Source organism: Methylophilus sp. Leaf414 (genome assembly GCF_001425425.1).
Taxonomy (GTDB): Bacteria; Pseudomonadota; Gammaproteobacteria; order Burkholderiales; family Methylophilaceae; genus Methylophilus.
Genome location: NZ_LMQQ01000002.1, coordinates 1 through 57,671, shown reverse-complemented (window position 1 = coordinate 57,671; position 57,671 = coordinate 1). Strand labels below are relative to the sequence as shown.

The 57,671-nt window shown below is 48.5% G+C and carries 47 protein-coding genes, 2 tRNA genes and 3 rRNA genes (1 of these 52 running past the window's edge); 34 read left to right on the top strand and 18 right to left on the bottom strand.

All coding sequences use genetic code 11. The annotated features are described in order from the left end of the window. From ASG24_RS04750 to ASG24_RS04720, 7 genes are all read left to right on the top strand, one after another. Positions 1 to 77, top strand: partial view of a GFA family protein gene (locus tag ASG24_RS04750; RefSeq protein WP_055868992.1) — the final stretch only. The gene continues 340 nt to the left of window position 1, outside the view; the window shows 77 of its 417 coding nt (coding positions 341-417); its start codon lies beyond the left edge, outside the window; it ends in the stop codon at positions 75 to 77. An 8-nt stretch (positions 78 to 85) separates the two neighbouring features. Continuing rightward, positions 86 to 934 carry a hypothetical protein gene (locus tag ASG24_RS04745; protein WP_055868577.1) on the top strand — a complete coding sequence of 283 codons (849 nt, stop codon included), beginning with the start codon at positions 86 to 88 and terminating at the stop codon, positions 932 to 934. A 1-nt stretch (position 935) separates the two neighbouring features. After that, complete coding sequence (gene prmC / locus ASG24_RS04740; protein ID WP_055868576.1) at positions 936 to 1,784, top strand: peptide chain release factor N(5)-glutamine methyltransferase; 849 nt, start codon at positions 936 to 938, stop codon at positions 1,782 to 1,784. Positions 1,785 to 1,880: 96 nt separating this feature from the next. Continuing rightward, positions 1,881 to 2,678: a TIGR01458 family HAD-type hydrolase gene (locus ASG24_RS04735; protein WP_055830780.1), complete on the top strand. Its 798-nt coding sequence runs from the start codon at positions 1,881 to 1,883 to the stop codon at positions 2,676 to 2,678. A 53-nt stretch (positions 2,679 to 2,731) separates the two neighbouring features. After that, positions 2,732 to 3,859 (top strand): homoserine O-acetyltransferase, encoded by a 1,128-nt coding sequence (locus tag ASG24_RS04730; protein WP_055868573.1) that lies wholly within the window; start codon positions 2,732 to 2,734, stop codon positions 3,857 to 3,859. Further along, on the top strand, positions 3,856 to 4,464 hold the full coding sequence (gene metW / locus ASG24_RS04725; RefSeq protein WP_055868571.1) for a methionine biosynthesis protein MetW: 609 nt from the start codon (positions 3,856 to 3,858) through the stop codon (positions 4,462 to 4,464). Before ASG24_RS04730 ends, metW begins: the two co-directional genes overlap by 4 nt. Before the next feature lie 290 nt (positions 4,465 to 4,754). Next, on the top strand, positions 4,755 to 5,441 hold the full coding sequence (locus ASG24_RS04720; RefSeq protein ID WP_055868569.1) for a PEP-CTERM sorting domain-containing protein: 687 nt from the start codon (positions 4,755 to 4,757) through the stop codon (positions 5,439 to 5,441). A gap of 60 nt (positions 5,442 to 5,501) precedes the next feature. Here ASG24_RS04720 and ASG24_RS04715 read toward each other — a convergent pair whose 3' ends face one another. After that, positions 5,502 to 7,388, bottom strand: coding sequence for a sigma-54-dependent Fis family transcriptional regulator (locus ASG24_RS04715; RefSeq protein ID WP_055868567.1), 1,887 nt, complete (start codon positions 7,386 to 7,388; stop codon positions 5,502 to 5,504). A gap of 268 nt (positions 7,389 to 7,656) precedes the next feature. On the opposite strand from ASG24_RS04715, the gene ASG24_RS04710 reads away from it, so the two are divergent. The 3 genes from ASG24_RS04710 (at position 7,657) to ASG24_RS04700 (ending at position 11,229) form a co-directional block, all read left to right on the top strand. Then, positions 7,657 to 9,525 carry a methanol/ethanol family PQQ-dependent dehydrogenase gene (locus tag ASG24_RS04710; protein WP_055868564.1) on the top strand — a complete coding sequence of 623 codons (1,869 nt, stop codon included), beginning with the start codon at positions 7,657 to 7,659 and terminating at the stop codon, positions 9,523 to 9,525. Between the two features lie 49 nt (positions 9,526 to 9,574). Beyond that, positions 9,575 to 9,868, top strand: a complete 294-nt coding sequence (locus ASG24_RS04705) for a c-type cytochrome (RefSeq protein ID WP_369814166.1) — start codon at positions 9,575 to 9,577, stop codon at positions 9,866 to 9,868. 116 nt (positions 9,869 to 9,984) lie between these two features. Continuing rightward, positions 9,985 to 11,229 (top strand): AmpG family muropeptide MFS transporter, encoded by a 1,245-nt coding sequence (locus tag ASG24_RS04700; protein ID WP_055830795.1) that lies wholly within the window; start codon positions 9,985 to 9,987, stop codon positions 11,227 to 11,229. Positions 11,230 to 11,418: 189 nt separating this feature from the next. On the opposite strand, the gene katG is transcribed toward ASG24_RS04700, so the two are convergent. After that, entirely contained in the window at positions 11,419 to 13,605 is a 2,187-nt protein-coding gene (gene katG, locus ASG24_RS04695; protein ID WP_055868563.1) for a catalase/peroxidase HPI, read from the bottom strand. Between the two features lie 329 nt (positions 13,606 to 13,934). On the opposite strand from katG, the gene ASG24_RS04690 reads away from it, so the two are divergent. Further along, positions 13,935 to 14,837: a hydrogen peroxide-inducible genes activator gene (locus tag ASG24_RS04690; RefSeq protein ID WP_055830797.1), complete on the top strand. Its 903-nt coding sequence runs from the start codon at positions 13,935 to 13,937 to the stop codon at positions 14,835 to 14,837. A 12-nt stretch (positions 14,838 to 14,849) separates the two neighbouring features. Here the strand turns inward: ASG24_RS04690 and ASG24_RS04685 are convergent, their stop codons facing one another. From ASG24_RS04685 to cutA, 8 genes are all read right to left on the bottom strand, one after another. Further along, on the bottom strand, positions 14,850 to 15,932 hold the full coding sequence (locus ASG24_RS04685; RefSeq protein WP_055868561.1) for a DUF3426 domain-containing protein: 1,083 nt from the start codon (positions 15,930 to 15,932) through the stop codon (positions 14,850 to 14,852). Beyond that, complete coding sequence (gene prmA, locus ASG24_RS04680) at positions 15,923 to 16,825, bottom strand: 50S ribosomal protein L11 methyltransferase (RefSeq protein WP_055830802.1); 903 nt, start codon at positions 16,823 to 16,825, stop codon at positions 15,923 to 15,925. The genes ASG24_RS04685 and prmA overlap by 10 nt, the downstream gene beginning before the upstream one ends. Before the next feature lie 2 nt (positions 16,826 to 16,827). After that, the gene (accC, locus tag ASG24_RS04675; RefSeq protein ID WP_055830804.1) at positions 16,828 to 18,177 is read right to left on the bottom strand and encodes an acetyl-CoA carboxylase biotin carboxylase subunit; all 1,350 of its coding nucleotides are present in this window, start codon (positions 18,175 to 18,177) and stop codon (positions 16,828 to 16,830) included. Positions 18,178 to 18,315: 138 nt separating this feature from the next. After that, entirely contained in the window at positions 18,316 to 18,777 is a 462-nt protein-coding gene (accB, locus tag ASG24_RS04670) for an acetyl-CoA carboxylase biotin carboxyl carrier protein (RefSeq protein WP_055868559.1), read from the bottom strand. A 26-nt stretch (positions 18,778 to 18,803) separates the two neighbouring features. Continuing rightward, entirely contained in the window at positions 18,804 to 19,241 is a 438-nt protein-coding gene (aroQ, locus tag ASG24_RS04665; RefSeq protein WP_055868557.1) for a type II 3-dehydroquinate dehydratase, read from the bottom strand. A 194-nt stretch (positions 19,242 to 19,435) separates the two neighbouring features. After that, positions 19,436 to 19,969: a TlpA disulfide reductase family protein gene (locus ASG24_RS04660; protein WP_055868555.1), complete on the bottom strand. Its 534-nt coding sequence runs from the start codon at positions 19,967 to 19,969 to the stop codon at positions 19,436 to 19,438. Beyond that, positions 19,962 to 21,758: a protein-disulfide reductase DsbD gene (gene dsbD / locus ASG24_RS04655; protein WP_055868553.1), complete on the bottom strand. Its 1,797-nt coding sequence runs from the start codon at positions 21,756 to 21,758 to the stop codon at positions 19,962 to 19,964. The genes ASG24_RS04660 and dsbD overlap by 8 nt, the downstream gene beginning before the upstream one ends. Positions 21,759 to 21,799: 41 nt before the next feature. After that, a complete protein-coding gene (cutA, locus tag ASG24_RS04650) occupies positions 21,800 to 22,129 on the bottom strand; it encodes a divalent-cation tolerance protein CutA (RefSeq protein ID WP_055868551.1) in 330 nt (109 codons plus the stop codon). Between the two features lie 29 nt (positions 22,130 to 22,158). On the opposite strand from cutA, the gene ASG24_RS04645 reads away from it, so the two are divergent. From ASG24_RS04645 to mutY, 5 genes are all read left to right on the top strand, one after another. Then, the gene (locus ASG24_RS04645) at positions 22,159 to 22,608 is read left to right on the top strand and encodes an FxsA family protein (protein ID WP_055868549.1); all 450 of its coding nucleotides are present in this window, start codon (positions 22,159 to 22,161) and stop codon (positions 22,606 to 22,608) included. A gap of 49 nt (positions 22,609 to 22,657) precedes the next feature. Next, entirely contained in the window at positions 22,658 to 23,668 is a 1,011-nt protein-coding gene (locus ASG24_RS04640) for a CDP-6-deoxy-delta-3,4-glucoseen reductase (RefSeq protein WP_055830817.1), read from the top strand. Positions 23,669 to 23,950: 282 nt separating this feature from the next. After that, a complete protein-coding gene (locus ASG24_RS04635; protein ID WP_055868547.1) occupies positions 23,951 to 24,754 on the top strand; it encodes an undecaprenyl-diphosphate phosphatase in 804 nt (267 codons plus the stop codon). Between the two features lie 31 nt (positions 24,755 to 24,785). Then, complete coding sequence (locus tag ASG24_RS04630; protein WP_055868545.1) at positions 24,786 to 27,527, top strand: AsmA family protein; 2,742 nt, start codon at positions 24,786 to 24,788, stop codon at positions 27,525 to 27,527. Position 27,528: 1 nt separating this feature from the next. Then, positions 27,529 to 28,572 carry an A/G-specific adenine glycosylase gene (gene mutY, locus ASG24_RS04625; RefSeq protein ID WP_055868543.1) on the top strand — a complete coding sequence of 348 codons (1,044 nt, stop codon included), beginning with the start codon at positions 27,529 to 27,531 and terminating at the stop codon, positions 28,570 to 28,572. Position 28,573: 1 nt separating this feature from the next. Here mutY and ASG24_RS04620 read toward each other — a convergent pair whose 3' ends face one another. Next, the gene (locus tag ASG24_RS04620; protein WP_055868541.1) at positions 28,574 to 29,059 is read right to left on the bottom strand and encodes a hypothetical protein; all 486 of its coding nucleotides are present in this window, start codon (positions 29,057 to 29,059) and stop codon (positions 28,574 to 28,576) included. A 370-nt stretch (positions 29,060 to 29,429) separates the two neighbouring features. Here ASG24_RS04620 and ASG24_RS04615 point away from each other — a divergent pair, with 370 nt between their 5' ends. Further along, a complete protein-coding gene (locus tag ASG24_RS04615) occupies positions 29,430 to 30,647 on the top strand; it encodes a porin (RefSeq protein ID WP_055868537.1) in 1,218 nt (405 codons plus the stop codon). Positions 30,648 to 30,761: 114 nt separating this feature from the next. Continuing rightward, entirely contained in the window at positions 30,762 to 31,436 is a 675-nt protein-coding gene (locus tag ASG24_RS04610) for a DUF6445 family protein (RefSeq protein ID WP_055868534.1), read from the top strand. Between the two features lie 3 nt (positions 31,437 to 31,439). Here ASG24_RS04610 and ntrC read toward each other — a convergent pair whose 3' ends face one another. From ntrC to glnA, 4 genes are all read right to left on the bottom strand, one after another. Continuing rightward, positions 31,440 to 32,831 (bottom strand): nitrogen regulation protein NR(I), encoded by a 1,392-nt coding sequence (ntrC, locus tag ASG24_RS04605; RefSeq protein ID WP_055868532.1) that lies wholly within the window; start codon positions 32,829 to 32,831, stop codon positions 31,440 to 31,442. Between the two features lie 82 nt (positions 32,832 to 32,913). Then, complete coding sequence (gene glnL, locus ASG24_RS04600) at positions 32,914 to 34,008, bottom strand: nitrogen regulation protein NR(II) (RefSeq protein ID WP_055868529.1); 1,095 nt, start codon at positions 34,006 to 34,008, stop codon at positions 32,914 to 32,916. Positions 34,009 to 34,130: 122 nt separating this feature from the next. Continuing rightward, complete coding sequence (locus tag ASG24_RS04595; protein WP_055868526.1) at positions 34,131 to 34,622, bottom strand: DUF4124 domain-containing protein; 492 nt, start codon at positions 34,620 to 34,622, stop codon at positions 34,131 to 34,133. A gap of 124 nt (positions 34,623 to 34,746) precedes the next feature. After that, positions 34,747 to 36,156: a type I glutamate--ammonia ligase gene (gene glnA / locus ASG24_RS04590; protein WP_055830835.1), complete on the bottom strand. Its 1,410-nt coding sequence runs from the start codon at positions 36,154 to 36,156 to the stop codon at positions 34,747 to 34,749. 353 nt (positions 36,157 to 36,509) lie between these two features. On the opposite strand from glnA, the gene ASG24_RS04585 reads away from it, so the two are divergent. Genes ASG24_RS04585 through mtgA form a run of 3 tightly spaced genes read left to right on the top strand, consistent with a single transcriptional unit; the run spans position 36,510 to position 38,545 of the window. Beyond that, positions 36,510 to 36,959: a rhodanese-like domain-containing protein gene (locus tag ASG24_RS04585; RefSeq protein WP_082488011.1), complete on the top strand. Its 450-nt coding sequence runs from the start codon at positions 36,510 to 36,512 to the stop codon at positions 36,957 to 36,959. A gap of 49 nt (positions 36,960 to 37,008) precedes the next feature. Beyond that, a complete protein-coding gene (gene aroE / locus ASG24_RS04580) occupies positions 37,009 to 37,833 on the top strand; it encodes a shikimate dehydrogenase (RefSeq protein ID WP_055868521.1) in 825 nt (274 codons plus the stop codon). 25 nt (positions 37,834 to 37,858) lie between these two features. Then, positions 37,859 to 38,545 carry a monofunctional biosynthetic peptidoglycan transglycosylase gene (gene mtgA, locus ASG24_RS04575; RefSeq protein WP_055868519.1) on the top strand — a complete coding sequence of 229 codons (687 nt, stop codon included), beginning with the start codon at positions 37,859 to 37,861 and terminating at the stop codon, positions 38,543 to 38,545. A 130-nt stretch (positions 38,546 to 38,675) separates the two neighbouring features. Here the strand turns inward: mtgA and uvrA are convergent, their stop codons facing one another. Next, positions 38,676 to 41,510, bottom strand: a complete 2,835-nt coding sequence (gene uvrA / locus ASG24_RS04570) for an excinuclease ABC subunit UvrA (protein ID WP_055830842.1) — start codon at positions 41,508 to 41,510, stop codon at positions 38,676 to 38,678. A gap of 99 nt (positions 41,511 to 41,609) precedes the next feature. Between uvrA and ASG24_RS04565 the strand changes: the two genes are divergently transcribed. From ASG24_RS04565 to ASG24_RS04535, 7 genes are all read left to right on the top strand, one after another. Continuing rightward, complete coding sequence (locus ASG24_RS04565; RefSeq protein ID WP_055868514.1) at positions 41,610 to 43,010, top strand: MFS transporter; 1,401 nt, start codon at positions 41,610 to 41,612, stop codon at positions 43,008 to 43,010. A 5-nt stretch (positions 43,011 to 43,015) separates the two neighbouring features. Then, complete coding sequence (ssb, locus tag ASG24_RS04560; RefSeq protein WP_055868511.1) at positions 43,016 to 43,531, top strand: single-stranded DNA-binding protein; 516 nt, start codon at positions 43,016 to 43,018, stop codon at positions 43,529 to 43,531. 308 nt (positions 43,532 to 43,839) lie between these two features. Beyond that, on the top strand, positions 43,840 to 44,262 hold the full coding sequence (locus tag ASG24_RS14610; protein ID WP_156376520.1) for a hypothetical protein: 423 nt from the start codon (positions 43,840 to 43,842) through the stop codon (positions 44,260 to 44,262). A 309-nt stretch (positions 44,263 to 44,571) separates the two neighbouring features. Continuing rightward, the gene (locus ASG24_RS04550; protein ID WP_055868504.1) at positions 44,572 to 45,840 is read left to right on the top strand and encodes an HlyD family secretion protein; all 1,269 of its coding nucleotides are present in this window, start codon (positions 44,572 to 44,574) and stop codon (positions 45,838 to 45,840) included. Between the two features lie 20 nt (positions 45,841 to 45,860). Further along, entirely contained in the window at positions 45,861 to 47,984 is a 2,124-nt protein-coding gene (locus ASG24_RS04545) for a peptidase domain-containing ABC transporter (protein ID WP_055868500.1), read from the top strand. Between the two features lie 13 nt (positions 47,985 to 47,997). Continuing rightward, entirely contained in the window at positions 47,998 to 49,449 is a 1,452-nt protein-coding gene (locus tag ASG24_RS04540) for a TolC family protein (RefSeq protein ID WP_055868498.1), read from the top strand. A gap of 187 nt (positions 49,450 to 49,636) precedes the next feature. Beyond that, positions 49,637 to 49,882 carry a hypothetical protein gene (locus ASG24_RS04535; RefSeq protein WP_055868495.1) on the top strand — a complete coding sequence of 82 codons (246 nt, stop codon included), beginning with the start codon at positions 49,637 to 49,639 and terminating at the stop codon, positions 49,880 to 49,882. 56 nt (positions 49,883 to 49,938) lie between these two features. On the opposite strand, the gene ASG24_RS04530 is transcribed toward ASG24_RS04535, so the two are convergent. Further along, the gene (locus ASG24_RS04530; protein WP_229008305.1) at positions 49,939 to 50,226 is read right to left on the bottom strand and encodes a hypothetical protein; all 288 of its coding nucleotides are present in this window, start codon (positions 50,224 to 50,226) and stop codon (positions 49,939 to 49,941) included. A 147-nt stretch (positions 50,227 to 50,373) separates the two neighbouring features. Next, positions 50,374 to 51,330 (bottom strand): L-threonylcarbamoyladenylate synthase, encoded by a 957-nt coding sequence (locus ASG24_RS04525; RefSeq protein ID WP_055868487.1) that lies wholly within the window; start codon positions 51,328 to 51,330, stop codon positions 50,374 to 50,376. Between the two features lie 112 nt (positions 51,331 to 51,442). On the opposite strand from ASG24_RS04525, the gene ASG24_RS04520 reads away from it, so the two are divergent. The 6 genes from ASG24_RS04520 (at position 51,443) to rrf (ending at position 57,663) form a co-directional block, all read left to right on the top strand. After that, entirely contained in the window at positions 51,443 to 51,769 is a 327-nt protein-coding gene (locus ASG24_RS04520; protein WP_055868484.1) for a cupin domain-containing protein, read from the top strand. Between the two features lie 431 nt (positions 51,770 to 52,200). Further along, positions 52,201 to 53,739 (top strand): 16S ribosomal RNA (locus ASG24_RS04515). 86 nt (positions 53,740 to 53,825) lie between these two features. Then, positions 53,826 to 53,902, top strand: a tRNA-Ile gene (locus ASG24_RS04510). Between the two features lie 10 nt (positions 53,903 to 53,912). Continuing rightward, positions 53,913 to 53,988 (top strand) — tRNA-Ala (locus ASG24_RS04505). A 400-nt stretch (positions 53,989 to 54,388) separates the two neighbouring features. After that, a 23S ribosomal RNA gene (locus ASG24_RS04500) occupies positions 54,389 to 57,277 on the top strand. A gap of 272 nt (positions 57,278 to 57,549) precedes the next feature. Continuing rightward, positions 57,550 to 57,663 (top strand): 5S ribosomal RNA (rrf, locus tag ASG24_RS04495). The 16S, 23S and 5S rRNA genes sit together here with 2 tRNA genes alongside, the layout of an rRNA operon. The last annotated feature ends 8 nt before the right edge of the window (positions 57,664 to 57,671 follow it).

Genomic DNA, 57,671 nt, shown 5'->3' with positions numbered 1-57,671 from the left:
ACATATTCGTTGCGTCCAAAGCTGAATGGCATGACATTCATGATGATGCGCCGCAATATGATGAACGCCCTTACTAGCAATACTTATGTATCAGTTCCGTCTCCCCACCGCACCGCGTAGCATCCAAAAAGACCAGCCGATCAAATTTATTCTGGATAGTGAAGCAATCGATTGCCTGGCACATAATATTGCGCTGGTGCATACAGGATTTGATGAGCAGGCATTCAAGCAGTTAGCGCTTACCAACATTGCGCCGCTTGGTTTTATGGACCGTTCAGCACATATTGCTGCCGCGCTGAAAGCTACTCTCCCTGCCAAATTTGCCGATGCGACCGAAGTATTAATTAAAACGTTGACCCCAGCTAACGTGCATACCGAGCGCCTGGGTCTGAGCGTGTTTTTTTATCTGCCGCATACCCGTTTTGTGGCGGAATATGGCCGTGATGTTTCGCACAACGCAGGTGAAGATCCGTTTGATACAGCCATGCATGCACAGTATGAATTAACCCGACGCTTTACCGCTGAATTCTCCATCCGCCCATTCATGATTCATGACTTTGACCGCACGCTCAACCAGATTACGCAATGGCTGGATGACCCGGATCCGCATGTGCGGCGCTTATGCTCGGAAGGTACCCGTTCCCGTTTGCCATGGGGGGCGCGCATTCCGCAACTGATTAAAGATCCGACGCCAACCTTGCCCATTCTGGATGCATTGAAAAGTGACCCGAGTCTTTATGTGAGACGCAGTGTGGCCAATCATTTGGGGGATATTGCCAAAGACCACCCCGAGATTGCCTTTGAACTATGTGACCGCTGGTTGAGTAACGCCGATAAAGAATTGAAGTGGGTCATCCGCCACGCAGTACGCCACCCGGCCAAACAAGGAAATGCCACGGCCATTGCCCTGCGTAAAGCCGCCGGAGTTAGATAGGATGACACAACCTGTGCAACAACTATTGCGGCACGCGCGGCAACAATTGGCAGAATCTGTTGCTGCGGCTGAGGCCAGTGTGGAGGCGCAAATACTGCTGATGCATGTGCTGGACGTTAACAGGGCCTGGCTGCTGGCACATGCGACTGATGCGGTGACTGAACAACAGGCTATGGACTTTAACCAGCTGGTACAACGCCGTGTGCAAGGCGAGCCGGTGGCCTATATTCTTGGGTATCGCGAATTCTATGGCCTTAAGCTCAAGGTCACGCCAGCGACGCTGATTCCCCGCCCGGATACTGAAACCCTGGTAGAAGCAGCACTACAGAAAATTTCCAGCCCCATGCAGATACTGGATCTGGGCACCGGTAGTGGCGCCATTGCCTTAGCCATTGCGCAACATGCATCTCAATCACATGTGACCGCGGTAGATGCTTCAGAAGCTGCGCTAACAGTCGCGCATGAAAACATGCACAGCCTGCAGCTAAATAATTTAACCTTGCTGCAAAGTGACTGGTTTTCTCAGCTAGGCCAGCAGACTTTTGATCTGATTGTGAGCAATCCACCGTATATCGAATCTGCTGACCTGCATTTATCGCAAGGTGATTTACGCTTTGAGCCACTGTCTGCGCTGGCCGCAGGCGAAGATGGCCTGGCGGATATACGGCAGATTATCGCAAAAGCACCATCACATTTGAATAATAGTGGCTGGCTGATGCTGGAACATGGCTATAACCAGGCGGATGCTGTGCAGCAGCTCTATCAGGCAGCTGGATTTTTGAATATTCAAACCTTACACGATCTGGGCGGCAATCCCAGAGTCACGCTGGCGCAATGGCTGGCAACTTGACTACGGCTAGCAAACAATTCCCCTTAAAAGTAATTCCCCGCTGTGCACGATTCTTGCTGCAACCGGTCTATATCACTGCAGCAAGAAAGGCCGCTTATGTTTAATTTCAGTGCAATAAAAGCTGTCCTGTTTGATCTCGATGGTGTTTTATATATTGGTGACCAATTGATTCCGGGCGCTTTGGCTGCGGTTGCCCAGTTGCGCAAAGCCGGCATCGCCGTGCGGTTTGTAACCAATACCAGCACGCTGTCGCTAGACTCTTTACAACAAAAGCTAAACCGGCTGGGCTTCAATACGGTGCCTGAAGAAATCATGAGTGCACCACAAGCGACCATCCAGCATCTGAAAAAACAGCCTAACCCGGTGTGCAAGTTACTTCTGGCTGAAGACATTAAAAAGGATTTTGCCTGTTTTGACCAATCTGAAACTGCAGCCAATTATGTGGTGGTAGGCGATATCGGCGATCAATGGTCTTATGCATTGCTGAATGAGGTATTCCATTGCCTGGTGAATGGTGCGCAACTCATTGCTATTCATAAAAACCGTTTCTGGCAGACCGAAAGCGGGTTGCAGATGGATATCGGGGCATTTGTGACCGGCCTGGAATATGCCAGTAATACCAAAGCCATGCTGATGGGTAAGCCTTCCCGCCATTTTTTCAATATTGTTGTGGACTCGCTGCGCATGAAACCTTCTGAAGTGATGATGGTGGGCGATGATATTGATGCCGATGTTGGCGGCGCTCAGGATGCCGGTTTGCACGGTGTGCTGGTGAAAACTGGCAAATACCGTGAAACCTATACACGGCTTTCTGCCGTGAACCCGGATGCGATGATTAACTCGGTGGCCGAGCTGCCTGCTTTACTAGGTTGCCTTTCTGCGGCACCGCAATAAAAGCCGAGGCACGCTGACTCGCCGTTAAGCATGCTGCATAGTATAATCGCGGCATGTCTGAATCAAACTCTGTTGGTATTGTTAAAGCGCAGGTGGCGCATTTCAACGAACCACTCGCTTTGCAAAGCGGCGCCATCTTGCCGCAATACCATCTTGCCTATGAAACCTACGGCAAACTAAACGCGACCAAATCGAATGCGGTGCTTATCTGCCACGCATTATCGGGCAACCATCATGTGGCTGGCCGTTATTCAGAAGATGACAAATACCCAGGCTGGTGGGATAACCTGATTGGCCCCGGCAGGCCGCTGGATACCAACAAATTTTTCGTGATCGGCCTGAATAACCTGGGTGGCTGTCACGGCAGTAGTGGCCCTTCCAGTGTCGATCCGCTGACCGACCGGCCTTACAGTGCAACATTTCCAGTAGTGACTGTTGAAGACTGGGTGGAGTCGCAGGCACGCCTTCTGGATTACCTTGGGATAGAGCAACTGGCTGCAGTCATAGGCGGTAGCCTTGGCGGAATGCAAGCCCTGCAATGGAATATTGCCTATCCAGAACGTGTGCGTCACGCGTTCGTGATTGCTTCAGCCCCTAACCTGACCGCCCAGAATATGGCTTTTAATGAAGTCGCACGCCAGGCCATTATTACCGATCCTGAGTTTTATGAAGGTGATTATTACAACCATGGCACCGTGCCGCGCCGAGGCTTGCGCATCGCGCGTATGTTAGGTCATATCACTTATCTTTCCGATGATGTGATGGGTGAAAAATTCGGCCGTAAATTACGCCATGGCGAGCTTAAATACAGTTTCGATGTTGAGTTCGAAATGGAGTCTTACCTGCGTTACCAGGGCGATAAATTCGCCGGTGAATTTGATGCGAATACCTATTTGCGCATGACGCGGGCACTGGATTATTTTGATCCGGCAAAAGCGTTTGGCGGCAATTTAAGCCAAGCGCTGAAACATGCAAAAGCCAAATTCATCGTGATTTCGTTCACTACCGATTGGCGTTTTTCACCAAGTCGTTCTCGCGAAATTGTGCAGGCACTGCTGGATAACGCATTGCCGGTGAAATATGCTGAAGTCACCTCAGCACATGGTCATGATGCCTTCCTGATGCCGGACCCGCATTATCACGACATCATGCGTGCTTACCTTGAGCAGGTAAAAGTATGAAAAATGCAAATATAACAAATATTCGCCCAGATTTTGCATTAATTACAAACTGGGTACGCGCAAAAACCAAGGTGCTGGATTTAGGTTGTGGGGATGGCACCTTGCTGACGCATTTACATGAAACGCTGGATACCACCGGGTATGGCATCGAAAAAGACGATGCCAACTGGCTGGAAGCGCTGAAAAATGGTGTCGATGTGATCCAGATGAACCTTGAAGAAGGTCTTTCCGGGTTTGAAGACCAGTCGTTTGATACGGTGATCCTGTCGCAGACCTTGCAAGCCATGCACAATACCGAAACTATTGTTGAAGAAATGCTGCGTGTCGGCCGAGAAGCGATTGTGACTTTCCCCAACTTTGGTTATTGGCGTAACCGTTTACAAATCGCCACCGGTAATATGCCAGTATCGAAAACTCTCCCTTATCAATGGTACGACACGCCTAATGTGCACTTATGTACGATTCACGATTTTGATGAATTTTGCAATAATCACCACATACAAGTGATTGAACGTAAAGTCATTACAGACGGTGAAGATGTGCATTTACTGCCAAATCTGATGGGCAACTTGGCTATGTACCGCCTTAAGAGTAATCATACATAAATCAGCTTCTTTGCTACGGGAAGAAGTTTTCTCTCACATTTCTTATAGACTGCTTAATCCGCGTTGATTCAATGCCAACGCTGCACGCCCTTCACTTCAACTAAAGATTTAATTTTTTAAACAACACGCGCTTGACTAAGCCTGATATTTGTCGATAATGATAATAGTTCCCATTATCATTTAAATGGGAATACATGGTAAAGACGTTTGTGAGTAACGCGGCCAGTTAACAATTCTGGCACTTATTAAAGATGCCAGTCATTAATAATTACTCAAAGGAAGTTAGTCATATGAAAGCTAAATATCTCAGCATCGTTATCGGTGCAAGCCTGTTCGCAATCGCTGGTCTGGCACAAGCCAATACCACTTACAGCAGTTTCGTTGACATTGCCAATTCTGTTTCTTTCGCCGGCTGGAACCAGCTTAACCGTAACCGTGTTGATAATAATGGCGCTGCTAATCCATTGACTGCAGCCCAGCTGGCAGCGGGAACAGCTGGTAACGTGGCAGGTTCAGGCGATGCATTGCTGACGCAAATTTCCGGCAGCTACTACCCCGCCGGCTTCGGTTTGTACGGCGATGGGAACCTGACCTTTACTGATAATACTGTTTCAAACAACATCGGCTCACTGGTATTCCAGGGCATCGTTAATGACTTTAATGCTTCATTCGGTGGTGAGGCCTATACCATTACGCTGAGCTACAACGGCGGTAACCAGGCGATTGCCGGCGCATTGGTAAACTTTGGGAATACCGGTACTGTGGATGACTATTACCGCTACTCCTGGGATCTGAGTGGTGTTTCTACCCCCATCACTTCTTACACTCTGAGTTTCAGCGCTGGCTTCTCACAAGCACTGGCTTTCCAGGTGGACCAGGTGGCATCAGCGTCCGCCGTTCCTGAGGCTGATAGCTACGCCATGATGTTACTGGGTCTTGGCGTGATGGGTTTTGTAGCTCGTCGTCGCAGCAAGTAAGCTCATAATATGCAGCCATGAAAAAAGCCCCGGTTGTTGCCGGGGCTTTTTATTGACTGATCAAGCCAGGTGTAATGCTTTCAAACGACGATAAAGTGTATTCCTGCTCATACCCAGCTGGCGTGCAGCGGCGGAAACATTTCCAGCATGCTGCTGCATAGCCGAACGTATAACCTCATCAGATTGCGCCTTTAAAGTTAATGCTGGACGTACCGTTTGGTGACTGATGGCTGCATCTTCAAGCTCATCCATAAAGTCCTGCGTCAAATGCATCAAATCAATGACCGCGCCATCCGCCAAAGCAAGCGCGGTGCGCAACACATTATGCAATTGCCGCACATTGCCAGGCCATGGGTGACGGGCAAACAAAGCCATGACTTCTGCACTGATTTCACTCTCCGGTGACTGCTCAACCTGCAAAATTAAACTGATCAGGCGCTGTAAATCCTGGCGATGGCGTAAGGCTGGCAATTGCACTGCCAGTCCATTAATACGGTAGTACAAATCGCTGCGGAATTCCCCTGCAGTGACTTTATCTTTCAGTTTCTGGTTGGTCGCGCTGATCAGCATAAAGTTAACCGGAATCGACTTGCTGGAGCCCAGCGGTGTCACGCAGCGCTCTTGCAGCACACGTAACAACCTTGCTTGCAATGACAACGGCATATCGCCAATTTCATCCAGGAACAGCGTGCCGCCATCAGCCTGCTGGATTTTGCCAGAATTACCTTTACGTTTGGCGCCGGTATAAGCGCCTTCTTCATAGCCAAACAGCTCGGCTTCGATCAGGCCTTCGGGCAAGGCAGCGCAATTGACCGCAATAAAAGGTTGGTCGCGACGAGCGCTGGCATCGTGTATCGCGCGAGAAAATAATTCTTTTCCGGCGCCCGTTTCACCCAATACCAGTATGGGAATATCGCGATTCAATACTTGTTTGACTTGGGTGATCGCCAGTTTAAGCTGTGCATCGCCAGTATCGAGCATTTCCAGGCTGGCTGCAGATTCCCGTGGTTGGGAAACCGCTGGGCGTGAACGCGTGCTGGTTTGAACGGAAGCACGTGCAAATAGTCGGGCGCCATTCCGCAATTGCATGGGGAATAATAAATCACCACCCTGGCAGCGTTGCTTGAATGTCACCCAAGATTCATCGAATACATCGCTGAATTGCACCCGCCGCTTAGCCAGCACATCTTCATCAAGAGGCAAGCCGAACTGGAATTGTCCGCTACGATTGATGGCACGCAATTGGCCATCACTGTCAAATAACGCCAAGCCTTCCCATAACGTCCCGATAAATTCTGATCGTGCATGAAAATGCACGCCTATCTCACCTTGTGCAGTGGCATGAAACAAACGGTTCTCGACCATTTGCGCTGCCATTTTCACCAGTGCCAGCGTGTGTTGCTGTGGCTGGTTCAAATCATTGGATACATCTAATGTAGCCACTAACTGGTTATTGGCTGCAAAGATCGGTACTGCCGAGCAGCTGAGTGAGTGGTGATAGGCCATAAAGTGCTCGGCACCCTGCACGCTGATGGGAGCACGCTCAACCAGCGCTGTGCCTATGGCATTTGTCCCGCGATGCTCTTCACTCCAGGAAGCACCAGGTAATAAAGAAGCACGAATGTCGCCCTGCTCCACGCCTTCACCCATGGTGCGCAGGATCACACCTTCATTGTCCGTGAGAATGACCAGGCTACGAGTATGTGCAATCTGCCCGCTTAAGGTCATCATTTCAGGTTCGGCATGCGTGAGCAACAAACGATTTTGCTCTAGCCGTTGTGCTAATTCTTGCGCGGTGATGATCTGGTCATGTGCTGGTGCCTGCTCATCCACGCCTTTGACCATGCAACGACGCCATGAGCGTTCAATCGCTTCGGCAATGGCCAGTTGATCGTCGCGCATGACTGGCAACGATGTATGTGTAGAGGCTGGAGAGAACTTGGACATCACTGCTTGAACACCTGTATCACGTGATTGAACAACTGTATCAGTTTGGCACACCGCTGAACAGTTTTCAACGTTCCAGAATGCATAACCGTAGCTGGTACCTAAGAATAACCTTTTGATTTTAATTCATTTTTTTCATTACCTCAAATAAAACTCGTGTCTGGCACAGGGGTTGCAATCAATGGTCTGCGAGTAACAAAAGAAGCATTTGCTTACTGGCGTATAACTCATTTATTCCAGCTTCAAACACACCATTTTGGAGGTATGTATGCAACACCAAATCAAGCTTGCCATCACTGCAATGATGCTAGCCGGCATGAGCACCAGTGTATGGGCCAATGCCGAACTGGACGCCATGATGAAGGATGACAACCAATGGGCCATGGCGCGTAAAGATTACGCCAACCAGGGTTACAGCAAACTGTCACAAATCAACAAAGGCAATGTCAAAAACGTCAAACTGGCCTGGTCATTCGCGACCGGCGTTAACCGGGGTCACGAAGGTGCGCCGTTGGTTATTGGCAATACCATGTACATCCATACCGCATTCCCGAACAACGTCTATGCGCTGGACCTGGACGACAACCAGAAGATCCGCTGGTCTTATTTCCCTAAACAGGATCCGGACGTGCAGTCTGTTTTGTGCTGTGACAACGTAAACAAAGGCCTGGGTTACGGCGACGGCAAGATTTTCCTGCAACAGAATAATGGTGTGCTGGTGGCGCTGGATGCCAAAACCGGTGCCAAAATATGGGACGTAAAGGTCAACGACCCGAAAACAGGCGCGGCCAATACCAATGTCCCTCACGTATTTAAAGACAAAGTGGTGACTGGCTGTTCAGGCGGCGAATTCGGCGTACGTTGCCATATTTCTGCTTATAACATCAAAGATGGCAGCCTGTTATGGAAAGCCTATAGCACAGGCCCCGATAGCGAAATGCTGATTGGCAAAGACTTTAACAAAGAGAATCCGCATTACAGCGCCTTATCCGTTTACCAGGATGTGAATGGTGGCAACAAAGAGGGTGGTTCTTTCAAGCCTCTGGATAAATCGCAACTGAAATATCCTGAAGCTGACCTCGGCGTACGTACCTGGCATAAACCGCAACAGCAAAAAGACGGCTGGCAGAATGGTGGCGGCCCAACCTGGGGCTGGTACTCTTATGACCCGAAACTCAACCTGATGTACTACGGTACCGGTAATCCAGGCACCTGGAACCCGGACGTACGACCTGGCGACAACAAATGGTCAATGACGATTTTTGCGCGTGACCTCGACACCGGCATGGCGCGTTGGGCTTACCAGATGACGCCACATGATGAGTGGGATTATGACGGCATGAACGAAATCATCCTGTGGGAAGCCAACGGTAAACAACTGGCGTCTCATTTTGACCGTAATGGTTTTGGCTATACCTTTGACCGCACCAACGGCAGCTTGCTGGTGGCAGAGAAAATGCATCCTTTTGTCAACTGGGCCAGCAAGATTGACCTGAAAACCGGTATTCCGGTGAAAGATGCCAAATATTCTACCCATCAGGATTACAACGCCAAAGGTATTTGTCCATCAGCCCTGGGCGTGAAAGACGAACAACCGGCAGCTTACTCACCGAAAAACAAAATGTTTTACGTGCCACTGAACCATGTATGTATGACGTACGAGCCGGTTGAATCCAAATACGTGGCTGGCCAGCCATGGGTAGGCGCTACCTTGACCATGTTTGCCGGGCCGGACGGTGTGATGGGCGGTTTTATGGCGTGGGATGCGCTGAAAGGTAAAGCGCAGTGGTACAACAAAGAGAAGTTCTCTGCCTGGGGTGGTGCGCTGGTGACTTCAACTGACCTGGTGTTTTACGGGACGTTGGACCGTTGGGTAAAAGCACTGGATGCCAAAACCGGTAAAGAACTGTGGAAGTTCCAGGTGGGTTCCGGTGTGGTTGGCAACATGATCACTTACGGTCACAAAGGCAAGCAATATGTAGGCGTATTGTCAGGGATTGGCGGCTGGGCTGGAGTTGCGATGAACCTGGGTCTGACCAATGAAACCGATGGCTTGGGGGCTGCCGGTGGCTACAAAGAGCTGACCAAGTACAACGCGGCACCTGGCGGTGGCGCAATGAACGTGTTCAGCCTGTAATACATTTTCAAGGAATGACTTTATGCATTTATTCATTAAAAGCCTGGCAATGACTACCCTGTTGGGGATGACAGCTTCTGTCATGGCAGGTAGTAATGCCGAAGCACTGGCGCAAAAAAGTAATTGTCTGATGTGCCACAGTGTGGATAAAAAAATCCTGGGACCAGCCTATAAGGATGTTGCCGCCAAATACAAAGGCGACAAATCTGCGGAGGCAAAATTGATCCAGAAAGTAAAAGCCGGCGGCAGTGGCGCGTGGGGTGATATGCCCATGCCGCCTAACAGCCCGCAGGTAAAGGACGAAGATATTAAAACCTTGGTCCAGTGGATACTCAGTTTGTAGGGGTTTTTCCACAAAGTATTGTTTGACCATTTGATCTCCGAGTGTGCCAACCCGCAAGGGTTGGCTTTTTTTTGCCTGGCGAATGTCTGCCAGACAAAAGCGATTACAATGCGGACATGACCATCGCACAAACCCTGTTTACGCGCCGCATGCTGATGTGTGTGGCGCTTGGCTTCAGCTCCGGCCTACCTCTTTACCTTTTACTGCAGTTATTACCCGCCTGGCTACGCAGCGAAGGGCTCAATTTAAAAACCATTGCCGCGTTCGCATTTATGCAACTGCCGTATACCTGGAAATTTCTATGGGCACCGTTGATGGACCGCTATACATTGCTGGCAAGCCTGGGCCGCAGACGTAGCTGGATACTGTTCACCCAATTTGCATTGTTGGGCTCCATCATTGCACTTGGCTCGTTTCAACCAGCATTTGATATCACCGCGGTTGCATTACTGGCTACACTGGTCGCTTTATTCTCCGCCAGCCAGGATATTGTGATTGATGCCTACCGCCGCGAAATACTTAGCGACGAAGAATTGGGTTTGGGTAACAGTATTCATGTGAATGCCTACCGTATCGCCGGATTAGTCCCTGGCTCACTGGCATTAATCCTGGCCGACCATATGGCCTGGTCGCAAGTGTTTCTGATTGTGGGTTTATTTATGCTACCCGGCATAGGCTTTACCCTGTGGTCACAAGAACCAGCGGCCGCCAGCATGCCAAAAACATTGCTGGCTTCCGTGGTCGAACCCTTTAAGGAATTTATCCATCGCAGTGGCTGGCAACATGCAGTCTGGGTATTGCTATTTATTCTGTTGTATAAACTGGGTGACAGCATGGCCACAGCACTCGCTACACCTTTCTATATTGATATGGGTTTCAGCAAAACCGATATCGGTGCGATTGCCAAAGGCAGCGGCCTGGTGATGCAGATTGCCGGTGCTTTTGTCGGCGGCTTGTGGATGCTCAAGTTAGGTATTAATCGCGGCTTATGGGTATTTGGTGTGATACAGGCATTAGCTATTTTTGGTTTTGCCTGGCTGGCACAAAGCGGGCCTTTTACTGAGATTGGCGCTGCCGAGCGTAGCATGCTGGCATTTGTGATTGGTGCCGAGGCGTTTGGCATCGGCTTGGGAACCGCGGCATATGTGGCTTATATGGCGCGTGAAACCAACCCTGCATATACAGCGACACAACTGGCATTGTTTACCAGTTTGTCGGCAGTGCCGCGTTCGGTGTTTAATGCACTTACCGGCGGGATGGTAGAAAATTTGGGGTGGGAACAGTTTTTTTATGTGTGTATGTTGCTGACCATTCCGGGGATGGTGTTGTTGTTTAAGGTAGCGCCGTGGCGGGCACGGTAAAGTCTGAAAGTTAAATTCTTTGGTTAGTCGCTCCGGTGCAGGTATAGCATGGGGTCCGCGTAGCTAGCTTTGTGACTGCTACATCCTTCGCCAGAATCAAAGTGCCTTACAAACTATTTAAGTTAAAACTTTCAGCCAATAAAAAAGCGCCGCGATTCCTCAAGGCGCTTTTTCTTTTTTACTGCACAATTACTTCAAATCAAACCGATCTGCATTCATTACTTTAGTCCATGCTTTCACAAAATCCTGCACAAACTTCTGTTTGGCATCATCCTGCGCATACACTTCCGCATAAGAACGCAGAATAGAGTTAGAGCCAAATACCAGATCCACACGTGTTGCAGTCCACTTCACGTTACCGGTAGCCCGCTCGCGCAGTTCATACAAATTGCTGCCTACTGGTTTCCAGGTGTACTGCATATCCGTCAAATTCACAAAGAAGTCATTGCTAAGCACGCCCGGCCTGTCGGTAAACACACCATGTTTGCTAGCACCATAGTTGGTATCCAACACTCTCATACCACCAACCAAAACCACCATTTCCGGCGCTGTCAGCCCCATCAGCTGGGTACGATCCAGCAGTAGCTCTTCAGCTGTCGGCACATAATCCGCCTTCTGCCAGTTGCGGAAACCATCGTGCAGTGGCTCCAGCACAGAGAAAGACTCCACATCTGTCATCTCATCGGTGGCATCGCCCCTGCCTGGCGCAAACGGCACTTCAACCGCCACACCTGCAGCATTGGCCGCCTGCTCAATGGCCGCTGAGCCACCTAGCACAATCAAGTCTGCCAGGCTGACCGGTTGGTTAAAAGCTGCCCGTATGCCTTCAAGTACGGCCAGTACTTTCTGCAACCTGGCTGGCTCATTGCCTTGCCAGTCTTTTTGCGGTGCCAGACGGATACGTGCTCCATTGGCACCACCACGGAAATCGGATGCGCGGAATGTACGTGCGCTATCCCAGGCGGTAGCCACCAGTTCAGCAATCGTCAGGCCACTCGCCAGGATCTGCGCTTTTAAGGTTGCAATATCCGCGGCACTCAAGTTAGCGTTGCCAGCTGGCGTTGGGTCCTGCCAGATCAAGTCTTCCTGCGGCACATCTGGCCCCAAATAGCGAGCTTTCGGACCTAGATCACGATGCGTCAATTTAAACCAGGCACGTGCAAATACTTCGGAAAAATAAGCCTGGTCACGGTAAAAACGCTCCGAAATTTCGCGGTAGATCGGATCCTTAATCATCGCCATATCCGCATCTGTCATGATCGGGTTATAGCGGATGGACGGATCTTCCACATCAACAGGTTTATCTTCTTCCTTAATATTCACCGGTTCATACTGCCATGCGCCTGCCGGGCTCTTTCTCAGCTCCCATTCATGTTCGAACAGCATTTTGAAATAACCGTTATCCCAGCGGGTAGGGTGTGTAGTCCAGGCGCCTTCAATACCGCTGGTAACTGAATCACGGCCAATACCGCGGGTGATATGGTTATTCCAACCCATGCCTTGCTCTTCAACGTTAGCCGCTTCCGGATCCGGGCCTAAGTTTGCTGCTATGCCATTACCATGCGATTTGCCTACGGTATGACCACCAGCAGTCAGCGCAACGGTTTCTTCGTCGTTCATCGCCATCCGGTCAAAGGTTTCGCGGATATCCCTCGCTGTGCGTAATGGGTCCGGGTTGCCATCGACCCCTTCCGGATTTACATATATGAGCCCCATCATTACGGCGGCCAGCGGATTTTCCAGCTCACGTTCACCTGTATAACGACTACCGGGCGCGCCTGTTTTAGCTAGCCATTCTTTTTCGTTGCCCCAATAAATATCTTTTTCCGGATGCCAGATATCGGCGCGGCCACCGGCAAAGCCAAAGGTTTTCAGACCCATGGACTCATACGCAATCGTGCCGGCCAGTACAATCAAATCGGCCCAGGAAAGCTTGTTACCGTATTTTTTCTTGATCGGCCATAACAGGCGGCGCGCTTTATCCAGGTTAACGTTATCCGGCCAGCTGTTCAGCGGCGCAAAACGCTGGTTACCGGTGCCGGCTCCGCCACGGCCATCGGCGACGCGATAAGTACCGGCCGCATGCCATGACAAGCGAATCATCAATCCACCATAGTGCCCCCAATCAGCAGGCCACCATGACTGGCTATCGGTCATCAGTGCATGCAGGTCGGCTTTCACTGCCGCTAAATCCAGCTTTTTAAATTCCTCGGCATAATTAAAATCTTCACCCAGCGGATTGGTTTTGCTGTCTTGTTGATGCAAGATATCCAGATTTAGCGCATTTGGCCACCAGCTGGTATTTGATTTCTCGGTGGCAGTGTTTCCCCCATGTGCAAATGGACATTTGCCTGTGGTATTTTGCTGATTTTCCATTTTTTTGAGCTCCTTTTCTTATTGACTGACCACCCTTGAGTGACCATGCGATAAATATACTACTTGTTAAATATTACGATAATCGTTTTCTAGGTAATGAATATGGTTTATCTAGTTGCTGGCAGCGTAAGCCGCCAATACTTCCTGCAACTGGGATAAATCCTGAAGCCACCTGTTAATCATTTTGCCTCCATGAATCAATGTTGTCTGATGCATGGAGGCCATTCTAGGCAAGCCACTTCAATTTGTATAATTGTATGTTTTGATACTATTGATTAATAAAATTAATAGATTTACACTAATGGCCTCTTCACAGCAGTGAGAAAAACATGACCCTGATTGAACTGAAGTTTGTGCTGGCAGTAGCGCAGGAACGCAATTTTCGCCGGGCGGCTGAGAAATGTTTTGTCACACAACCGGCATTAAGCCTTGGCATCAAAAAGCTGGAAGAGGAATTAGGCGTTTTGCTGTTTGAGCGTAACCGTAATGACGTGACACCAACGCCGATAGGTGAACAGATCATTGAGCAGGCGAACACTGTGCTGGAGCAAGCGGCAAAAATCAAGGAAATGGCCAAGCATGGCAGCGACCCGTTGAATGGGCCTTTCAAGCTGGGCATGATCCATTCGGTAGGCCCTTACCTGTTGCCGGAAATGATTCCGCCATTGGTTAAAACTGCACCAAATATGCCGCTGGAAGTAGAAGAAAATATTACCGCTACACTGGAACAGCAATTAAGGAATGGCGTGATTGACGCGGCAGTCGTGGCCTTGCCGTTTAATGTGCCCGGGATTGAAATCACACCGCTTTATGATGAAGATTTTAATGTGGTGGTGCCAGCCAGCCACCCATGGGCACAACGTAAAACAGTGAATCCGGATGAATTAGGCAACGAAAAAGTGCTATTACTGAATAGTGGGCATTGCTTTAGCAACCAGGTTACACAGGCTTGCCCTGAACTAGGTCGTAAGGGCGAGGTGCTACAAGGTAATTCTTTGGAAACTATACGTAATATGGTGGCTTCCAACCTGGGGATTACGGTGTTGCCAGCGATGGCGACTGTCGCACGTTACCAGAATCCGCTGATTCGGGTGATTCCATTCACCAAACCGGTGCCTAGCAGGAGGATTGCATTGGCCTGGCGTAAAAGTTTTGTGCGCACGGCTGCAATTGAGGTTTTGGGGAAAGTGATGTCAGACATCGGCGCGCAGGCGAAAAGCACTGGCGGATAATATTTCTGGAATTTAATAAGCAATCGCGACGCGGAACCCGGTCACGGCTTTTTCGGAGATGCCAAGGCTGGTTTTAACCGGTTGCTCCTGTTGTCCAGCCAGGCCTTCAGAAACCTTGACAGTTGCAGGCAAATATTCCTTAGGTGTCAGGACTTTGCGCAATACCGGTTCGTCAGCCATATTGGTCAGCGTCAGTTCAATCATCGGGTAAGTTTGAGACACCGCACCGTGATTGATCAATACGCTGGAAAATACCAGTACTCCTTCGCGCTCCCTGTGTTCCTGAATGTCGGCATCATCAATGGTTAATTGCGTAATATCCTTAGGCAATGCCACCGCGCAATGTGCCAATTTGCAAGCCGACTGCAGCAGCGGTTTGGTAAAAGGATAATTAGCGGCCAGGCTTGTGCGTGTGAAATAAACAGATTGCAACAGGAGAGTCACTAGCAGTAAGCCGGATAACAGTGGAAACACCCATGGTGCTTTGGGTTTTTCAGCGGCTGCTGGCCACTCTTCACTCAGGGAAACATTACGCAAAAATTCCGGAATGGCTGTTGTATCAGCTTCTTCGCGCCCAAGATTCCAGTTCAATGCCCGAATCTCTTGAGCATCTTGAGCGGCATCCTCCTGGGTCGTGAGCGGAGCATCCAACTCTGCTGTTGGGCTATCAAGTGTCGCTTCAGGGGCAAAGTAGCTATCAGAACCATAAGTATCCGAGACATAAGCTTCTGAACTGTGCGCTCCAGAATTCTCTGCACTTGCATGCTCGACTTCTGTTAAAGCTGTCTGGGAGATGTCTGCTTCAGGTGTCACGTACTGCGTGTTGCTGGTTTCAGTGACTTCTGGTGTAAATGTCTCTGCTGGTGCGTCGGCCTGTGCAATCGATTCATTTGCTGGTATGGGTGCTTCTACAGATACGACAGATTCGTCTGCCGCAATGGTTTCTGTTGCTTCTGTCGAGTCAATCAGCGAAGAGCGCGCATCAAACACATGATTGCATTCACCACAACGTACTTTGCCGGCATAGGCTTGCAGTTGTTCGTCGTTGACTTCAAATTGTGTTTGGCAGGCAGGGCACGCCGTGATTAGAGACATTTTCTGGTTCCCGTCAGCAAGACCCATCCATCTTGCTGGATGGGGGCATCCATTTCAAACCACTCTGAGTAATGCGTCAGCAACATTTCCTGCTGACTATCCAATATGCCGGATAATGCAACTTTGCCGCCATTTTTGCAAGATTTTGCAATCACCGGCGCCAATACCATCAAGGCACTGGAAAGAATATTGGCGACCACAATATCAAATGGCTCATGCAGATATTCTGCAGAATCATAAAATAGCGCTTCCACCTGGTTATTGGCGGCATTGTCACGGCTGGCGATGACCGCCTGTGTATCAATGTCCACACCAATCACTTGGCCGGCGCCCAGTTTTTTGGCCGCAATCGCGAGGATCCCGGAGCCACAACCGTAATCCAGTACATTGGCTTGAGCCAATTCTGATTTAGGTAATTGTGCCAGCCAGCTCAAACATAAATGCGTGGTGGGATGGCTACCGGTACCGAATGCCAGACCGGGATCCAGTACAATATTGATTGCCTCCGCATTGGGCGCCTGGTGCCATGATGGCACAATCCATAAATTATCAGTCACACGAATCGGGTCGAATTGCGCCTGGGTTGCGCGCACCCAATCCTGCTCTTCAATCTGTTCCAACTGGTATTTCAAACCATCCAGCTGCAACTCGGATTGCACTGTGGCTAGCAAAGCCGTCACATCCGCGTCAGCTTCCAGCATGGCAGTCACGATATTCTGTTGCCAGATACCTGGCGGTGGATCGCCCGGCTCACCAAAAATGGCTTGTTCAGCCATGGTGTCCGCATGCGCGTCTTCAATGCTGACAGACAGTGCGCCATGTTCCATCAACACATCGCTGAGCGACTCCGCCTGTGGCTCGGTCGATTGAATTTTAAGTAACAGCCAATGCACAATTACTTAGCGCTGATGCCCAGCTTCTGTTCAAGATAGTGAATGCTGGTGCCGCCTTGCTGAAACGCCAGATCAGACATCAGGTCAGAATGCAGTTCCTTGTTGGTTTTAATACCTTCGACATACAGTTCAGACAAAGCTACGCGCATTCTGGCAATCGCTTGCTCGCGGGTGGCACCGTGCGTGATCAATTTACCGATCATGGAATCGTAATGTGGAGGCACTGTATAACCGCCATATACATGAGTGTCCATGCGCACGCCAGGTCCACCTGGCATATGGAAGCGGTTAATGAAACCAGGAGAAGGCACAAAATTGTAAGGATCTTCGGCGTTAATCCGGCACTCAATGGCATGACCGTTCAATACGATGTCACGCTGACGGAAAGGCAGTTTTTCACCGGCGGCAATAAAGATTTGCTGTTGTACCAGATCAATCCCGGTAATCATCTCGGTCACCGTATGCTCTACTTGCAAACGGGTGTTCATCTCAATGAAATAGAATTCGCCGTTTTCATACAGGAACTCAAAGGTACCTGCACCACGGTATTTGATTTTGCGGCATGCTTCAGCACAACGTTCACCTATCTTGTCGCGCAATCTTGCTGGTAATAAAGGTGAAGGCGCTTCTTCAATGATTTTCTGGTGACGACGTTGCATGGAGCAATCACGGTCACCCAGGAACACCGCATTTCCATGTTCATCGGCCAGTATCTGGATTTCGATATGGCGCGGGTTTTCCAGGAATTTTTCCATGTAAACCACCGGGTTACCAAAAGCGCTTTGCGCTTCGGCTTTGGTCATATTGACTGCATTTATTAATGCCGCTTCAGTATGCACGACGCGCATACCGCGGCCGCCTCCGCCACCAGCCGCTTTGATAATGACCGGGTAACCGACACGTTTGGCTGTTTTCACAATTTCAGCAGGATCATCAGGCAAAGCACCATCTGAACCAGGTACGCAAGGCACGCCAGCTTTTTTCATGGCATCCTTGGCGGAAACCTTATCGCCCATCAGGCGGATTGTTTCAGCACGTGGCCCGATAAACACGAAACCACTTTGCTCCACACGCTCGGCAAAGTCGGCATTTTCAGACAAAAAGCCATAACCCGGGTGTATCGCCTGCGCATCTGTTACTTCAGCAGCGCTGATGACTGCTGGAACATTCAAGTAACTTTTAGCGGAAGGAGCTGGGCCAATACAGACGGACTCGTCAGCCAATTTAACATATTTGGCATCGCGGTCGGCCTCGGAGTGCACGGCTACGGTTTTGATCCCCAGTTCACGGCAGGCACGTTGCACACGCAAGGCTATTTCGCCTCGGTTTGCAATCAGTATTTTCTCGAACATTTTTAACTCCGCGTCTTCATAGCTGCCTGGCTATTAGCCACGGCGCATTTTAATTTTGTTGCAGTACAACCTGTCGATAGCTGGCTGCCAAGTTCGGCAATCAGAATTTTTTCTAACATAAATATCAATCAGGGAATCTTAACCAATCAGGAATAATGGTTCGCCGTATTCCACTGGTTGGCCGTTTTCAACAAAGATTTTCTTGATCACGCCGGCATACTCACTCTCAATTTCATTGAGTAGCTTCATCGCCTCGATAATACATACCGTTTCACCGGCATTCACGCTGCTGCCAACGTCAACGAATGCTTTGGCATCAGGAGAAGAGGCGCGGTAGAAAGTACCGACCATAGGTGATTTCACTACTTTGCCTTCCACCTCCGGCGCTGGTGCGCTAGCAGTAGCGCCGGCAGGCGCAGCAGCTGGTGCTGCACTAGCCGGGGCAGCCTGGGCAGGCGCAGTTACATATTGTGTAACCGGCGCAACGCCAGTGATGGTGCGGCTGATACGTACTTTTTCTTCACCTTCGGTCAGTTCTAGTTCGGAAATTCCCGATTCCTCGACCAGATCAATTAATTTTTTGAGTTTGCGTAAATCCATAGAAACCTCGATTTAGAATGTTTTAATTATAGTTGTTGGATATGGCGATAAGCGGCGTAATAGCCTTCCGCGCCCAGACCGCAGATGACGGCCGTCGCGATATCGCTGAAATAAGAGTGATGCCTGAATGGCTCCCGTGCGTGCACATTGGAAAGATGTACTTCAATAAACGGTACTTTTACCGCTGAAATTGCATCACGAATCGCCACCGAAGTATGTGTGAAAGCCGCAGGATTGATGATGACATAATCCACGCGGTTAACAGACAATGTGTGTATCTTCTCAATAATATCCCCTTCAGAATTGCTCTGAAAGGTTTCCAGCCGTGCCTGATCCGCGTGCGCCAGTGCATGCAACCTCTGGTCGATATCTGCCAGGGTCTGGTTGCCATAATGCTGTGGCTCGCGTGTGCCAAGCATGTTGAGATTAGGTCCATGAATCACCAGGATAGATTTGGTGCCCATTTCACATGCCTTTTAAAGAGAAAGATACAACCTTCATGGCGCGAAGTTTGCCGAAGTTATTGCATTTTGTCCAGCAGAATTCGTCAATTACACAAAAGTGAAACATCGCTAATTTTGCTGTTAAGTGCGGGATCTTTGCTCCGAACATGCAGCGATTAAAGCATTGTATTCAATCAAATAACAGTTTGAATAGCCTACAACTTAAGTGCTTTTTGCAGCATTTCGCTGTTAACGCGGCCAAAGAAAATATGGGTGATTTCGCCCTGTGCAGAGACAATCACCGTATATGGCAAGACGCCTTTATTGTTACCCAAGGTCTCTGCCAGAGGCATGCCCTCATTCTCGGCAATCAGTAATGGATAGGACACCGGTGTGCTTTCGACAAACTCATGCACAGCTGCTGCTTCATCAATTGCCACGCCCAATACGGTAATGTCGGGGTGTGCAGTGGCTAGTTCGGAAATCTCCGGCATTTCATCACGGCAAGGTTCGCACCATGTGGCCCAGAAATTGAGGATCATAGGCTTGCCTTTGAATTGTGCTAACGGGTATGACTTACCTTTTTGATCGCTTAAGGTGGTATTCCAGAGCGCACTTACCGCAGTTTTATCAGGTAACGCCGTATCTGCGCCCATAAACTGATGGCGGTTCAGGTAAAGCCAGCGGAACCCGCTGCCAAGGACGACGATCAGCAGGACGGTCATTACGATACGCGCGACGTTACGCATGGTTAGGTCCTCCAAGTGCACGCAGTATTTTCAGGAAACGATCCGCATCGTGATAGCCTTTGATGACTGGCTGTAAAGGCTGGCCTTGACTATCAAAAAAGATGATACCCGGTGGGCCAAACAATTCGAATTTTTTAAGCAATGCTGCATCCTGCGCATTATTTGCTGTCACGTCTGCCTGCAATAGCACTATTTGATTCAATTCAGCCTGCACCTGATGATTTGTGAATACAAATTGCTCATATTCTTTACATGACACACACCAGTCAGCGTAAAAATCCAGCATCACGCGCTTGCCTTGTGCGGCGTGCACGGCTTGATCAAGTTCTTGCACATTATGCACACGTTGAAACTGTACTGCCCGCCCGCCAGTTTGTGGTGTGGATGCAAGATTCTGCAATGGCCTTAGTGGTGAGCTGGCTCCTGACCCGGCCCCGATCAGCAGGGCAACGCCATACAGTAATAAAAAGACTGCCGCGCCTTTGCTTAGCCTTTGCGCGGTAGTGGCTGTCGTCGGCAACGGATCAATGGCACGCAAATAAATAGCCGGTATGATACAAAGTGCTCCCCACAACAATAGCTGCACACTGGTTGGCAAAATCGGGCTGATCACCCAGATAGCGACGGCCAGCATTAGTACGCCAAACAGGCGGCGGATGGTGTTCATCCATTCGCCCGCTTTTGGCAGGATTGATCCTGCAGAAGCACCAATCAACAGTAAAGGCACGCCCATACCCAATGAGAGTGAAAACAGTGCTACGGCACCAAGCACCACATCATGGGTTTGACTGATATAGAGTAAAGCACCTGCCAAAGGCGCCGCCACGCAAGGGCTGATAATCAGGGCAGAGATGGCGCCCATCAGAAAGTCGCTGAGCAGATGTCCGCCTTTAAACCGGTGACTCCAGTTAAAAAAAGCATTTTCTACCGCACTTGGTAGTTTAAGCTCATAAAAACCGAACATGGAAAAAGACAAGGCCACAAAAATCAATGCACCGGCCGTTAATGCCCATGGTGTTTGCAGGGCGTTACTCAACAGTTGTCCGGATAAGCCGGCCGCCACGCCTGCCAGGGTATAGGTCAGGCACATGCCTAGTGTATAGGCCAGCGATAAAGTGAATGCTTTGGCGCGTGAGGCTTGTGCGTTTTTACCGACAATAATGCCTGACAAAATCGGAATCATTGGGAACACGCATGGCGTGAAGGACAAAAGTAAACCGGCGCCAAAGAAACCAGCCACGATTTGCCACCAGTGTCCCGATGAAAGCAGTTTTTCAGATACGCCATCGTCAACTTCTAATGCTGATGGCTGGCTGCTAGTGACTGCAACTGGCGAAGCAGATGGCGTTAATGGCAGGGATTTGGTCTGCGGCGGGTAACACAAACCTTTTTCGCTGCAACCTTGATACCGTATTTGCAGAACGGCTGGCGCCGTATCGGGGAAAACCACTTCTGCGGCGGTATCATGATGAAAAACCTGTTGCTGGCCGAAATTGGGATCATTTTTACTTTCGCCTGGCGGCAATGAAATGGTCGCTTTTTGATCTGCCGGTAACAGTTGTATGCGTTCACGATACAGATAATGACCAGGCGCGATAATAAATTTCACTTGCGCGTGTGTTTGATCTACTAGCGCAACTTCTACCTTGAACGCTTTATCTACCGGCAAAAACTCTTCAGAGTCTTCATCGGTAAATAGTTGGGAGAACCTTGAATCCGCGTGCACCGGTAGTGCAGTTGCCAGTAGCATCGCCAGGGTCGCCCACGCTTTAATCCATTTAGTGATCATTATCTTGCACCTTAATTAACCATGACCTATCAATCATGGCCTTATGCCAGCGTTTCAGCCGCAACCCAACGCAGATATTCCGGCAAACCCTCGTTGACATGGATAGCTACAATCTCGGGAAGTTCATAAGGATGCAATTCGCGAATTTTATCTGCCATTGCTGCATAGCCTTGCTGAGTGGTTTTAATCGTCAGCTTTACTTCATCTGCGGTTTCGATTTGGCCCTGCCATCGGTAAACCGATTTGACAGGGCTTGAAATATTCACACATGCCGCCAACTGTGCACTAACCAGTGCATGCGCCAGGATTTCTGCGCATGCCATATCCGGCACATGGGTAAACACGATTATAATTTCCTCTTTTGGCGTCATGTGCGCTGATTCACCACAGGATTACTGACATGCGTTTTATCATCTTTGCTATTTTACTGGCTTTTCCGTTTCTGGAGATAGCGGTTCTGATTGAACTTAGTCAGCGCTATGGTTGGTGGGTGCTCGCTTACCTGTTGATTATTGGTTTTCTTGGCCTCCAATTGATACGTGCTGAAAAAAACCTTATCGCAGCGCGTATGTTTCAACAGCTAGCGGCTGGTGGCAACCCGATTTCAGCCATGTTTTCAACCGCTCGCAATATGTTTGCCGGTGTGCTTTTGCTTATTCCCGGGGTCATCAGTGATGTGATCGCCGTCGTGTTATTGTTCATGCCAGCGAATAAGGCTGCTTCTGGCAGTACATCAAATAAGACTGGGTTTCAAGCCAGCGCCAATGATGAGGCGATTGAAGGTGAGTATACTGAAGTCAAAGAAGCCAAACCCAAAGACAACGTCGTGCATCTGCCAAAAAAAGATTAAGTCATCCTAAACTTCAAGCCTTACCAAGAAAATCTCTACAATATAAGCCATGAACCGGGTATTGATAGAAAACAGCGGCCACACGTTTGAAGTGCGCCCAAGCCAAACTGTGCTGGAAGCCGCAATAGAGGCGGGCATCAACATGCCTTATGGCTGCCGCAATGGCGCCTGTGGAGCCTGCAAAGGCAAAGTGCTTACTGGAAAAGTCTTTCATGACGACTATCAGGGCAGTGCCATGAGCGATGAAGAGCTGGCCAGCGGGCAAGCGCTGTTTTGTTGTGCGCGACCATTGGAAGACCTGGTGATTGAATGCCGCCAGATTGATATGGTGCAAGGAATCAAACCACGGATTTTACCCGTGCGCGTTCAGAAAAAAGAGCAGCTAACCGACGATGTCATGGTGTTGCACCTGCAATTGCCAGCCACTGAACCACTCACCTTTATGGCAGGGCAGTACCTGGAATTTTTGCTCAAAGACGGCCGCCGTCGTGCTTTTTCCATCGCTAACGCCCCGCATGAAGCAGGTTTCATTGAATTGCATATTCGCAAAATTGCAGGCGGCCAGTTTACTGAGCAGGTTTTCAGCGAAATGCCATTAAAAACCATATTGCGTGTTGAAGCACCGCTGGGCAGTTTTTTCTTACGTGAACAAAATGAAAAACCCATCATCATGGTCGCCGGTGGCACTGGATTCGCCCCAATCAAAGGCATGATAGAGCATATGATTTACCAGGGTATCCGGCGGCCGGTGTTGTTGTATCGTGGTGCCCGCCAGGTGACTGATCTATATATGGATGAACTCTGCCGGCGTTGGGCGGAATTTATGCCAAACATTACTTATATCCCGGTGATTTCAGAGAGTGAAACGGACGATGACTGGCAAGGCCGGCGTGGGCTGGTGCATCAAGCAGTCCTTGAAGACCATGCGGATTTGAGTGGCTTTGAAGTGTATATCTGCGGGGCGCCAGGCATGGTAGATATTGCTAAAGAGACTTTTATTGCGCAAGGATTACCGGAAGAAGAGTTTTACAGCGATGCGTTTACGTTCGCGCCGAAATAAGCTGGCTGAGATTTTGTTTCAATTGAAGGTTTTGGTCACTAAAAACATCTCACCTTTTCGACCCTAGGCAAGTGACTTTTCTTTGCTTGCTCAAAGAAAAATCATCAACAGAAAGACGGTCGCCTAGGTCGATAAGAAATTAGTACGTCACACAATTTCTTATCACACAAAGAAACTGAACATTTCCCAAAGAATACAATCCCAAGCCATATCCAAACAAACCAATACCCTAATTTTTCCAACACACTAAATCTAGTTTGCTCTGTCTGCTAGAATATAACCATGGATATTTACTTAATGCTGAAGGCCATCATCATGGGCCTGGTCGAAGGCGCGACCGAATTTATACCTGTTAGCAGCACCGGACATTTGATTATTGCAGGTGAATGGTTAAATTTTCTGGATAAAGATAAACGGGATGTGTTTGAAATCATGATACAGCTCGGCGCAGTGCTTGCCGTATGTGTCGAGTTCCGGCAACGCTTGATACACACCGTGCAACGTATTCAAACCGATCCTGACGCGCAACACCTGGTGCGTAACCTGGTTATCGCTTTCCTGCCCGCCGCCATCCTTGGCCTGGCTTTCCATCATCAAATCAAAGAATTTCTATTTTCATCCTTCACTGTCGGTATTGCGTTGATTGTCGGCGGTATATTGATTTTAATCATTGAAAAATTTGTGCCACCCGGCAAGGTGCAAGATATTGACCATATCAGTTTAAAACAGGCGTTGCAGATTGGTTTTGCCCAGTCACTGGCACTGATCCCAGGGGTGTCACGTTCTGGTGCGACAATTCTTGGCGGTATGTGCTTTGGCCTGAGTCGACAAACAGCTACTGAGTTTTCTTTCTTCCTTGCCCTGCCTATTATGTTTGCGGCGACTGGTTATGACTTACTAAAGGCGCGTGATTTGTTGTCTTTAGATGATGCCTTTATTTTCCTGATTGGCTTTTTCACTGCGTTCTTATCCGCGCTGGTAGTGATTCGCGCCCTGATTAAATTTGTCAGTCAGCATTCTTTCGCGGTGTTTGCCTGGTATCGCATCGTGTTCGGCATCCTTATCTTGTTGTTTTTTGCACACTAATCAAGCTGCATATTCACTTAAGGTGTAATGAATGAAAAATACACTTCTGAAAAAAATTCTCTATACAGTGGCCGCCATTTTTGGCGTGGCACTGCTGTTGGTAATTTATCTTGCGGTGACGTTTGATCCTAACGATTACAAGTCGACCGTGATCCAGTTAGTGAAAGATAAAAAGCAGCGTACCCTGGATATCAAAGGTGATATAAAGCTAAGCTTTTGGCCTAAAATCGGGGCTGACCTGGGTGAAATTACTTTATCCGAGCATCAGTCAGATAAGCAGTTTGCCGCAATCAAGGGCGCCAAAGTGGCACTTGCAGTCTTGCCACTGCTAAGAAAAGAAATTGTGGTGGATACCGTGTATCTGGACGGTGTGCAAGCCAATGTTATCCAGCATGCCGATGGCAGTTTCAACTTCGATGATCTGCTGAGCAAAGACGAGCAGGAGTCAGAGCAGATTAATTTTGACGTGCAAGGCGTTAAGGTCACCAATACACAAGTCAGCTACATTAATGAAGCTAGTGGTGCGAAATACACTGTGGACCAGTTTAACCTGACCACCGGGCAAGTGGCGCTTAAAACGCCGTTTGACTTGTCGGCTGATTTCCATCTGGTGGCCAACCAGCCGGTGGTGGATGCACTGGCAAAGATTAAAGCCAATGTAATGGTTGACCCCGAAGCCAAACATTTTGTGGTCAAAGGCCTGGACGCCACTATCAAAGGCGCTTTGCTGGATGGAAAAGACGTCAATGTCACAGCCCAGGGTGCGGTGGATATCGACGCAGCGCAAACCGCGCTGAATGTTTCCGGTTTGAAGCTGGCCATGCAGGGTGATTTTAATGGTGCCAAACGCGATGTCAGTTTGCAGGCGCCTGCGCTGGCAGTAAACCCCAAGCAGATTTCCAGCGAAAAAGTAATACTGGCGCTTAAGCAGCAGGATGCACAAGGTGATATCAATATGGATATCATCCTCGCTGAATTAAAAGGTAACCAGCAGGCGGTGGAGAGTAAAGGAATTACTGCTGATGTGAAAGTCAACGCCGGTGCCCGCAAAGTTGAGGGTCATTTTGAGTCTCCAGTGAAAGCAAACCTGGCGGATATGGTGTTTGATGTGCCGGCACTGGCAGGTAAGTTTGATATAAAAGACCCGGCCTTACCCAATGGCGCCATGCAAGGCCAGTTCAAGCTCTCAGCCAACGCTAATGTAAAGCAGGAGAAAGTGAAAACCACTTTTAACCTCAACCTGGCCGAAACCAAACTAAATGGCGATGTCAGTGTGGCGGGTTTTAAAACGCCGCATATCGGCTTTAAAGTGCATGCGGATACTTTAAACCTGAATGCTTTATTGGGTAATAACAATGCCAAGAAAGCGGAATCTAAAACAACCGCTGCCAGAGCAGATGCCAACCCTGGTAAACCAGCTGACCTCAGTGCATTAAAAACCTTATTCCTGGATGGCAGTATCAATATCGGCAAGATTATTTACAGCCCATACACGCTAACGGGATTGAATGTGGGCATCAAAGCCGATGGACAAAAACTGGCGTTGCAAGGCCTGGATGTCAAACTGGATGATTCACGTATTCACGGTAATGTGAGTATCAGCAAATTCAACAAGCCGCTATATACGTTTGACCTGAATATCGACAAACTGGATTTGAACCGGTATTTGCCACAGCAAACGCAAACGGCCACGGCTGAAAATAAACCTGCCGCCAAAACTGCAAGTACTGAAGAACAACCGCTGGATTTATCCGCTCTCAAAGCACTAAATGCGCAGGGAAATATCCGTATCGGCTGGTTGAAATATGGCAAGACTGAAGCTAAAAACCTGAATATTGGTTTGAAAGCCCAGGATGGCTTAGCGAGTCTTGACCCGTTGAATGTGGACGTTTACCAGGGGACTGTGCGCGGCGGTGTGAAAGTGGATGCGCGTGCGACGCCTGCCATCGCTATCAAGCAAAGTCTGCAAAACATCGCGGTCGGCCCACTGCTGGTGGATACGATTAATAATGATATGTTGTCCGGCACCGGCAATGTTAATCTGGATGTCACCGCGCAAGGTAATACGGTGACTGCATTAAAAAAGTCGCTGGGCGGCTCGGTTGATTTGCGCATGGCCGATGGCGCCGTTAAGGGTTTTGACCTGGCAGGGACGATACGCGATGCCAAAGGCAAGCTTAATTTGCTCAAAGGCCAAGCGAATACTGCAGCCGATCAAACCAAAAAAACTGACTTTAGCGAGCTGACCGCCACTTTTAATATCAAGAATGGCGTCGCGCATAACGACGACCTGGCAATGAAGGCGCCTATCTTCCGCCTGCCTAAAGGCGAAAGCAAAGGCGATATTGATATTGGCAAAGAACAGATTAATTACCTGGCAAAGCCTACGCTAGTCAACACGCTTAAAGGGCAAGGCGGCAAAGAAGCCGAGCAGCTTTCCGGAGTCGGTGTGCCTGTGAAGGTCACCGGCACATTTGCAGCGCCCAGGTTTGGCATTGATATGGCGACTCTTGGACAGGCATTGGCTAAATCAGCAGCATTGGATGCTTTGACCAATAAGCTGGGCGGCGATAAAGCTGGAGCAGTGAAATCCCTCATTGGCGGTGAAAATAAAGCCGATGCTTTAAAAGGTTTGTTAAATGGCAAATCAAAAAACAGTGAAAAAAGCGCTGAAGGTGACGCTGCTAAATCTGACGCTGGTAGCAATAATGAAGAAGCCAAGCCTGCAGATAATGCAAAGCAAAAAGCTTTGAAAAAGCTATTGAATTTCTAGCGTGAGTCTTTTCGCAGAAAAACTGATCGCCTGGCAACAAGTGCATGGCCGGCATGACTTGCCGTGGCAGCAAACGCGTGATCCCTACGCAGTGTGGGTTTCAGAGATCATGTTGCAGCAAACCCAAGTCAGTGCAGTGATTGGCTACTATGGCCGTTTTATGGCCCGGTTCCCCACCATTGCCAGCCTGGCAGAAGCTTCACAGGATGATGTGATGCAACACTGGAGCGGGCTAGGCTATTATTCCCGTGCCCGCAATCTGCACCATGCTGCACAAACCATTATGCGTGAGCATAATGGGATATTTCCGCAAGACTTTGACCAGATACAGACCCTTAAAGGCATAGGTCGTTCGACCGCGGCTGCTATTTCGGTATTTGCCTTCCAGCAACAACAAACTATTTTGGATGGTAATGTTAAACGGGTGCTAGCGCGATTACACGCGGTTGACGGCTGGCCAGGCCTGCCGGCGGTAGAAAAGCAATTATGGTCTCTGGCAGAAAGCTTATTGCCAGAAAAAGAGCTGCCTGTATATATCCAAGGCTTAATGGATTTTGGGGCGACGTTCTGTAAACGAAGCAAACCGCGCTGTGCCGATTGCCCGATGCAGGATCAATGTGAGGCTTTTTTACAACAACGCGTATTGCAATTACCCGCATCAAAGCCGCGTAAAGCAATTCCGGAAAAACAGACAACTATGCTGATGATTCTGGACGCCGGGGAGATATTACTGGAGAAGCGACCTAATCAGGGTATATGGGGCGGATTGTGGAGTTTGCCTGAAATAGTGCCAACGCAGGTTTCAGTGCAACAAGTCGAAGAGAGATATGGCATGCAAGCGGAGTCGCTAGAGGTATTGCCGGTGCTTTGGCATACCTTTACGCATTTCAGATTAGAAATTACTCCGCAGCCAATGCAACTGAGCGGTAAACGATCGTCATTGCCACCCAATATGCAGTGGCTATCTATGAATGATGCGATTGACGCTGCTTTACCAGCGCCAGTGCGAACATTAATTAAAACGCTGCAGCAAGCGCGATATTAAGTTATTCAACATTAGCCAGACGGAATACATGGCTGGCTAATTCAGATTGATTTGCTTTCACGTAATGAAGTAATGCCAGCCCATCTTCTGGCTTAATGCTAGCCTTCTGATAAATCACCGGTAATTCGAAAATAGAGATTTCACGCTCCACGATGTTCAGGTTGTTATGGGCGGAGCCCTGCAATACATCCAGTAATTTATCGTGGATATTGTCCGTCACGCGTGTGTATGGAAACAGGATCCAGAAATCAGTGCCCTCACGACCCACCAGGTCAGACTTCCTGAACGAGTTCTGCAAGTCATGCGTGAGCGAAGAAAGCTGACGCAACGCCTCAGGTGCCCCGTAAGCCTCTCCCAGACTATTGTCATCGCCATAGGCAATTTTTACCAAGGCGATATTGAAGTCATCAGCGTGCCTGATCAGCACTTGGCAGATCCAGTCTAATGTATCAATAAAACGACTACATAACTGAATATCGGAAATCATGAGGAACCTCTAAATAATTATAATGATTGATATGATTGGCATACAAAGAATGCTAAATCCAACGCTATCCTAGCAGAAACACCTTTATTAAGGCAGTGCAAAAAGCTTGAGAAAACCCTGCCTGTTTAAATTTATCCCGCGAATCGACACTGCAAATGTGTTGCAAATCTACAACAATCAAAAGTTGGACTAAGCAATTTGACGTATTCACTTGCGCCACACAGGCGCATTTTGCAAAAATTGCACTGACCTTCTTGGAAATGCATAGCGATTCCGAGGGAGTTACTGGAGGTCAGGGTGTTTTTTAAATAATCCGGCCAAAAGCAATATCCTTACACAAGTTGTAAAAACAACATTTTTGGAGATTCGTATGAATACAAAATTAAACGTTGCAGTTGCAGCAGCTCTGTTCGCTGCAGCTACTGGCGCTCAAGCTGGTATCGTTATCCCAGCTGGTGACTGGACTCTGGACATCGGTGGCGTGGTTAACGCTTACTACACAAACACTAAATTCGGTGGCGATACAGGTGCTGGTACAGCTGCTTTGGGTTTAGGTGCTGGCGATGCTAGCTCACAAAGCAATATCACTACTGGTTTGCTGCCAAACTACCTGAGCGTTTCTGGTAAAACACGTCAAAACGATTTGGATGTTGGTTTCACAATCAGCATTAACCCAGGTGCTTCAACAAGCAACTCTGGTATTCAAGGTTCACAACAAGAAAACCGTCAAGCATTCTTGACATTCGGCGATGCTTCTTGGGGTTCTTTCAAACTGGGTAAAGATCTGGGCATTTTCGCTTCAGACGCTATCTTGAACGACATGACATTGTTGGGCGTTGGTGGCGGTGCTGGTTCACTGGCTGGCAACACTACAACATTGGGCCGTATCGGTTCAGGTTTCATGTATGCTGACTGGAAATCTCAAGTTGCTTACACATCACCAAACTGGAATGGTTTCCAATTCACAGCTGGTATCACACAAGGTTGGAACGCGACAAATACCGGCGTTCCTGCAGCGGCTACAGGTGCTGGTTCTACAGACCGTTCAGGTGCTGCAACTGCTTACGAAGGTAAAGCTTCTTACGAGTGGACAGGTGATGTAGCTGGTAAAGTTTGGGCTTCTGCTATTAGCCAAAGAATTGCTGGTGTAACTGGTGTAGGTGGTAGTGAAACTGCATATGCATGGGATGTTGGTACGACAGTTAACTTGGCAGGCTTTGGTTTGACTGGCTACTTCTACGATGGTAAAGGTATTGGTCAAACATTCCAATTTGCTGGTGGTTTAGATGCTGCTGGTAACCGTCGTGATTCTAAAGGCGGCTATGTTCAAGCTACTTATGCATTGCCAGGTGTTGGTACAAAACTTGGCGTGAGCTGGGGCCAATCTACATTAGAAGGCAATTCTGCTGATTTAGCTCTGGATGAAATCAAAGACAGTATGTGGACAGTTGGTGCTTACCACCCACTGACCAAGCACTTGAATTTGGTTGCAGAGTTCTCTAAATCAGAGCGTGAATATGACAACCGTACGACAACAGTAGAAGGCAATGCTAAAACTGTGTCTCTGGGCGCGATCTTGTTCTTCTAGTTTAATTGCAGAGTATTCTGCTTAAATTAAAAGTCAGAAAAACGGCAACTTCGGTTGCCGTTTTTTTATCTTTACCTTGTCTTAAAGCTTTAATTAATTTGGTGATGATCAGTTATGAATTTGTATCCAGTGACAATTGTAGAAAATTTTTATGAAAATCCGGATGCGGTACGCATATTTGCATTGAATCAAAAATATCAATATCGCCATCAGCTAAAAGATGTACCGTACGTTTTCCCTGGTGCGAGAACTAAAGATTTATCCGTAATCAACAAACCTTTATTTGAGCAGGTCAGCAATAAGATAATTTCGCTATTTCATAATCCCGACCATGAACGTATGCGATGGGCTATTTCCACTAACTTTCAAAGTGTGAGTGAAGATTATGGCAGAGGAGTAATCCATACCGATGGCAATGCGGTATTTGCTGCTGTGTTGTATCTGAGTCCTGATGCACCTTTAGATTCAGGAACCTCATTATTTAAACGAAATAAGCAATTCGATCAGACTGCTTATGAAAAAGCACTTAAGGAAAATGATAAACGGTTTGCAGCTGGCACCATCGCGATGGATACCGGATATCACTCCATGTTTGATGAAATTGTACGGATTAATAATGTTTATAACACGTTGATTTTGTATGAAGGTCGGCATTATCATGCAGCCAACAAGTTCTTTGGGAAAACCTTAAAAGACTCTCGTCTTGCACAGGTATTTTTTGTTAGCAGCATTGATGCACAAAAGCACAGTTCTTTTCCAATCTGGCGTAGTCAGCAAATCAAAATTTGATGACTAGTCATCAATCCCTAATTCCTGAATTTTCCTTGTGAGCGTGTTACGACCCATGCCAAGCTGATTGGCTGCCTCTATACGGCGACCGTCGGTATGTGCCAATGCACGGGTAATTAAGATACGTTCAAACTCTTTGATTTTGGCATCCAGAATATTTGTTTCTCCGCGGTTGAGTGCATCAGTCACTTCTTGCGCCAAAGCCTCTTGCCAGGAGCCGCCACTATTTTGCTTGCTCGAGTCTTCTTTCAATTCGGGTGGCAAATCGTTGACATCTACATTTTGCCCAGGTGCCATGACTGTTAACCAGTGACATACGTTCTCTAATTGACGTACGTTACCGCTCCAGCTTACTGACATCAGGTATTTAAGTGCGGCGGGTGAAAGTTGCTTTGGTTCAACACCTAACTGCTGCGCACTGTGTGCCAGGAAATGCTTCGTCAGGAATGGAATATCCTCACGACGCTCACGTAGAGGTGGCAAGCGCAAGCGGATGACGTTCAAGCGGTGGAACAGATCCTCCCTGAACAAGCCTTGTTTAACCCGCTCTTCCAGATCCTGGTGGGTGGCGGCAATCACGCGTACATTCACCTTAATGGGTTGATGGCCGCCTACACGATAGAATTGACCATCTGACAGCACGCGTAATAGCCTGGTTTGCAAATCTGCCGGCATGTCGCCGATTTCATCGAGAAACAATGTGCCGGTGTCTGCCTGTTCAAAGCGCCCTCTCCTGGCGGCTGCAGCCCCGGTAAATGCGCCGCGTTCGTGGCCGAATAGTTCTGACTCCAATAAGTCTTTAGGGATCGCTGCGGTGTTAATGGCAATAAAGGGCTTATCTGCACGTGGGCTATGTCTGTGCAAGGCGCTGGCGACCAGCTCTTTACCGCTACCGGATTCGCCATTAATCAGCACTGTAGAATGCGAGCGGCTTAGGCGGCCTATGGCACGAAAGACTTCCTGCATGGCAGGTGCCTGCCCGATAATCTCAGGTGTAGGCTCATCATCTTCAACTTTTTCCACGGCCTGGCGCATGCTTTCATCAACGGCACGTTTGATAATTTCGATTGCCTGGTCAACATCGAAAGGCTTTGCCAGATACTCAAAGGCACCGCCCTGGAAAGCTGCAACCGCGCTCTCCAGGTCTGAATATGCAGTCATGATAATGACCGGGATTTCAGGGTAACGTTGTTTAACCTCTGATAAAAAATCCAGCCCAGAGCCATTCGGCATACGGATATCGCTGACGATCACCTGGGGCTGTTCACGGTTAAGGGCGTTGAGTGCTTCAGCAGGTGATGAAAAGGTTTTAAATTCAAAATCGGTGCGGGCTAAGGCTTTCTCAAATACCCAGCGGATTGATTTGTCGTCATCTAAGATCCAGATTGGCTTCATGGTATTTCTCTTTAGAATTGCTGTTTGATTAATATTAGTTCGAGTTAAATGCCGAAAGAGACTTCACGCAAAGACCTCATGGTTATGATTTAAATAACGTGCTTTCAATAGGCAATAGAATATGGAAAATAGTTTTTCCCGGCTGTGAATCACAATCGATCATGCCGTGGTGTTGGGTAATAAAGGTTTGTGCCAAGGCTAATCCCAAACCGGTTCCCCCTTCCCTGCCAGATACCAGCGGGTAAAAAATACGTTCTTTAATATCAGCGGGAATGCCGGGACCATTATCAATAATTTCCAGATGAATACCGACCCGGTAACGCTTTCGCGCCAGAGTAATTTGACGCTCTGCACGCGTGCGGAACGTAATGCTGGCATCTTTTGTGTGGTTTTGCTGCATCGCTTGCGCTGCATTACGTGCAATGTTTAGTACGGCCTGAATCAGCTTCTCGCGGTCGCCAATCAGTTCAGGCAAGCTGGTGTCGTAGTCGCGGATCACTCTGATATTATTGGGAGATTCTGCCAGCAGCAGGCTACGAACGCGCTCAAGCACTTCATGGATATTGGTTGGCTCGTATTTGGGCACACGATGCGGCACCAATAAGCGATCCATCAGGCTATGCAGACGGTCAGCTTCTTTAATAATGACCTGGGTATATTCTTTCAGACTGGGTTGCGGCAATTCAAATTCAAGTAATTGCGCTGCGCCACGCAGGCCACCTAAAGGGTTACGGATTTCATGGGCCAGGTTGCGTAGCAGTTCGGAATTGGCCTGTTGCTGAATCAACATGCGTTCTTCCCGGGCGATGCGTAACTGCTGATCCATTTGTACAAATTCCAGAATCAGCATGTCTTCAGACGTCTGGTTAATATTGGTTGAAATCGGCGTTACGGTGCAAGTGACTGCAGTGGTATGTCCACGCTGTGTAGTTAAAGTGAACTCGTGTTCGCGGAAAGGTCCTTGCGTTTGAATGGCATTGGTAACTGCCATTTGCAGGATTTCGCAATTCACAAATACGTCGTGGATATGCAGGCCTTGAATTTGGTTGGCACTAAAGGCGAATAAAATCTCTGCGCTTGAATTGGCATAGGTTACTTCGAGCTGGTTATTCAGCAATATCACCGCAGTGGCAATATGCTCTAGCCCGTTAAACCCATTCGGAGAAATTTGAACCATATCCTTAGCTTTTAATGATCAGCTTGTTAAAGTAAGTGATGACGCCCTGTTTTAAAGCAAAAGCCAAGCCAATTCTATATGATTTATTTCATTCCAAATTAAAAACTCCCAAAATGGTGCATTTAGTGCGTAAGCTCTTTATTCAGCAAGTCAACATTACGTTGATGAGCCTGGATTTCAGCCTCAATAATGCGTAATTTTTCTTCGTACTTAGCCACATTCCTAAAGGTTTTTCCGTTCGCGGCTCTGTACACTTCCGGGATGTTTTTTTGCTCTTCATAAAGCTGCATTGCGTTCTCAAGTGCTTGTTTTTCTTGATCTAATTCCGTCATTAAAATTTCACGACGTTTAGCATCGCGTTGAGCCTGCACCTGATTATCCACTTTAGGAAAGTTGCTAGGGGTAGGTGTTTTGGCAGTAGACTTCTTTTGGGGTGTAACTGCAGGAGGTGCAGTCTCTTTTGGTCCGCTAATCACTAACTCAGGGTTCTGTTTACCTTCAGGCTTGATATTGGTATAGGTGGTTACGCCATTGCTGTCAGTAAATTTGTAAATATCAGCGAAACTGGCGTGAGCTGCCAACAAGGTGGTGATAAAGTAAAAAAGTCTTTTCATGGCAATAGTTTAGAGTAGATTGTATAGCTTATCAACGTAGCTGAAATTCGAATGGTTGACGCTTGAGAGAACCATAAAAAAACAGGGCAGCCGAAGCTGCCCTGTTTTGGTGCGCATCTTGCGATTAGCAGGAGTAGTACAGACCAAACTCAACAGGATGGGGTGTTTGACGTAACTTGGTCACTTCTTCCATTTTCAATGCAATGTAAGAATCAATCCAGTCATCAGAGAAAACGCCACCACGGGTCAAGAACTCGCGGTCTTTATCCAGATACTCAAGCGCTTGTTCAAGTGATGAACATACGGTTGGTATCAATGCATCTTCTTCTGGTGGCAGATGGTACAAGTCTTTAGTCGCTGGTTCACCTGGGTGAATCTTGTTCTGAACGCCATCAAGGCCCGCCATCAACAGGGCTGAAAAAGCCAGGTACGGGTTGGCAATCGGGTCTGGGAAGCGCGCTTCAACACGGCGAGCTTTATCAGAATGTACGAATGGAATACGGATCGCTGCAGAACGGTTTTTAGCTGAGTAAGCCAGTTTTACCGGCGCTTCGTAATGCGGCACCAGGCGTTTATATGAGTTAGTACCTGGGTTAGTTATCGCATTCAATGCGCGCGCATGTTTGATAATGCCACCGATGTAGTACAGGGCGAAATCGCTCAAACCGGCATAGCCATTGCCTGCAAACAGGTTTTTGCCATCTTTCCATACGGATTGGTGCACGTGCATACCAGAACCGTTATCGCCAAACATTGGTTTAGGCATAAAGGTTGCTGTTTTACCGTAAGCGTGAGCAGTGTTGGTAACCACGTATTTCAGGATTTGCGTCCAGTCAGCACGTTGAGTCAATGTTGCAAACTTGGTACCAATTTCACATTGGCCGGCAGTTGCTACTTCATGGTGGTGCACTTCAACTGGTACGCCCAGCTCTTCCAGGGTCAATACCATGGCAGAGCGGATGTCATGCAATGAATCGACTGGTGGCACAGGGAAGTAACCGCCTTTAACACCCGGGCGGTGGCCGGTGTTGCCGCCTTCGAATTTTTCACCTGATGACCAGGCTGCTTCTTCAGAATTGATTTTAACGAAGCTACCACCCATGGTGGCGTCCCATTGTACGCTGTCAAAGATAAAGAATTCTGGTTCAGGACCAAAATAGGCTGTGTCGCCCAGACCGCTTGATTTCAAGTATGCTTCAGCGCGTTTGGCCAGGCTACGTGGGTCACGGTCATAACCTTTACCATCGGTAGGGTCTACAACATCACAGGTCAGCACTAATGTTGGCTCGTCAAAAAACGGGTCAACGAATGCAGTGCTTGCATCAGGCATCAGTTGCATATCAGAAGCTTGAATGCCTTTCCATCCAGCGATGGAGGAACCGTCAAATGCATGGCCTTCAGTAAATTTATCTTCGTCGAAGTGAGAAACCGGCACGGTTACGTGCTGCTCTTTACCTCTGGTGTCGGTAAAACGGAAATCGACAAATTTGATGTCGTTTTCTGCAACCAATTTCATTACGTTTGCAACGGACATTACATTCTCCTCAATGATCAAGGTCTAAAACCGGTTTTTAAGTTGTACACGCAAAAAACGGGACATGTTGCGGATGTCCCGAAACGTGGGCAAATACTCATAATGGATTTGGAATTCTGCTTAACACTGAATCCCGCTAAATCTTAGAGTGTAATATTAGCAGGAAGCATGCCACCCAAAAATATGCATTTTACGTGGTTTACAGGTAACCTGCATAAAATAGTAAAAACCGTTAGCACCATTTGTGTGCATTGCAACAAATTGAGCACAAAAGTGGTGCATTAGAGAAAGCTCTGGCTTTAAAGGTATACTCTTCACTTTAGTAAATAATGATCAAAACTAAAGGTGGTACCGTGAGTAATTTGGATGATATTTTAAGTAACGGCAATACGCGAGGAAAGCAAAGTAGCCTGCCTTACGCAGGTGCGTTAACCCCACAAGAAGCATATACATTGATTGATCAAGGCAAAGGCGTCGTGCTGGTGGATGTAAGATCGCGTGCAGAACTCGAATTGGTTGGCCGTGTGCCGCTAGCTAAACATATTGAGTGGGCTTCTTACCCGGGGATGGTGCCAAACCCTGATTTTGCAGCTCAGTTGCAAACACAAGTAGACAAAAATAGTACCGTTATTTTTATGTGTCGTACTGGTGGACGTAGCCATAACGCTGCACTATTGGCACAGCAGTTGGGATATGGCAATGCATACAATATGCTGGAAGGGTTTGAAGGCGAAGCTAACGAACTCAAGCAGCGCACACTGATAAACGGCTGGAAACACGCAGGTTTACCGTGGAATAACTAATTAAATAGCGTATAAGCCAAATCAATCGACCTTATCAAATCTTTAACGTATGTCCACCGAAAAATTCGCAGTGATTGGGCATCCAATCGAGCATAGCAAATCGCCTTTAATACATCAGGCTTTTGCCAGCCAATTCGATAAATCCATTAGTTACGAAAAGCTGCTGTCACCGCTGGATGGATTCTGCGAAACGGTGAGCCGCCTGCTTTCAGAGGGTTACCGCGGTGCCAATATCACTGTGCCGTTCAAGTTTGAGGCGTTTGAAGCCAGTCACGTGCTCTCAGACCGGGCAACCGCTGCTGGCGCAGTAAATACGTTAAGTTTTAAACACGAGCAAATCATTGGCGATAATACCGATGGTTGTGGTTTGGTAAACGATATTCTCAAGCACTGGCAACGTAACATTAATGGGCAAAAGATTTTGCTGCTAGGCGCTGGCGGTGCGGCTCAAGGGGTGATATTGCCGTTATTGGCGCAGAAGCCGGCGCAGCTGACGGTAGCTAATCGCAGCCTGGATAAAGCACAGACCATGGTGCAGCGATTTGAAGCTGATGCGCAATTGAATCAGGCAAAGTTGGCAGTGCAAACGTTTGATGATTTAGCTGAAAATTATGACATTGTGATCAACGCGACTTCGGCCGGTTTGCAGGCAGAGGCATTGCCACTAAAGGATACGATTTTTGCGCATCACACCTTGGCTTATGACATGATGTATGGCCGTGAAACACCTTTTATGCAGCAAGCCCGCGCAGCTAAAGCACAAGTCTGTGATGGCCTGGGTATGCTGATAGAGCAAGCCGCCGAAGCCTTTTATATCTGGCATGGCTTACGTCCGGATACTGCACCCGTGATTCAATCATTCAGACAATACTGACTAGTTAAAAATAAACGTTAACGCCATGAAGCAAACCCTCAAACTGTTTTTCGGCATTCTGTTGTTATGGGTAGTGCTTTATCAAATATGGGTACTCGCACATATATTATGGTGGGTTGATCATAATCCTGAATCAACGGCCTTTATGGAAGCCAGGTTAGAGGCCATGCAGGAAGCCAAACCTGAAGCCCGGTTGCAACAAAAATGGGTGCCTTATGCCAGGATGAGTTCGCATTTAAAACGTGCGGTGATTGCAGCTGAAGATAGCAAGTTTATAGAGCACCAGGGTTTCGACTGGAACGGGATAGAAACTGCGTTTGAAAAAAACCTTAAAAAAGGCAGGATTGTGGCTGGCGGCTCAACCATCAGCCAGCAATTGGCAAAGAATCTGTTTTTGTCCGGGCACCGTACACCCTGGCGCAAAGTGCAGGAAGCCATCATTACCTTTATGCTCGAAAACCTGATGAGCAAACGCCGTATCCTGGAAATCTACCTGAATGTCATTGAGTGGGGTGATGGTGTGTTTGGCGCGGAAGCGGCGGCAAAACATTACTTTCACAGCAACGCCAAAGCACTTGGCCCGAGTGAAGCTGCACGGTTGGCAGCCATGATCCCCAATCCACGCTTTTATGATAATCACCGCAGCACACGCTTTTTAAACCGCCATGCCGCCACCATACAGGCCCGCATGCGATTGGTGAAAGTGCCCTGACTTTCAGGCTTTATTTAAGCAATCAATCGCAGGCAATACGCCTAGAATCCATAGCAGAACTATTTGTATGTGGCACAAACCACATCCGCAGTCAGTGCAAGCACTGCAGGGGAAAGGTTGCATGTTGACCTTAGCCCTTTACAGCGAGATGTTCCAACAAGGGTGTGAGGTAACGGCCAGTATAACTGGCCGTATTTTTTGCCAGTGTCTCAGGCGTGCCCACGCCAACAACCATACCACCGCCATCGCCCCCTTCCGGGCCCATATCAATCAGCCAGTCTGCTGTTTTAATCACATCCAGGTTGTGTTCAATGATGACTACCGTATTACCGGCATCGCGCAAGCGGTGAATGACGTCCAGCAATAACTGGATATCCGCAAAGTGCAGGCCAGTGGTTGGTTCATCAAGGATATATAAGGTACGGCCGGTGTCTCGTTTGCTCAACTCCAGTGCCAGTTTCACCCGTTGGGCTTCGCCGCCAGACAAAGTTGTCGCTGACTGACCCAAAGTGATGTAACCCAAGCCAACGTCCAGCAGGGTTTTGAGTTTCCGCGCAATCACCGGCTGCGCATTGAAAAAGTCATGCGCCTGCTCAACTGTCATTTCCAGTACTTCACGGATATTCTTGCCTTTGAACTGGATTTCCAGCGTCTCGCGGTTGTAACGGTGGCCTTTACATACATCACAAGGTACATACACATCCGGCAAGAAGTGCATTTCCACGCGTAAAACGCCGTCGCCCTGGCAAGCCTCACAGCGGCCCCCTTTAACGTTAAAAGAATAACGTCCTGGGCCATAGCCACGTGCCCGGCTTTCCGGCACGCTGGCAAACAGGTCTCGGATAGGTGTGAATAAGCCGGTATAAGTCGCCGGGTTTGAACGCGGCGTACGGCCAATCGGGCTTTGATCAACATCGACAACTTTGTCGAAAAATTCCATGCCTTCGATGTCTTGATAAGGCGCCGGTTCGGTAGTACTGCCATATAAATGCGCGGCGACCGCACGGTAAAGCGTATCGTTAATCAAGGTTGATTTACCGCTACCGGACACACCTGTCACGCAGGTAAGCAGACCCACTGGTATTTCGATACTGACATTTTTCAGGTTATTGCCTGTGGTGCCATTCAGTTTAACCATGCGTTCCGGGTCAGGTTGCGTACGTGGCAACTTAAACTGGATTTTCTTTTTGCCGCTGATATATTGCCCGGTCAAAGAATTAGGGTCAGCCTGAATCTCGGCTGCGGTGCCTGAAGAAACAATCCTGCCGCCATGTTCGCCTGCGCCTGGACCGATATCGACAATAAAATCGGCCAGCAGAATGGCGTCCTGGTCATGCTCTACCACAATCACGCTATTACCCAAATCACGTAAACGTTTCAGGGTTTCCAGCAAGCGGTCATTATCACGTTGGTGCAGGCCAATGGATGGCTCATCGAGTACATACATCACGCCGGTAAGGCCGCTGCCGATTTGTGAAGCCAAGCGAATACGCTGCGCCTCGCCACCAGACAGTGTTTCCGCAGAACGTGAAAGCGACAGATATTCCAGGCCGACATTGGTCAGGAATTTCAGGCGGCTTTCAATTTCCTTGACGATTTTTTCTGCAATCGCCAGTTTCTGGCCATTGAGTTGCAGGGTTTCAAAAAAGTTGAGCGCCTGTTTAAGCGGCACTTCGCAAATCTGGTGGATATTTCTATCGCCTACTTTGACGTGACGGGCTTCTCTGCGCAAGCGGGTGCCGTGGCATTCGGGGCAAACTGTGGCATTGATATATTTGGCCAGCTCATCACGCACCGCAGTGGAATCGCTTTCGCGATAGCGGCGCTGAAGGTTATTGATAATGCCTTCGAAAGTATGTGATTTGCTGAAGAAAGTACCGCGTTCGTTCAGGTACTTGAAGGTAATCTGTTCACGGCCGGAACCAAACAACAAAGTTTGCTGAATTTCTTCAGGTAAATTTTCAAATGGCGCTTCCAGGTCAAAGTCATAATGCTGACTGAGGCTGGCCAGCATCTGGAAGTAAAACTGGTTACGTTTGTCCCAGCCTTTGATGGCGCCGCTGGCCAGGGATAAATGCGGAAAAGCCACCACACGTTTTGGGTCAAAGAAAGTCACGTTACCCAAGCCATCGCATTTCGGGCAAGCGCCCATCGGATTATTAAAGCTGAATAAACGCGGCTCCAGTTCAGCCAGTGAATAGTCACACACCGGGCAGGAAAACTTGGCTGAAAACAGATGTTCTTTCTCGGTATCGATTTCCAGCGCAATTGCTTTGCCATCAGCCAGGCGTAGCGCAGTTTCGAACGATTCTGCAATACGCTGCTTCATGTCTTGCCGCACCTTGAGGCGGTCAACCACCACGTCCACACTATGCTTGGTGGTTTTGGCTAATTGCGGCAGTTCGTCCATTTCATAGACTTTGCCGTCAATACGCAGGCGTACAAAGCCTTGCGCTTTCAGCATGTCAAACAAATCCAGCTGTTCACCTTTGCGGTTGGCAACGACAGGTGCCAGGATCATGAGCTTGGTATCTTCTGGCAACTTGAGCGTGCTATCCACCATCTGGCTGACAGTTTGAGACTCTAATTTAATATGGTGGTCCGGGCATTCAGGATCACCGGCGCGGGCATACAGCAAGCGCAAGTAGTCATGAATTTCAGTGACAGTGCCTACCGTTGAACGCGGGTTATGTGAAGTGGATTTTTGTTCGATGGAAATCGCAGGAGACAAACCTTCAATCAGGTCAACATCCGGCTTGTCCATCCGCGCCAGAAACTGGCGTGCATAAGCCGACAGGCTTTCTACATAGCGGCGCTGGCCCTCCGCATACAAGGTATCGAAGGCCAGTGAGGATTTTCCTGAGCCGGAGAGGCCGGTGACAACCACAAGCTGGTTGCGTGGAATATCCAGATTGATGTTCTTCAGATTGTGGGTGCGCGCCCCGCGAATTTTGATAAATTCCATGATACTTTCACGAACAGACAGCCAACCTGATAATATACGCAATTATTCTGAATTTAGCCAAAGTTTCTTCTGGCGCCAACGTTCTTATTACTATTGTCCATGCAGTTCTCTGAAAAAATGAACCAGTTGGAAACGCGTGCAACGATTGCTCTCGCTTCCATCTACGGCTTACGCATGCTCGGCATGTTTTTAATCCTGCCAATTTTCGCTATCTATGCCGAAAAGCTCGAAGGCGGCAGTAACCATACCCTGATCGGCCTGGCACTTGGCGCTTACGGATTTATGCAGGTGATTTTCCAGCTACCGTTTGGCATCGCCTCTGACCGTCTGGGCCGTAAAAAGCTGATTTATGTTGGCTTGATATTGTTTGCGATTGGCAGTATCTGCGCAGCAACCGCTACCGATATTTACATGGTGATCCTGGGGCGCGCCATTCAGGGCGCCGGGGCAATTTCTGCCGTTATCACTGCACTGGTGGCCGACTCTACCCGTGAAGAACACAGAACCCAGGCGATGGCCATGATAGGAGCCACCATAGGTTTAACATTTGCGGTTTCGTTAGTGCTTGGGCCAGTGCTTAACCAGTATATCGGCGTGCCGGGAATGTTCTGGTTGATGGCGGCTTTATCGATTGTCGCAATTGCTGTAGTCAAATTTGGCGTGCCGACACCGGTCAATGCGCATGTACATTCAGATGCACAAGCAGTCCCGGCCAGAATGCGTGAAGTACTTAAAGATAAGCAATTACTGCGTTTGAATTTTGGTACTTTTTGCCTGCATGGCGCGCAAATGGCCATGTTTATGGTGGTGCCTTTCGCGATCAAGCATAGCACCGGGATGAATGAGAACCTGCACTGGAAAATTTATTTGCCGGTGCTGATTGTTTCTTTCTTGTTGATGGTGCCGGTCATTATCTACGCAGAAAAAAAAGCCAAGCTGAAACCTGTGTTTGTCAGCGCGGTGGCATTGATGATGCTGACCCAGATTGCGTTTATTTTCAGCCTGGATTCTTTGACCGGTATCGTACTTGCCCTATTCAGTTATTTTCTGGCATTCAATATTCTTGAAGCCACCCTGCCTTCGCTAATCTCCAAAATGGCACCGGTGGCTGCCAAAGGTACAGCCATGGGCGTGCATAATACCGCGCAATCATTCGGTATGTTTTTAGGCGCAGCTATGGGTGGTTGCTTATCCAATTATTTTGGCAACAGTGCAGGTAGTGCGGTATTTTTACTCTGCGCAATCGCCATGCTGGTATGGCTGGGATTAGCGCTGGGCATGCAGCCTCCGCCCAGCGTCAAAACAAAAATGTTTAATATTCAAGGATATAACGATAGTCAGGCAGCGAAACTGGCTCAGGATGTCCGCGCCATGGAAGGCGTTTTCGAGGCGGTCGCCATTCCCTCGGAGACGATGCTCATGGTAAAGTTAGAGAATCAGCGCAGTAAAGAATTTCAGGCGGCATTGTCGCAAGCAATCATGAACAGAATAGGGAGCTAGTCGTTATGGCATCAGTAAATAAAGTTATTTTGGTGGGCAATCTGGGGCGTGACCCAGAAGTGCGCTTTATGCCGAATGGCGAAGCGGTAGCTAACTTCAGTATTGCGACTACCGAAAACTGGAAAGACAAATCCGGCGTCAAGCAGGAAAAAACGGAATGGCACAACATTGTCATTTACCGCAAACTGGCCGAGATTGCCGGCGAATACCTGAAGAAAGGCCGTCCGGTCTATATTGAAGGGCGTTTGCAAACGCGTAAATGGGAAAAAGATGGTGTCACCCGCTACACCACTGAAATTATCGCTGACCAGATGCAAATGCTGGGTTCAGGACGTGAAGGTGGTAGTACCTCATACGATGGCGGTGACATGGACCAAAACGGTGGATCGGATAATTACAACCAGGCGCCGGCACGTCAACCAGCTGCAAATAATGCAGGCGGCAATCGCAATGCGTTTAGTCAACCAGCGAGTAAACCGGCTGGCAACTTTGACGATTTTGATGACGATATCCCATTTTAAAAAACGCATTTCCAAGATAGCATCTAAAGCCCGAAAGTTTTTCGGGCTTTTTATTTGTCGATTATCTTGGAATGAAAATGCGACTGCATCATAAAAGATGGTTAGCTCTACTGTTTATTTTTCCTTTATTGATAAATGTGGCAGGCGCGCAAACGGATAACAATTCACGTTTGGCAGCGATAAAGCACATTAAAACTGCCAAGCAAGAGATGAGTGCGCATACCGAAGACTTACGTGCATTGATGCTTGTCTTGTATGAGCTAAACCCGGATGAGCTCGCCAAAAGTACACAGGTAGGCGCGCGGGAAATGACAGAATGGGTTTTTGATGGCAAAGCGAACTGGAGATTTGAGGGGGTCCGGCGACTGCAAAAAGCGCAGGCGATTGGATTGGCATTGGATCCCGATTTTGCAGGCGATCACATTCTCGCGTTAATTGTGGGTATTGAGACTTTGTTATTTGATGCCTATGGCGGCACCAATGAGTTTGATATACCAGAACTACAAAATGAGCAGAAACACATGCAGACATTATGCGAATTGCAAAGAGTATTGCAAAAAACAACTACGCAGACCGATACCTCAAAAGCAATCACCGTTCTCGAAAAGCCAACTTCAAGGCGTCAGATTCAAAATACGCTGCTGGCAATAATCAAGCGCCTCAATGCTAAAAATGTTAAGCAAGCAGACCAGGCCTGTTTGCTAATCAATGATGTTGATTTACAGAATTAAGCGAGCCAAAGCGTGACTATCAAACACTACGGCCACTAGCTAGGGCATGAGTTTCTAACAATTGTCCTCAAAGTAAGTATCAACCCTACTTTCCTGATCAGACCAAATCACACTAGGCTTAGTTAGCCCTGCATTAAAATCTTATCCCGCGAAGTTGCAATTTTAACAATTGTTTATTTTATACATCCCTTGTTTAACCCTTGCTGGCAAGCCTTGGTTGACATTGAATTCAAGGCAATTTTATAATCCGCCGTCTTGTTAACAAAAATTAGTAAGTTTAATTAATTGTAATCAATCAAATGGATTATCATGGCAAATCAGCCACTTTTTCGACAAGCCGCACTCGTAGCACAAAAGAACCACTGGCTAGGTACCATTCTGATTATCCGGCCTTTGAGCTACGGCTTGCTCACGCTGATCGCAATTCTGTTTGCCGCCATGGTAGTGGCATTCATGGTTTGGGGGACTTATACCAAACGTAGCGCGGTGGTTGGCCAATTGATGCCGGAAACCGGTCTGGTCAAAGTGTATGCGCCGCAATTTGGCATTGTGATCGAAAAGCGGGTGCGAGAAGGCCAAGCTGTTAAAAAGGATGACGTGCTGTTTGTGCTTTCCAGTGAACGCTATTCTGATGATCAAAGTTCTATCCAGGCTTCAATCAGCACACAACATAAGCAACAGCGGCAATCGCTGCAAGATGAAATTACAAAAACCAGGGTGCAGCAGCGGGATGAGCAGCAGGCTTTGCAATCACGTCTGGATGGGATTAAAGATGAGCTGGAACGGCTGGAGGTGCAGTACAGTGCCCAGCAAACGCGGGTACAGCTAAGCGATGAAGCGCATAAACGCTATCAGGGTTTATTGGAAAAAAATTATATATCCCGTGAGCAAACGCAGCAAAAACAGGAAGACTGGATAGAGCAATCCACTCGGCTTGAATCCATGACGCGCGAGCAGATGCGTATGCGGCGTGAGCTAGTGGCCAGGCAGGACCAGCTCTCCAGTCTGCGGGCCAAGCACCAGAACCAGATTGCCCAGCTGGAACGCAGCGTTTCCAGTGTCAATCAGCAGCTCACCGAGAGCGAAGCCAAGCGCAGGCTGGTCATCCGTGCGCCGGAATCGGGTACTGCGACCGCGGTGGTAGCCAATCTAGGTACAGCAGTCGAAGGCAGTCGCCCTCTGGTGAGCATTGTTCCTGCCGGTGCCACGCTAGAGGCTTATCTGTTTGCGCCTAGCCGGGCGGTAGGCTTTGTGCGTGAAGGCGTGCCAGTGCGATTACGCTACCAGGCATACCCCTATCAAAAGTTTGGCCAGGCAAGTGGCCGGGTTGAGTCTGTCTCCAGGACGGCATTACCGGCAGGCGAGATTTTCACCCTCGGCAACCCTTCCTCTAACAACCAGAATAGCGAGCCTTACTACCGCATTACGGTGGCATTAGACCGGCAATCCATCACTGCTTATGGGCGTCAGCAACCGTTGCAGGCCGGTATGTTGCTGGATGCCGACATCATGCTTGAGCGCCGGCGCTTGTATGAATGGGTGCTGGAGCCTTTGTTCAGTCTGACTGGCAAATTCTGATATGCATAAGAGAGTAGGCCATGTCTTTCCTTAATCAATTGTCCTTCGGACTTGTGCGCAAACTCCCCATCATTCTGCAAACCGAAGCCAGCGAATGCGGCCTGGCCTGCCTGGCCATGGTGGCGAATTACCATGGCTTTCGTACCGATCTGGCGACTTTACGGCGTTTGTTCGTGATCTCGATTAAAGGTACTACGCTGAATTACCTGATGGCAATGGCGCAATCGGTTGGTTTTACCACCCGTCCGGTGAAGCTTGAGCTCGAAGACCTCAGGGATTTACGTCAGCCATGTATCCTGCATTGGAACTTCAATCATTTCGTGGTTTTGAAAGAGGTCGCGGCCAGGCATATTGTGATACATGACCCTGCGACGGGCTTGCGTAAACTTTCATTCGATGAGGTTTCTGCCAGCTTTACCGGCGTGGCACTCGAGCTGTGGCCAAACCCCGGATTCAAACGGGTGACTTTTAAACAAAGCATCAAACTGCGCGACATGATGGGTCATGTCACCGGTCTATACCGTTCACTAGGCCAGATCCTTTTGCTGGCGCTTGCGCTGGAAGTATTTGCGCTGGTGTCACCTTTATATATGCAATGGGTGGTGGATCATGCGATTGTGGCTGCTGATTACGATCTGTTGACGACGCTGGCGATTGGTTTTGGCATATTAATGCTGATGCAACAAGCCATTACCACGGTACGGGCCTGGGTCATCATGCATATGGCGACTAACCTCAATGTGCAATGGCGGGCCAATATTTTTGCTCATCTGATCCGCCTGCCGGTCGATTTTTTTGAGAAGCGCCATCTCGGTGATGTGGTTTCAAGGTTTGGCGCGATTGACCAGATACAACGCACCCTGACCAGTACTTTTGTTGAAGCATTGCTGGATGGGCTGCTGACCATAGTTACGCTGGTGATGATGTTTTTATATAGTCCCCAGATGGCATGGATTGCAATTGGTGCAATGGTGCTATATGCATTAGGCCGCTGGCTATGGTTCAGGCCCTTGCGGAATGCGACTGAAGAGCAAATCGTGCATGCGGCCAAACAGCAGACCCATTTTATTGAAACGGTGCGCGGTGTGCGGGCGATCAAGCTGTTCCAGCGTCTGGATGAACGCAGAACAGGCTGGCTGAGTTTATTTGTAGAGCAAGTGAATGCTGACTTGCGCACGCAAAAGCTGCATGTATTGTACCGGCTGATCAACGGCCTGCTATTCGGCGTTGAGCGGGTGTTGATCATCTGGCTAGGTGCTAGGCTGGTAATAGCCGGTGATTTTACTGTAGGCGCCTTGCTGGCTTTTATTGCTTATAAAGACCAGTTTGTCTCACGCGTCAGTGCCCTGATTGATCGTCTGGTTGAAATGCGCATGCTGCACTTGCAAGGCGAGCGGCTGGCAGATATTGCTTTGGCCGAACAGGAGTCTGTCTCAGTAGATGTCCTTAATAAACTGGAGCTGGCAAGGTTGCCAGCTAATATCCAGATCAAAGGATTGCGCTACCGGTATGCGGACGCCGAGCCCTGGGTGCTGGACGGCGTAGACCTGCAGGTTAATGAAGGGGAGTCAGTAGCAATCGTCGGTCCTTCAGGTTGTGGTAAATCCACGTTGTTGAATATCCTGCTCGGTATCCGTAACGCCAACGAAGGCGAAGTGCTGATAGGCGGGCAGCCAATATCCAGATTAGGCCTGGAGCAACTGCGTAGCATGATAGGTGCAGTCATGCAGGATGATGCACTATTTGCAGGTTCGATTGCCGACAATATCTGTTTCTTTGACCAGCAAGCTGACTTCGACTGGATTGAAGAATGTGCACGTAAAGCCGCCGTTTATGACGAAATCATGGCCATGCCCATGGGCTTTAATACCCTCATCGGCGATATGGGAGCCGCTATTTCTGGTGGTCAGAAGCAAAGGATTTTGCTGGCACGAGCGCTATATAAACGACCGCGCCTGCTGTTCCTCGATGAGGCCACCAGTCATCTTGACGTCACGCGTGAGGCCATGGTCAATCAGGAAATCCAGGCATTGAACATGACCCGTGTCATCATCGCGCACAGGCCTGAAACCATTGCTTCTGCTGATCGCGTGATTATGCTGCAGGCAGGCAAAGTGCAAACTGCCGCTGCTATTGCCCAATGACTGGTGCTGTGCAATGAAAAACAGTCTGAGGCTCGCGCTCTATTTAATCGGGCTTTTAAGTCAGCCTGCTTGGGCTCTCAAGCTGACTGATTTTCTGGAATTTCAGCAGCATATGCAGGGCAGTCCCGCAAAAAATATGCTGGTAACCCAGCCGGATACTACCAGTACCATTTGTGCGGACAGCCTGCCCGAACAACCATTGGCGCTGATTGATGTGGTTGAACAAGCGCTGTGCAACAACCCGCGGACCTCTGAAGTATGGGCTACCGCACGAGCTCAGGCAGCCCAGGTAGGTGTGCAGCGGGCCAATTATTTACCCAAGGTCACTCTCGTTTCCGGCATTTCCAAAATCCATAACGAAGTGACCAATTCGCGTTTTTCATTTCTCGATCAGGATAACCGTGTCTTGAACCGCGCCCATAGTTTACGCCTGACATGGCTGGTTGCTGATTTCGGGCAGAGGTCTGCCAAAATGAACCAGGCAGAAGCCTTGCTGGATGCCGCGAATGCCCTGCATGACGCTGCCTTGCAAGAAGTCTTCATCAATGCTGCCCAGGCTTATTTTGATCATTTATCTACGCTAGCCATGCTCGGATCTTATCAAGAGTCTGAAAAAGTCGCCAGGGAAAGCCTGGCCGCGGCTGCCGCGAAATTTAAGGCTGGTGTTGGCTTGTTGACTGACCAGTTACAGGCCCAAACCGCATATTCGCAAGCCAGGCTGGATAGAACTAAAGCTGAAGGGGAGGTTAATAATGCGCATGGTGCATTGGCTTTGGCAATGGGCGTAGTGGCCAATACCCGTTTTAACGTGATAAATCGGAGTGATCAACTAGAAAAAACTGATTTTGTGACGACGGCCGACCAGATGATTCAAGAGGCAATTGAGTTTCATCCTTCAATCATCGCCGCCAAGGCCAAGTTGCGTGCGGCAAAAGAAAATATTAATGCAGTGAGTGCCGAAGGTTTACCCACCTTGAGTTTCAACGCAGAAATCAGCCGGACTGATCAGTTAGGGCAGGCACAATTGGCCGGTGTTCCTGCTTCAGATGTGTATACGAACAACTCCACGGTGGGCTTACAGGTCAATGTGCCTTTGTTTGAAGGTTTTGCTCGCAAGCATCAGGTCGAATCGGCCGATGCCGAATCGCAAGTTCGCGCGAGCGAGTTAAAGCGCGTTATCCAGCAAGTGACGCTGGAAGTCTGGAAAAGTTACCATGCGCTGGTTTCCGAACGCGAAAATTTACGTGCTTCTGAAGAGTTGGTCACTAATTCCCGAGAGGCATTTGCCGTAGCACAAGGCAGATATAACGCTGGCGTCGGCAATATCATCGAGTTGTTGAATGCGCAGAATGCCTGGGCAAACGCCAAGCAGCAAAATATTAAATCACTCTCAAGCTGGCGCACTGTCAGGCTTAAACTGGCAACGAGTATAGGGCGTGTAGGGTTATGGGCAATCACTGATTAAATTACAATAAATAGTATTATTTAACATATATAAAGAAAATTGTTTACAAGTTAAATAAAATTATTTACATTCCTGTTTGGTTTTCTGTTTTGATGTCTTTTAGGAAGACCAAATTACTTAGTTAAAGGTAATGCTTCACTCGTCTATTAAGACCGAGTATCTAAAATTTAATAATGTGGAGAAAGTTATGGCAATTCAAGAATTAAACAAAGCTGAGATCGAAGTCGTTTCTGGTGGCGCAGCATTAAACCTGACCGCGCTGGTGAGCGGTTTGCCACTGGTTGGTGGGTTACTGGGTGGCGTATTGGGTTTAGTAGGTGGTTTGTTGAACAGTGTTTCAGGTTTGTTGACTGGTTTGCCGGTAGTTGGTCCTGTGTTGGGCAACGTATTGGGCGCTGTGTTTGGCGTAGTGGGTGGTATCGTTACTTTGTAATTGAACCCAGTTCAATTCAAGTAAAAAACCCCGCTCCGGCGGGGTTTTTTTTGAGATTAGCTATCTTGCTGAGGTTTGCAGTTTTTTAAATGCAAATGGTCACTATCATCCAGCGTCGTCTGGTCACCATTTAAACGTAAATCCATCGTGCCATAATGATAAAGTTGTTTGTCCTTGGCATCCCGCACCAGACCCACTTCATGATCCGGCAGCATTACCCAGGCATCTTCTCCATCTTTTGATAACTTCAGGCCAAAAGATTGAAAGTTTTCACATTGATAATGGATGGCATCTTTGCCATAGCGTGGCGTTTCTCTGGTGCCTTTCTCAAATACACGCGGCATTTCAAAACTTTTGCAGCCAAACAAAAAAGATGAAACCATAGCCAGTAATAAAAATTGATAAGCGTTCTTCATTGTGTGTAAGGTGGTTTAAAGGTCATTAAAGGTTAGAGTGCCTAGCATTGTGCCAGTCATGGTTGGCAGACTCAATCACTTTTGAGTTGGCGGCTGGTAGGCTGCGCGGTGCAGTCTGTCTCTCAGCGCAGCCCAGGCAGGCGTGTCCGGTGGCGATTCAATGAGTATCACTGGCGCATGCAGTGCATCTAATGTGTGCAAGGCAGCATAGAGTTGTTCGGCAGCAGACACAGGATTTAGTGCCAGGGCGAGCTTGTTTTTAGTGATGTCTGTTGGATTTTCGTTGCCAAGTATTAAAGCGGCTGCTGCAGGTACGGTTGCAGCATATTCATCAAGTGCATGGCGTGAATCAAATAGAATACACGGAGTGCGCGGCGAATAATGCAATAGATGCTGCCCTGGTGCTTTCGGTTTCTCGTCAGATGTGTGGAGAGCAGGTTTTCCAGCAACCAGTGTAATTACACTTTCTGAAATCATGCCTGGTCGCAATAATTGCCAGTCATCACCGTTGACACTCACAATGGTGGATTCGATACCTACCTGGCACGGGCCTCCCTCTAAAACCGGAATATCATCCCCCAGGCTGAATTCAACATGTGCTGCTGTTGTCGGGCTTAGTTGGGTATATTTGTTAGCTGAAGGCGCTGCCAGCCCTAGCCCACTCTCTCTTAACAGCTGCAGGCAAATAACGTGGGATGGCACGCGTAAAGCTACCGTAGGCTCACCTGCCCGCACTGTTACAGGGACGTCGGCTCGCGCTGGTAATACCAAGGTAAAGGGTCCTGGCCAGAATGTAGTTGCCAGTTTTTGCGCCAATGGCGGGAAGTCGCTCGCCCATTCGGTGATTTGATCTATTCCTGCAATGTGCACAATAAGCGGATTATTGGCAGGACGCTCTTTAGTCGCATAGATTTTGGCAATCGCCTGGTCATTACGCGCGTCAGCTGCCAGTCCATAGACTGTTTCTGTTGGGATAGCGACTACCTCACCCGCTTTTAACAGTTTGATCGCCTTGTCCAAAGATATACGCATCACGTACCCGAATCACAAAAAAGCTATTTTACTACTTAACAACTTTACTGCTTAATATCTGCTTCCTATAAAATGCTCGTTTTACCTAACTATCCCAATGGATGGAATGCTCATGCAAATTCAAGTTCAACATAATCCTGCCGAAACACAATTAAATAGCCTGGGCGTTTCCAAGTGGCCCACCTGGCAAAAAGAAGTATCTGTTTTTGACTGGACCTTCCATGAAGAAGAAAAAGCCTACATTCTGGCTGGTGAATGCGTTGTAACGCCTATAGGCGGTGCGCCGGTTTCTTTCGGCAAAGGCGACTTTGTCATTTTCCCTGCCGGGCTTAAAGCGAAATGGGAAGTTAAGCAGCCATTGCATAAACATTACCAGCTGGATGGCAATGTGTTGACGCAATCATGGAAGCGACTTAAAGCAGCTTTAAAATTAACCTGATAGTAAGCCGGTTAAAACGCTAATTTTGGCAATTTGTAACAAAATTGTAAAAATGAAAAATAAGGGTTGACCGCAAAGCTCAGCCCTATATAATGCGCACCTCGTTAACGCAAAGCGTTGATGTTGAAGGCCCTGGTGGCCCTGTTCTTTAAAAATTAGGATGACTGATAAGTGTGGGTGTTTGTAGTTGGGTGAAGCGCATTTAATGCGTAGCCTGTTCTTTAAAAATTAGGATGACTGATAAGTGTGGGTGTTTGTAGTTGGGTGAAGCGCATTTAATGCGTAGAAGCCTCAGAAAATACAAATGCTTTACACTTAGATTTATGACAAGTATGTACAGTGTTTTTTACACACATACCTTGAAATGAATTTGAGAAATTAAGCGAAACGAATACCGCCTCGAAAGAGGTATAAAGTAATAGTTAGGAATTAAACTGAAGAGTTTGATCCTGGCTCAGATTGAACGCTGGCGGAATGCTTTACACATGCAAGTCGAACGATGAACCCTAGCTTGCTAGGGGGATTAGTGGCGAACGGGTGAGTAATATATCGGAACGTGCCTTGTAATGGGGGATAACTAGTCGAAAGATTAGCTAATACCGCATACGCCCTGAGGGGGAAAGTAGGGGATCTTCGGACCTTACGTTATAAGAGCGGCCGATATCTGATTAGCTAGTTGGTGGGGTAATGGCCTACCAAGGCTTCGATCAGTAGCTGGTCTGAGAGGACGACCAGCCACACTGGAACTGAGACACGGTCCAGACTCCTACGGGAGGCAGCAGTGGGGAATTTTGGACAATGGGCGCAAGCCTGATCCAGCCATTCCGCGTGAGTGAAGAAGGCCTTCGGGTTGTAAAGCTCTTTCGCAAGGGAAGAAAACTTACTTTCTAATAAAGAGTGAGGCTGACGGTACCTTGATAAGAAGCACCGGCTAACTACGTGCCAGCAGCCGCGGTAATACGTAGGGTGCGAGCGTTAATCGGAATTACTGGGCGTAAAGCGTGCGCAGGCGGTTTGGCAAGTCAGATGTGAAATCCCCGAGCTCAACTTGGGAACTGCGTTTGAAACTGCCAGACTAGAATATGTCAGAGGGGGGTAGAATTCCACGTGTAGCAGTGAAATGCGTAGAGATGTGGAGGAATACCAATGGCGAAGGCAGCCCCCTGGGATAATATTGACGCTCATGCACGAAAGCGTGGGGAGCAAACAGGATTAGATACCCTGGTAGTCCACGCCCTAAACGATGTCTACTAGTTGTTGGTGGAGTAAAATCCATGAGTAACGCAGCTAACGCGTGAAGTAGACCGCCTGGGGAGTACGGTCGCAAGATTAAAACTCAAAGGAATTGACGGGGGCCCGCACAAGCGGTGGATTATGTGGATTAATTCGATGCAACGCGAAAAACCTTACCTGGCCTTGACATGCCACTAACGAAGCAGAGATGCATTAGGTGCCCGTAAGGGAAAGTGGACACAGGTGCTGCATGGCTGTCGTCAGCTCGTGTCGTGAGATGTTGGGTTAAGTCCCGCAACGAGCGCAACCCTTGCCATTAATTGCCATCATTTAGTTGGGCACTTTAATGGGACTGCCGGTGACAAACCGGAGGAAGGTGGGGATGACGTCAAGTCCTCATGGCCCTTATGGCCAGGGCTTCACACGTAATACAATGGTCGGTACAGAGAGTTGCCAACCCGCGAGGGGGAGCTAATCTCAGAAAGCCGATCGTAGTCCGGATTGTTCTCTGCAACTCGAGAGCATGAAGTCGGAATCGCTAGTAATCGCGGATCAGCATGTCGCGGTGAATACGTTCCCGGGCCTTGTACACACCGCCCGTCACACCATGGGAGTGGGTTTTACCAGAAGTAGGTAGTCTAACCGCAAGGGGGACGCTTACCACGGTAGTATTCATGACTGGGGTGAAGTCGTAACAAGGTAGCCGTATCGGAAGGTGCGGCTGGATCACCTCCTTTCTAGAGAAGATCACCCGGCTTCAAGCATTCACTCTTATCAGTCATCTGAAAATAAGCAGCAACAAAGATTTAGGCAAACCGCCTTAGGGTCTGTAGCTCAGCTGGTTAGAGCACCGTCTTGATAAGGCGGGGGTCGTTGGTTCGAGCCCAACCAGACCCACCACTCTGATATTGGGGGATTAGCTCAGCTGGGAGAGCACCTGCTTTGCAAGCAGGGGGTCAACGGTTCGATCCCGTTATCCTCCACCACCTATTGATGGTTTGGATACGTGGTTCTTTGTTGCGGTTTAGAGATTAGAAGCAAATGTTACTTGATTGGTAACGATCAAATAATGTTTGCTTCTGGTTTTTAAACGATTAGTTTAATGACTAAGACTGCTCTTTAACAAAATGGAAGAAGTAAAGGAATATAGGTTGTGTGATGACAACTTATATTCAATGGGCGATATTATTTTTTAACCGGAAATAATATCGATTGATTGCAAAATCATAAATATATTAAACGCAAGTTGAGAAGCTTTGGCTGATGAGAAATCAAAAGTTGAAGCGAATCTAACGAGGTTTGATAGTGCTTTAGAATTACCTGTAACGCGTGTCTCATGCACGACGAAACCTGGATTTAAAAAGGGTTTAGGTTTTAACGTTATAGGGTCAAGTGAATAAGTGCATATGGTGGATGCCTTGGCGATTACAGGCGATGAAGGACGTGATAGCCTGCGAAAAGCTTCGGGGAGCTGGCAAATAAGCTTTGATCCGGAGATGTCCGAATGGGGAAACCCACCCGCAAGGGTAACCGCTCCTGAATATATAGGGAGATGGTGGCGAACCGAGTGAACTGAAACATCTAAGTAGCTCGAGGAAAAGAAATCAACCGAGATTCCGTAAGTAGTGGCGAGCGAACATGGAATAGCCTGTTATTTTTAGCAGATGCGATAGTAGAACGGAATGGAAAGTCCGACCGTAGTGGGTGATAGTCCCGTATACGAAATCCCGTCTGTGGAACTAGGGTAACGAAAAGTAGGGCGGGGCACGAGAAACCTTGTCTGAACATGGGGGGACCATCCTCCAAGGCTAAATACTCGTAATCGACCGATAGTGAACAAGTACCGTGAGGGAAAGGCGAAAAGAACCCCGGGAGGGGAGTGAAATAGATCCTGAAACCGTATGCATACAAACAGTGGGAGCGGACTTGTTCCGTGACTGCGTACCTTTTGTATAATGGGTCAGCGACTTACATTCAGTGGCAAGCTTAACCGATAGGGGAGGCGTAGAGAAATCGAGTCCGAATAGGGCGTTTTAGTCGCTGGGTGTAGACCCGAAACCAAGTGATCTATCCATGGCCAGGATGAAGGTGCCGTAACAGGTACTGGAGGTCCGAACCCACAAATGTTGAAAAATTTGGGGATGAGCTGTGGATAGGGGTGAAAGGCTAAACAAACTTGGAGATAGCTGGTTCTCTCCGAAAACTATTTAGGTAGTGCCTCGTATATCATTCTCGGGGGTAGAGCACTGTTATGGCTAGGGGGTTCATAAGAACTTACCAAACCATTGCAAACTCCGAATACTGAGAAATGCAATTACGGGAGACAGACCATGGGTGCTAACGTCCGTGGTCAAGAGGGAAACAACCCAGACCGACAGCTAAGGTCCCAAATGACGTGCTAAGTGGAAAACGAAGTGGGAAGGCATAGACAGCCAGGATGTTGGCTTAGAAGCAGCCATCATTTAAAGAAAGCGTAATAGCTCACTGGTCGAGTCGTCCTGCGCGGAAGATGTAACGGGGCTAAGCACGTAACCGAAGCTTCGGATGCCCTAATTTATTAGGTGCATGGTAGGAGAGCGTTCTGTAGGCCTGCGAAGGTGTTCTGTGAGGGATGCTGGAGGTATCAGAAGTGCGAATGCTGACATGAGTAGCGATAAAGGGAGTGAAAAGCTCCCTCGCCGAAAGCCCAAGGTTTCCTGCGCAACGTTCATCGGCGCAGGGTGAGTCGGCCCCTAAGGTGAGGCAGAGATGCGTAGCTGATGGGAAACAGGTTAATATTCCTGTACCTCTATACAATGCGATGTGGGGACGGAGAAGGTTAGGTCAGCCGGGTGTTGGATGTCCCGGTTCAAGCGTGTAGGTTGGTTCTTTAGGCAAATCCGGAGAGCTAAGACTGAGACGTGATAACGAGCGTACTTGTACGTGAAGTGATTGATACCATGCTTCCAAGAAAAGCCACTAAGCTTCAGTTGTATAAGACCGTACCGCAAACCGACACAGGTGGGCAGGATGAGAATTCTAAGGCGCTTGAGAGAACCCGGGAGAAGGAACTCGGCAAATTAGCACCGTAACTTCGGGAGAAGGTGCGCCCCGGTAACGTGTAGAGACTTGCTCTCGAAGCGTGATGGGGTTGCAGTGAAAAGGTGGCTGCGACTGTTTAATAAAAACACAGCACTCTGCAAACACGAAAGTGGACGTATAGGGTGTGACGCCTGCCCGGTGCTGGAAGATTAAATGATGGGGTGCAAGCTCTTGATTGAAGTCCCAGTAAACGGCGGCCGTAACTATAACGGTCCTAAGGTAGCGAAATTCCTTGTCGGGTAAGTTCCGACCCGCACGAATGGCGTAACGATGGCCACACTGTCTCCTCTCGGGACTCAGCGAAGTTGAAATGTTTGTGAAGATGCAATCTCCCCGCGGCTAGACGGAAAGACCCCATGAACCTTTACTGCAGCTTTACATTGGACTTTGACAAGATTTGTGTAGGATAGGTGGGAGACTATGAAGCGGTGTCGCTAGATATCGTGGAGTCAACCTTGAAATACCACCCTGATGTTGTTGAGGTTCTAACCTAGGTCCGTAATCCGGACTGGGGACCGTGTATGGTAGGCAGTTTGACTGGGGCGGTCTCCTCCCAAAGAGTAACGGAGGAGTGCGAAGGTAACCTAGGTACGGTCGGAAATCGTACTGATAGTGCAATGGCAAAAGGTTGCTTGACTGCGAGACGGACAGGTCGAGCAGGTGCGAAAGCAGGTCATAGTGATCCGGTGGTTCTGTATGGAAGGGCCATCGCTCAACGGATAAAAGGTACTCTGGGGATAACAGGCTGATTCCTCCCAAGAGTTCATATCGACGGGGGAGTTTGGCACCTCGATGTCGGCTCATCACATCCTGGGGCTGTAGCCGGTCCCAAGGGTATGGCTGTTCGCCATTTAAAGTGGTACGTGAGCTGGGTTTAAAACGTCGTGAGACAGTTTGGTCCCTATCTGCCGTGGGCGCTGCAAGTTTGAGGGGACCTGCTCCTAGTACGAGAGGACCGGAGTGGACGCACCTCTGGTGGACCAGTTATCATGCCAATGGTATAGCTGGGTAGCTAAGTGCGGAAGAGATAAACGCTGAAAGCATCTAAGCGTGAAACTCGCCTCGAGATGAGACTTGCCTCTGGCTTTAAGCCAGCTAAAGAGTCGTTCAAGACCAGGACGTTGATAGGTCAGGTGTGGAAGTGCAGTAATGCATTAAGCTAACTGATACTAATTGCTCGTGAGGCTTGATCCTATAACCTTAAAACTTAGACATGATGTAACGTGAAAACGATACAAAAATCTAATGGATGAAAATCCATAAGGTGTAGTTCAAAGCAATATGATTTGGCAATCATCTAGAAATAAGAAACACAAGTTGTTTCATACCCTAATCCCATTGAAAACCAAGCGAGCGCTTGCATCCTTTACTTCTTCCAATTTGTTAAAGCAGGCTGAGCTACAACTCAGCACTCTGCATGTCACATGTCCCTTGTGGATATGTCAGGCATAACATTACCAGTTATGTTTGGGGACAATAGCGGTTTGGAACCACCCCTTCCCATCTCGAACAGGGCCGTGAAACGAACTTGCGCCAATGATAGTGTACTCTTCGTATGCGAAAGTAGGTCATCCCCAAGCTCCTTACA

What these genes read in the sequence shown, in the direction of transcription:
- aroE (WP_055868521.1), top strand. Translation starts at nt 37,009, where the DNA reads ATGTCCACCGAAAAATTCGCAGTGATTGGGCATCCAATCGAGCATAGC.
- ASG24_RS04745 (WP_055868577.1), top strand. Translation starts at nt 86, where the DNA reads ATGTATCAGTTCCGTCTCCCCACCGCACCGCGTAGCATCCAAAAAGAC.
- mtgA (WP_055868519.1), top strand. Translation starts at nt 37,859, where the DNA reads ATGAAGCAAACCCTCAAACTGTTTTTCGGCATTCTGTTGTTATGGGTA.
- accC (WP_055830804.1), bottom strand. Translation starts at nt 18,177, where the DNA reads ATGTTCGAGAAAATACTGATTGCAAACCGAGGCGAAATAGCCTTGCGT.
- prmC (WP_055868576.1), top strand. Translation starts at nt 936, where the DNA reads ATGACACAACCTGTGCAACAACTATTGCGGCACGCGCGGCAACAATTG.
- ASG24_RS14610 (WP_156376520.1), top strand. Translation starts at nt 43,840, where the DNA reads ATGACAGAATGGGTTTTTGATGGCAAAGCGAACTGGAGATTTGAGGGG.
- ASG24_RS04690 (WP_055830797.1), top strand. Translation starts at nt 13,935, where the DNA reads ATGACCCTGATTGAACTGAAGTTTGTGCTGGCAGTAGCGCAGGAACGC.
- uvrA (WP_055830842.1), bottom strand. Translation starts at nt 41,510, where the DNA reads ATGGAATTTATCAAAATTCGCGGGGCGCGCACCCACAATCTGAAGAAC.
- ASG24_RS04595 (WP_055868526.1), bottom strand. Translation starts at nt 34,622, where the DNA reads ATGAAAAGACTTTTTTACTTTATCACCACCTTGTTGGCAGCTCACGCC.
- ASG24_RS04545 (WP_055868500.1), top strand. Translation starts at nt 45,861, where the DNA reads ATGTCTTTCCTTAATCAATTGTCCTTCGGACTTGTGCGCAAACTCCCC.
- dsbD (WP_055868553.1), bottom strand. Translation starts at nt 21,758, where the DNA reads ATGATCACTAAATGGATTAAAGCGTGGGCGACCCTGGCGATGCTACTG.
- ASG24_RS04720 (WP_055868569.1), top strand. Translation starts at nt 4,755, where the DNA reads ATGAAAGCTAAATATCTCAGCATCGTTATCGGTGCAAGCCTGTTCGCA.
- ASG24_RS04715 (WP_055868567.1), bottom strand. Translation starts at nt 7,388, where the DNA reads ATGTCCAAGTTCTCTCCAGCCTCTACACATACATCGTTGCCAGTCATG.
- ASG24_RS04660 (WP_055868555.1), bottom strand. Translation starts at nt 19,969, where the DNA reads ATGCGTAACGTCGCGCGTATCGTAATGACCGTCCTGCTGATCGTCGTC.
- ASG24_RS04700 (WP_055830795.1), top strand. Translation starts at nt 9,985, where the DNA reads ATGACCATCGCACAAACCCTGTTTACGCGCCGCATGCTGATGTGTGTG.
- ASG24_RS04705 (WP_369814166.1), top strand. Translation starts at nt 9,575, where the DNA reads ATGACTACCCTGTTGGGGATGACAGCTTCTGTCATGGCAGGTAGTAAT.
- katG (WP_055868563.1), bottom strand. Translation starts at nt 13,605, where the DNA reads ATGGAAAATCAGCAAAATACCACAGGCAAATGTCCATTTGCACATGGG.
- ASG24_RS04550 (WP_055868504.1), top strand. Translation starts at nt 44,572, where the DNA reads ATGGCAAATCAGCCACTTTTTCGACAAGCCGCACTCGTAGCACAAAAG.
- ASG24_RS04685 (WP_055868561.1), bottom strand. Translation starts at nt 15,932, where the DNA reads ATGTCTCTAATCACGGCGTGCCCTGCCTGCCAAACACAATTTGAAGTC.
- ASG24_RS04730 (WP_055868573.1), top strand. Translation starts at nt 2,732, where the DNA reads ATGTCTGAATCAAACTCTGTTGGTATTGTTAAAGCGCAGGTGGCGCAT.
- ASG24_RS04620 (WP_055868541.1), bottom strand. Translation starts at nt 29,059, where the DNA reads ATGATTTCCGATATTCAGTTATGTAGTCGTTTTATTGATACATTAGAC.
- ASG24_RS04735 (WP_055830780.1), top strand. Translation starts at nt 1,881, where the DNA reads ATGTTTAATTTCAGTGCAATAAAAGCTGTCCTGTTTGATCTCGATGGT.
- ssb (WP_055868511.1), top strand. Translation starts at nt 43,016, where the DNA reads ATGGCATCAGTAAATAAAGTTATTTTGGTGGGCAATCTGGGGCGTGAC.
- metW (WP_055868571.1), top strand. Translation starts at nt 3,856, where the DNA reads ATGAAAAATGCAAATATAACAAATATTCGCCCAGATTTTGCATTAATT.
- glnA (WP_055830835.1), bottom strand. Translation starts at nt 36,156, where the DNA reads ATGTCCGTTGCAAACGTAATGAAATTGGTTGCAGAAAACGACATCAAA.
- ASG24_RS04535 (WP_055868495.1), top strand. Translation starts at nt 49,637, where the DNA reads ATGGCAATTCAAGAATTAAACAAAGCTGAGATCGAAGTCGTTTCTGGT.
- ASG24_RS04610 (WP_055868534.1), top strand. Translation starts at nt 30,762, where the DNA reads ATGAATTTGTATCCAGTGACAATTGTAGAAAATTTTTATGAAAATCCG.
- ASG24_RS04630 (WP_055868545.1), top strand. Translation starts at nt 24,786, where the DNA reads ATGAAAAATACACTTCTGAAAAAAATTCTCTATACAGTGGCCGCCATT.
- ASG24_RS04520 (WP_055868484.1), top strand. Translation starts at nt 51,443, where the DNA reads ATGCAAATTCAAGTTCAACATAATCCTGCCGAAACACAATTAAATAGC.
- ntrC (WP_055868532.1), bottom strand. Translation starts at nt 32,831, where the DNA reads ATGAAGCCAATCTGGATCTTAGATGACGACAAATCAATCCGCTGGGTA.
- ASG24_RS04565 (WP_055868514.1), top strand. Translation starts at nt 41,610, where the DNA reads ATGCAGTTCTCTGAAAAAATGAACCAGTTGGAAACGCGTGCAACGATT.
- aroQ (WP_055868557.1), bottom strand. Translation starts at nt 19,241, where the DNA reads ATGGGCACCAAATCTATCCTGGTGATTCATGGACCTAATCTCAACATG.
- cutA (WP_055868551.1), bottom strand. Translation starts at nt 22,129, where the DNA reads ATGACGCCAAAAGAGGAAATTATAATCGTGTTTACCCATGTGCCGGAT.
- ASG24_RS04635 (WP_055868547.1), top strand. Translation starts at nt 23,951, where the DNA reads ATGGATATTTACTTAATGCTGAAGGCCATCATCATGGGCCTGGTCGAA.
- ASG24_RS04525 (WP_055868487.1), bottom strand. Translation starts at nt 51,330, where the DNA reads ATGCGTATATCTTTGGACAAGGCGATCAAACTGTTAAAAGCGGGTGAG.
- glnL (WP_055868529.1), bottom strand. Translation starts at nt 34,008, where the DNA reads ATGGTTCAAATTTCTCCGAATGGGTTTAACGGGCTAGAGCATATTGCC.
- ASG24_RS04645 (WP_055868549.1), top strand. Translation starts at nt 22,159, where the DNA reads ATGCGTTTTATCATCTTTGCTATTTTACTGGCTTTTCCGTTTCTGGAG.
- ASG24_RS04640 (WP_055830817.1), top strand. Translation starts at nt 22,658, where the DNA reads ATGAACCGGGTATTGATAGAAAACAGCGGCCACACGTTTGAAGTGCGC.
- ASG24_RS04615 (WP_055868537.1), top strand. Translation starts at nt 29,430, where the DNA reads ATGAATACAAAATTAAACGTTGCAGTTGCAGCAGCTCTGTTCGCTGCA.
- ASG24_RS04530 (WP_229008305.1), bottom strand. Translation starts at nt 50,226, where the DNA reads ATGCCGCGTGTATTTGAGAAAGGCACCAGAGAAACGCCACGCTATGGC.
- ASG24_RS04710 (WP_055868564.1), top strand. Translation starts at nt 7,657, where the DNA reads ATGCAACACCAAATCAAGCTTGCCATCACTGCAATGATGCTAGCCGGC.
- accB (WP_055868559.1), bottom strand. Translation starts at nt 18,777, where the DNA reads ATGGATTTACGCAAACTCAAAAAATTAATTGATCTGGTCGAGGAATCG.
- ASG24_RS04540 (WP_055868498.1), top strand. Translation starts at nt 47,998, where the DNA reads ATGAAAAACAGTCTGAGGCTCGCGCTCTATTTAATCGGGCTTTTAAGT.